59 protein-coding genes, 2 pseudogenes and 1 other annotated feature (2 of these 62 running past the window's edge) are annotated in these 57,671 nt (G+C 36.3%); of the genes and pseudogenes, 21 read left to right on the top strand and 40 right to left on the bottom strand.

Going from position 1 to position 57,671, the window contains the following annotated elements; genetic code table 11:
- A protein-coding gene (locus ACHZEU_RS01195) for a diaminopimelate dehydrogenase (RefSeq protein ID WP_009371727.1) crosses the window boundary here: on the bottom strand, positions 1-485 show its 5' end (the start). The gene continues 496 nt to the left of window position 1, outside the view; only the first 485 of its 981 coding nucleotides appear in the window; it begins with the start codon at positions 483-485; the stop codon falls past the left edge of the window.
- A gap of 284 nt (positions 486-769) precedes the next feature.
- Between ACHZEU_RS01195 and ACHZEU_RS01190 the strand changes: the two genes are divergently transcribed.
- Complete coding sequence (locus ACHZEU_RS01190) at positions 770-1,081, top strand: hypothetical protein (protein WP_048393103.1); 312 nt, start codon at positions 770-772, stop codon at positions 1,079-1,081.
- 95 nt (positions 1,082-1,176) lie between these two features.
- Here ACHZEU_RS01190 and yeiL read toward each other — a convergent pair whose 3' ends face one another.
- Complete coding sequence (gene yeiL / locus ACHZEU_RS01185; RefSeq protein ID WP_279495168.1) at positions 1,177-1,839, bottom strand: transcriptional regulator YeiL; 663 nt, start codon at positions 1,837-1,839, stop codon at positions 1,177-1,179.
- 97 nt (positions 1,840-1,936) lie between these two features.
- Here yeiL and ACHZEU_RS01180 point away from each other — a divergent pair, with 97 nt between their 5' ends.
- Positions 1,937-3,088: an MFS transporter gene (locus ACHZEU_RS01180; protein WP_279495169.1), complete on the top strand. Its 1,152-nt coding sequence runs from the start codon at positions 1,937-1,939 to the stop codon at positions 3,086-3,088.
- A 36-nt stretch (positions 3,089-3,124) separates the two neighbouring features.
- Here the strand turns inward: ACHZEU_RS01180 and ACHZEU_RS01175 are convergent, their stop codons facing one another.
- Both ACHZEU_RS01175 and ACHZEU_RS01170 read right to left on the bottom strand, forming a co-directional pair.
- Entirely contained in the window at positions 3,125-4,309 is a 1,185-nt protein-coding gene (locus tag ACHZEU_RS01175) for an oxalate decarboxylase family bicupin (protein WP_404803921.1), read from the bottom strand.
- A 338-nt stretch (positions 4,310-4,647) separates the two neighbouring features.
- Positions 4,648-6,090 (bottom strand): PLP-dependent aminotransferase family protein, encoded by a 1,443-nt coding sequence (locus ACHZEU_RS01170; RefSeq protein ID WP_404803920.1) that lies wholly within the window; start codon positions 6,088-6,090, stop codon positions 4,648-4,650.
- 110 nt (positions 6,091-6,200) lie between these two features.
- Here ACHZEU_RS01170 and ACHZEU_RS01165 point away from each other — a divergent pair, with 110 nt between their 5' ends.
- Entirely contained in the window at positions 6,201-6,803 is a 603-nt protein-coding gene (locus ACHZEU_RS01165; RefSeq protein WP_404803919.1) for a LysE/ArgO family amino acid transporter, read from the top strand.
- A 42-nt stretch (positions 6,804-6,845) separates the two neighbouring features.
- On the opposite strand, the gene ileS is transcribed toward ACHZEU_RS01165, so the two are convergent.
- The 4 genes from ileS to ACHZEU_RS01145 form a co-directional block, all read right to left on the bottom strand.
- Positions 6,846-9,938: an isoleucine--tRNA ligase gene (gene ileS, locus ACHZEU_RS01160; RefSeq protein ID WP_404803918.1), complete on the bottom strand. Its 3,093-nt coding sequence runs from the start codon at positions 9,936-9,938 to the stop codon at positions 6,846-6,848.
- 61 nt (positions 9,939-9,999) lie between these two features.
- Positions 10,000-10,238: a binding site (T-box leader), on the bottom strand.
- A gap of 192 nt (positions 10,239-10,430) precedes the next feature.
- Positions 10,431-11,399, bottom strand: a complete 969-nt coding sequence (locus tag ACHZEU_RS01155) for a DUF3221 domain-containing protein (RefSeq protein WP_404803917.1) — start codon at positions 11,397-11,399, stop codon at positions 10,431-10,433.
- Positions 11,392-11,910 (bottom strand): sigma-70 family RNA polymerase sigma factor, encoded by a 519-nt coding sequence (locus tag ACHZEU_RS01150; protein ID WP_404803916.1) that lies wholly within the window; start codon positions 11,908-11,910, stop codon positions 11,392-11,394. The genes ACHZEU_RS01155 and ACHZEU_RS01150 overlap by 8 nt, the downstream gene beginning before the upstream one ends.
- Before the next feature lie 61 nt (positions 11,911-11,971).
- Positions 11,972-12,415, bottom strand: a complete 444-nt coding sequence (locus ACHZEU_RS01145; RefSeq protein ID WP_404803915.1) for an Lrp/AsnC family transcriptional regulator — start codon at positions 12,413-12,415, stop codon at positions 11,972-11,974.
- A 141-nt stretch (positions 12,416-12,556) separates the two neighbouring features.
- Between ACHZEU_RS01145 and ACHZEU_RS01140 the strand changes: the two genes are divergently transcribed.
- Positions 12,557-13,141, top strand: a complete 585-nt coding sequence (locus ACHZEU_RS01140) for a DJ-1/PfpI family protein (protein WP_054550256.1) — start codon at positions 12,557-12,559, stop codon at positions 13,139-13,141.
- A gap of 55 nt (positions 13,142-13,196) precedes the next feature.
- Here ACHZEU_RS01140 and ACHZEU_RS01135 read toward each other — a convergent pair whose 3' ends face one another.
- The 4 genes and pseudogenes from ACHZEU_RS01135 to ACHZEU_RS01120 all read right to left on the bottom strand — a co-directional run bounded on the left by ACHZEU_RS01135 (position 13,197) and on the right by ACHZEU_RS01120 (position 20,593).
- A complete protein-coding gene (locus ACHZEU_RS01135) occupies positions 13,197-14,687 on the bottom strand; it encodes a DUF6612 family protein (RefSeq protein WP_404803914.1) in 1,491 nt (496 codons plus the stop codon).
- Positions 14,688-14,901: 214 nt separating this feature from the next.
- Positions 14,902-17,607 (bottom strand): annotated as a pseudogene (gene acnA / locus ACHZEU_RS01130) (aconitate hydratase AcnA).
- Between the two features lie 537 nt (positions 17,608-18,144).
- The gene (locus tag ACHZEU_RS01125) at positions 18,145-18,885 is read right to left on the bottom strand and encodes a DUF2785 domain-containing protein (protein WP_404804560.1); all 741 of its coding nucleotides are present in this window, start codon (positions 18,883-18,885) and stop codon (positions 18,145-18,147) included.
- Positions 18,886-19,993: 1,108 nt separating this feature from the next.
- Positions 19,994-20,593 (bottom strand): annotated as a pseudogene (locus ACHZEU_RS01120) (undecaprenyl-diphosphatase).
- A 283-nt stretch (positions 20,594-20,876) separates the two neighbouring features.
- Between ACHZEU_RS01120 and ACHZEU_RS01115 the strand changes: the two are divergent.
- Complete coding sequence (locus ACHZEU_RS01115) at positions 20,877-21,080, top strand: hypothetical protein (protein ID WP_231595622.1); 204 nt, start codon at positions 20,877-20,879, stop codon at positions 21,078-21,080.
- Between the two features lie 863 nt (positions 21,081-21,943).
- Here ACHZEU_RS01115 and ACHZEU_RS01110 read toward each other — a convergent pair.
- Positions 21,944-22,264: a DUF1827 family protein gene (locus ACHZEU_RS01110; RefSeq protein WP_279495184.1), complete on the bottom strand. Its 321-nt coding sequence runs from the start codon at positions 22,262-22,264 to the stop codon at positions 21,944-21,946.
- Between the two features lie 303 nt (positions 22,265-22,567).
- On the opposite strand from ACHZEU_RS01110, the gene ACHZEU_RS01105 reads away from it, so the two are divergent.
- The gene (locus ACHZEU_RS01105) at positions 22,568-22,903 is read left to right on the top strand and encodes a hypothetical protein (RefSeq protein WP_054550262.1); all 336 of its coding nucleotides are present in this window, start codon (positions 22,568-22,570) and stop codon (positions 22,901-22,903) included.
- Between the two features lie 281 nt (positions 22,904-23,184).
- On the opposite strand, the gene ACHZEU_RS01100 is transcribed toward ACHZEU_RS01105, so the two are convergent.
- From ACHZEU_RS01100 to ACHZEU_RS01090, 3 genes are all read right to left on the bottom strand, one after another.
- Entirely contained in the window at positions 23,185-23,574 is a 390-nt protein-coding gene (locus ACHZEU_RS01100; protein ID WP_066037316.1) for a VOC family protein, read from the bottom strand.
- 234 nt (positions 23,575-23,808) lie between these two features.
- A complete protein-coding gene (locus tag ACHZEU_RS01095) occupies positions 23,809-24,213 on the bottom strand; it encodes a MerR family transcriptional regulator (protein WP_053075698.1) in 405 nt (134 codons plus the stop codon).
- A gap of 12 nt (positions 24,214-24,225) precedes the next feature.
- Positions 24,226-24,573, bottom strand: coding sequence for a hypothetical protein (locus ACHZEU_RS01090; RefSeq protein WP_048392655.1), 348 nt, complete (start codon positions 24,571-24,573; stop codon positions 24,226-24,228).
- Between the two features lie 189 nt (positions 24,574-24,762).
- On the opposite strand from ACHZEU_RS01090, the gene ACHZEU_RS01085 reads away from it, so the two are divergent.
- Positions 24,763-25,392 (top strand): TetR/AcrR family transcriptional regulator, encoded by a 630-nt coding sequence (locus tag ACHZEU_RS01085; protein ID WP_279495186.1) that lies wholly within the window; start codon positions 24,763-24,765, stop codon positions 25,390-25,392.
- A 28-nt stretch (positions 25,393-25,420) separates the two neighbouring features.
- A complete protein-coding gene (locus tag ACHZEU_RS01080; RefSeq protein WP_066037314.1) occupies positions 25,421-25,585 on the top strand; it encodes a DUF2197 domain-containing protein in 165 nt (54 codons plus the stop codon).
- Between the two features lie 334 nt (positions 25,586-25,919).
- On the opposite strand, the gene ACHZEU_RS01075 is transcribed toward ACHZEU_RS01080, so the two are convergent.
- Positions 25,920-26,480, bottom strand: a complete 561-nt coding sequence (locus ACHZEU_RS01075; RefSeq protein WP_279495188.1) for a hypothetical protein — start codon at positions 26,478-26,480, stop codon at positions 25,920-25,922.
- Positions 26,481-26,782: 302 nt separating this feature from the next.
- On the opposite strand from ACHZEU_RS01075, the gene ACHZEU_RS01070 reads away from it, so the two are divergent.
- Positions 26,783-27,724, top strand: a complete 942-nt coding sequence (locus ACHZEU_RS01070) for a DMT family transporter (protein ID WP_048392645.1) — start codon at positions 26,783-26,785, stop codon at positions 27,722-27,724.
- A gap of 130 nt (positions 27,725-27,854) precedes the next feature.
- Here the strand turns inward: ACHZEU_RS01070 and ACHZEU_RS01065 are convergent, their stop codons facing one another.
- The 11 genes from ACHZEU_RS01065 to ACHZEU_RS01015 all read right to left on the bottom strand — a co-directional run bounded on the left by ACHZEU_RS01065 (position 27,855) and on the right by ACHZEU_RS01015 (position 35,282).
- On the bottom strand, positions 27,855-28,334 hold the full coding sequence (locus tag ACHZEU_RS01065; protein ID WP_048392643.1) for a GNAT family N-acetyltransferase: 480 nt from the start codon (positions 28,332-28,334) through the stop codon (positions 27,855-27,857).
- A gap of 252 nt (positions 28,335-28,586) precedes the next feature.
- On the bottom strand, positions 28,587-29,438 hold the full coding sequence (locus tag ACHZEU_RS01060) for a hypothetical protein (protein WP_048392641.1): 852 nt from the start codon (positions 29,436-29,438) through the stop codon (positions 28,587-28,589).
- A gap of 855 nt (positions 29,439-30,293) precedes the next feature.
- On the bottom strand, positions 30,294-30,464 hold the full coding sequence (locus ACHZEU_RS01055) for a hypothetical protein (protein ID WP_197078717.1): 171 nt from the start codon (positions 30,462-30,464) through the stop codon (positions 30,294-30,296).
- Between the two features lie 118 nt (positions 30,465-30,582).
- Positions 30,583-30,951, bottom strand: a complete 369-nt coding sequence (locus ACHZEU_RS01050) for a hypothetical protein (RefSeq protein WP_404803913.1) — start codon at positions 30,949-30,951, stop codon at positions 30,583-30,585.
- A 95-nt stretch (positions 30,952-31,046) separates the two neighbouring features.
- Positions 31,047-31,421 (bottom strand): DUF6713 family protein, encoded by a 375-nt coding sequence (locus tag ACHZEU_RS01045; protein ID WP_048392636.1) that lies wholly within the window; start codon positions 31,419-31,421, stop codon positions 31,047-31,049.
- A 277-nt stretch (positions 31,422-31,698) separates the two neighbouring features.
- A complete protein-coding gene (locus ACHZEU_RS01040; protein WP_048392634.1) occupies positions 31,699-32,304 on the bottom strand; it encodes an ABC-2 transporter permease in 606 nt (201 codons plus the stop codon).
- Complete coding sequence (locus ACHZEU_RS01035; protein ID WP_048392631.1) at positions 32,297-33,163, bottom strand: ABC transporter ATP-binding protein; 867 nt, start codon at positions 33,161-33,163, stop codon at positions 32,297-32,299. The genes ACHZEU_RS01040 and ACHZEU_RS01035 overlap by 8 nt, the downstream gene beginning before the upstream one ends.
- Before the next feature lie 5 nt (positions 33,164-33,168).
- Positions 33,169-33,540, bottom strand: a complete 372-nt coding sequence (locus ACHZEU_RS01030) for a GntR family transcriptional regulator (RefSeq protein ID WP_004225203.1) — start codon at positions 33,538-33,540, stop codon at positions 33,169-33,171.
- A gap of 15 nt (positions 33,541-33,555) precedes the next feature.
- A complete protein-coding gene (locus tag ACHZEU_RS01025; RefSeq protein WP_048392629.1) occupies positions 33,556-33,861 on the bottom strand; it encodes a YfzA family protein in 306 nt (101 codons plus the stop codon).
- A gap of 345 nt (positions 33,862-34,206) precedes the next feature.
- Positions 34,207-35,052 (bottom strand): MBL fold metallo-hydrolase, encoded by an 846-nt coding sequence (locus ACHZEU_RS01020; protein WP_279495193.1) that lies wholly within the window; start codon positions 35,050-35,052, stop codon positions 34,207-34,209.
- Positions 35,053-35,144: 92 nt separating this feature from the next.
- Entirely contained in the window at positions 35,145-35,282 is a 138-nt protein-coding gene (locus tag ACHZEU_RS01015; protein ID WP_155483390.1) for a hypothetical protein, read from the bottom strand.
- A 272-nt stretch (positions 35,283-35,554) separates the two neighbouring features.
- Here ACHZEU_RS01015 and ACHZEU_RS01010 point away from each other — a divergent pair, with 272 nt between their 5' ends.
- The 4 genes from ACHZEU_RS01010 to ACHZEU_RS00995 all read left to right on the top strand — a co-directional run bounded on the left by ACHZEU_RS01010 (position 35,555) and on the right by ACHZEU_RS00995 (position 38,026).
- A complete protein-coding gene (locus ACHZEU_RS01010) occupies positions 35,555-36,064 on the top strand; it encodes a DUF3231 family protein (RefSeq protein WP_048392625.1) in 510 nt (169 codons plus the stop codon).
- Between the two features lie 29 nt (positions 36,065-36,093).
- Positions 36,094-36,951: a manganese catalase family protein gene (locus tag ACHZEU_RS01005; RefSeq protein WP_048392622.1), complete on the top strand. Its 858-nt coding sequence runs from the start codon at positions 36,094-36,096 to the stop codon at positions 36,949-36,951.
- Positions 36,952-37,311: 360 nt separating this feature from the next.
- Positions 37,312-37,428, top strand: coding sequence for a YjcZ family sporulation protein (locus tag ACHZEU_RS01000; protein ID WP_004225198.1), 117 nt, complete (start codon positions 37,312-37,314; stop codon positions 37,426-37,428).
- 199 nt (positions 37,429-37,627) lie between these two features.
- Positions 37,628-38,026 carry a hypothetical protein gene (locus ACHZEU_RS00995; RefSeq protein ID WP_048392620.1) on the top strand — a complete coding sequence of 133 codons (399 nt, stop codon included), beginning with the start codon at positions 37,628-37,630 and terminating at the stop codon, positions 38,024-38,026.
- A gap of 198 nt (positions 38,027-38,224) precedes the next feature.
- Here the strand turns inward: ACHZEU_RS00995 and ACHZEU_RS00990 are convergent, their stop codons facing one another.
- The 6 genes from ACHZEU_RS00990 to ACHZEU_RS00965 form a co-directional block, all read right to left on the bottom strand.
- A complete protein-coding gene (locus ACHZEU_RS00990) occupies positions 38,225-38,425 on the bottom strand; it encodes a cold-shock protein (RefSeq protein ID WP_004225195.1) in 201 nt (66 codons plus the stop codon).
- Positions 38,426-38,795: 370 nt separating this feature from the next.
- A complete protein-coding gene (locus tag ACHZEU_RS00985) occupies positions 38,796-39,671 on the bottom strand; it encodes a cation diffusion facilitator family transporter (RefSeq protein ID WP_404803912.1) in 876 nt (291 codons plus the stop codon).
- 342 nt (positions 39,672-40,013) lie between these two features.
- A complete protein-coding gene (locus ACHZEU_RS00980) occupies positions 40,014-40,769 on the bottom strand; it encodes an SDR family oxidoreductase (protein WP_048392615.1) in 756 nt (251 codons plus the stop codon).
- Between the two features lie 208 nt (positions 40,770-40,977).
- Positions 40,978-41,634: a hypothetical protein gene (locus ACHZEU_RS00975; RefSeq protein WP_048392613.1), complete on the bottom strand. Its 657-nt coding sequence runs from the start codon at positions 41,632-41,634 to the stop codon at positions 40,978-40,980.
- A 46-nt stretch (positions 41,635-41,680) separates the two neighbouring features.
- Entirely contained in the window at positions 41,681-42,154 is a 474-nt protein-coding gene (locus tag ACHZEU_RS00970; RefSeq protein WP_048392611.1) for a GNAT family N-acetyltransferase, read from the bottom strand.
- 271 nt (positions 42,155-42,425) lie between these two features.
- Positions 42,426-43,901, bottom strand: a complete 1,476-nt coding sequence (locus ACHZEU_RS00965) for a methyl-accepting chemotaxis protein (RefSeq protein WP_404803911.1) — start codon at positions 43,899-43,901, stop codon at positions 42,426-42,428.
- Between the two features lie 137 nt (positions 43,902-44,038).
- Here ACHZEU_RS00965 and ACHZEU_RS00960 point away from each other — a divergent pair, with 137 nt between their 5' ends.
- Entirely contained in the window at positions 44,039-45,001 is a 963-nt protein-coding gene (locus tag ACHZEU_RS00960) for an MBL fold metallo-hydrolase (protein WP_048392607.1), read from the top strand.
- Positions 45,002-45,194: 193 nt separating this feature from the next.
- Here the strand turns inward: ACHZEU_RS00960 and ACHZEU_RS00955 are convergent, their stop codons facing one another.
- The gene (locus ACHZEU_RS00955; protein ID WP_404803910.1) at positions 45,195-47,012 is read right to left on the bottom strand and encodes a DNA ligase D; all 1,818 of its coding nucleotides are present in this window, start codon (positions 47,010-47,012) and stop codon (positions 45,195-45,197) included.
- 106 nt (positions 47,013-47,118) lie between these two features.
- On the opposite strand from ACHZEU_RS00955, the gene ACHZEU_RS00950 reads away from it, so the two are divergent.
- A complete protein-coding gene (locus tag ACHZEU_RS00950) occupies positions 47,119-47,940 on the top strand; it encodes a Ku protein (RefSeq protein ID WP_004225181.1) in 822 nt (273 codons plus the stop codon).
- 31 nt (positions 47,941-47,971) lie between these two features.
- On the opposite strand, the gene ACHZEU_RS00945 is transcribed toward ACHZEU_RS00950, so the two are convergent.
- Positions 47,972-48,493 (bottom strand): AAA family ATPase, encoded by a 522-nt coding sequence (locus ACHZEU_RS00945; RefSeq protein WP_279495196.1) that lies wholly within the window; start codon positions 48,491-48,493, stop codon positions 47,972-47,974.
- Between the two features lie 140 nt (positions 48,494-48,633).
- On the opposite strand from ACHZEU_RS00945, the gene ACHZEU_RS00940 reads away from it, so the two are divergent.
- Positions 48,634-49,641, top strand: a complete 1,008-nt coding sequence (locus tag ACHZEU_RS00940; protein WP_404803909.1) for a serine hydrolase domain-containing protein — start codon at positions 48,634-48,636, stop codon at positions 49,639-49,641.
- A gap of 14 nt (positions 49,642-49,655) precedes the next feature.
- Here ACHZEU_RS00940 and ACHZEU_RS00935 read toward each other — a convergent pair whose 3' ends face one another.
- Positions 49,656-50,186, bottom strand: a complete 531-nt coding sequence (locus ACHZEU_RS00935; protein WP_048392599.1) for a dihydrofolate reductase family protein — start codon at positions 50,184-50,186, stop codon at positions 49,656-49,658.
- Positions 50,187-50,286: 100 nt separating this feature from the next.
- Between ACHZEU_RS00935 and ACHZEU_RS00930 the strand changes: the two genes are divergently transcribed.
- Complete coding sequence (locus ACHZEU_RS00930) at positions 50,287-51,240, top strand: helix-turn-helix transcriptional regulator (RefSeq protein WP_404803908.1); 954 nt, start codon at positions 50,287-50,289, stop codon at positions 51,238-51,240.
- A gap of 90 nt (positions 51,241-51,330) precedes the next feature.
- Entirely contained in the window at positions 51,331-52,377 is a 1,047-nt protein-coding gene (locus ACHZEU_RS00925; protein ID WP_048392595.1) for a DUF418 domain-containing protein, read from the top strand.
- Between the two features lie 360 nt (positions 52,378-52,737).
- Here ACHZEU_RS00925 and ACHZEU_RS00920 read toward each other — a convergent pair whose 3' ends face one another.
- Complete coding sequence (locus ACHZEU_RS00920) at positions 52,738-53,592, bottom strand: malate synthase (protein WP_404803907.1); 855 nt, start codon at positions 53,590-53,592, stop codon at positions 52,738-52,740.
- A gap of 421 nt (positions 53,593-54,013) precedes the next feature.
- Here ACHZEU_RS00920 and ACHZEU_RS00915 point away from each other — a divergent pair, with 421 nt between their 5' ends.
- A complete protein-coding gene (locus ACHZEU_RS00915; protein WP_048392591.1) occupies positions 54,014-54,259 on the top strand; it encodes a hypothetical protein in 246 nt (81 codons plus the stop codon).
- A 53-nt stretch (positions 54,260-54,312) separates the two neighbouring features.
- Here the strand turns inward: ACHZEU_RS00915 and ACHZEU_RS00910 are convergent, their stop codons facing one another.
- Entirely contained in the window at positions 54,313-54,705 is a 393-nt protein-coding gene (locus ACHZEU_RS00910; protein WP_016992195.1) for a RidA family protein, read from the bottom strand.
- Between the two features lie 708 nt (positions 54,706-55,413).
- Positions 55,414-55,962, bottom strand: coding sequence for a hypothetical protein (locus ACHZEU_RS00905; protein WP_054550288.1), 549 nt, complete (start codon positions 55,960-55,962; stop codon positions 55,414-55,416).
- Between the two features lie 217 nt (positions 55,963-56,179).
- On the opposite strand from ACHZEU_RS00905, the gene ACHZEU_RS00900 reads away from it, so the two are divergent.
- Positions 56,180-56,845, top strand: a complete 666-nt coding sequence (locus tag ACHZEU_RS00900; protein ID WP_036076407.1) for a response regulator transcription factor — start codon at positions 56,180-56,182, stop codon at positions 56,843-56,845.
- Between the two features lies 1 nt (position 56,846).
- Positions 56,847-57,671: the 5' portion of a HAMP domain-containing sensor histidine kinase gene (locus ACHZEU_RS00895; RefSeq protein WP_279495202.1), read on the top strand. 435 nt of this gene lie beyond the right edge of the window; the window shows 825 of its 1,260 coding nt (coding positions 1-825); its start codon is at positions 56,847-56,849; the stop codon falls past the right edge of the window.

Genomic DNA, 57,671 nt, shown 5'->3' with positions numbered 1-57,671 from the left:
CGACGAACAGCATCTGAATGTCCTTGACTTAGGCCATCGCCCCAGAATGTATATGTTGTACCAACTGGTAATACTGATTCTCCAAGTAGACGATTTAAAGAGAATAGACCTGGATCCCAACCAACTGAGATAACAGATACTTTACCAGATTTTTGTGCCGCTGCATCTACAGCATCGAAAAATTCAGGAATTTTCGCATGTGTATCGAAGCTATCAATTGTATTAAACCATTGTGCAAAATGTGGACCTTGCTCTGGTAAATCTGTTGCAGAACCACCACATAAAATCATAACATCAATGTCGTTTTGGAATTTTTCAGCGTCATCTACTAAATATACGCTTGCATTGCTTGCTACGTTTACTGTTGAAGGATCACGTCGTGTGAACACTGCTACTAATTCCATATCTGGATTTTGTGAAATGGCATACTCCACACCACGTCCTAAATTTCCATATCCTACAATACCTACTCGAATTGCACTCATTAAAAATTCCTCCTAACGATTTCGCGACTTTGTGAAAACTTTCACGTTAAATCTAATTACAATAATACTTCGTGTTAGAAAAATTCACAATAGTTTGAGTATGAGTTTTTTAAAAAGAATTTATATCAGTTTTCTATGGTTTTTATCCCATAATGGTATGAATACGGTTACAAATCACTAAATTTTCCATGAACCTTAAAGTTATTGTAAAAGCCTTGTAAATAACGGCTATTTTCCCACTTAGTCTTGTACAATAACTGTAACGACAAAAGGGGGCATGTTGAATGAAAAGTACTGGTTACTCATCAAGCACAGCATTGGCACAAGGAGAACTACTTGCATTCCATATGACACAAAACTCAATGAACAAGCATAGTGAATCGATACAAAGTGGCAGTAAGCAACAAGGAGATTTTCCAACAAATAATCATTTATGTATCGGTGTTTTACCTTTTGACGTTTTAGAAAACATCCCTGACCTCTCCATCCAAAAAAACAAGGTAAATGAAGTGGACTTTTACCATAGTGGTAAGGATATCGCTCGCTGGTTAATTAAAAAAAGTGAATACAACAAAAATGGATTTGACTTCATTTAAAGAAGTCAAATCCTTTTTAATTTATAACTTATAAAATTGAATTAATTCCCTCAGCTGATCTGCACTAATAGACAACCTTTATGGAATGGTTGTTTTCATAGTACTTCCTGTGCCAGTTGTGCGAGACGATTTTTATCAATAATTTGGTAGCCTGTCTTACGCTTTTCCAATATCCTCTCTTCACAAAACTGTGCCAAGACATATAGTAAATGGCGATAAGAGACCCCTAAATATTCGCAGATTTCCGTATGTTTTTCCTTGTAGACACCTTGGTCGGCTGATAATTGGATAAAGGCTGCTAAGCGATTTTCCAGCGGATAGGCCTGATTTTGTGTATATTTAGATGTCATTTTTGTCGCTTTTTCCCCTAAAAATACACAAAGTCTACGTAAAAACAAAGCATCCGCAAGTAACTTCTCCTTACATGACTGTGTAATCGAATAGCAAATTGTTTTGGTGACGGTTTGTATCCCCTTTGTATACCTAGCCTCGTTTAACAATTCAATTTCCCCCATAAAAAGAGGAGCCTCTAGGTATTCAATAAGTGAAACCTTCCCATTTTTATGTGTCATATAGAGCTTCGCCTTTCCTTCTATCATGTAATACACGGTGTCTGGAAAGGAGCCTTCCTGGAAGATCCACTCCCCCTTGTCAAACTGGCGGACTTCTAAATAGGGATTGATATCAAATGAGAAAAAATCATCAATCGGATATTTTTCAAGATAATGGGTACGGGCTTCAGCTGTTAAAATATGCATTTTTTACTCTCTCCTATAAAAAATATGAGATATCTCACATTATTGTAGCGATGAACATGCTATTATTCAACATAGTTAATGGAGGTACGGAAATTATATGAACAATCAACGATGGCTTTCTCAGAATTTCTTTACATTTTTTATCACTTGGGGCATTTTCTTACCCTACTGGACAGGTTGGCTGGTGGATGCGAAACATCTAACCGTCTCGCATGCAAGTGTAGTGATGGGCTGTGGGCTCCTAGCTCGTGCCACATCCAATCTCTTCTTCTTCCCAACACTTGCAAAATACGTACACAATAAACGACTCATTACAATTTTAGCAATAGGCTCGTTGCTAACTGCCTTGCTCTATATTCCAAGCACAGGCTTTACAGCATTATTAATCGTGACCATTTTATTTAGTGTTTTTTACCCAGCACTATTACCTGCTGTGGAAAGCAGTGCCGCTACGCTTGTGCAGTATGGCAATATTCATTATGGTAAAAGCCGTTCCTATGGTTCATTTGGCTTTGTCATCGCTGTTTTAATTATTAGTATGCTGACAGGCGTTTTTGGAAAGAACATCATCTTCTGGAGCATGATTATAGGGTTGGTGGGCATGTTACTTATGCAACAATTAGCAACACCAAAGGAATTACTCGTAGTACCAACAAAAGAACAGCGTGCAAAATCATTGTCGATGAAAACACTATGGACTATCAAAGGCTTCCCGATTGTTTTATTCATCGTAATCTTGCTACAGGGTGCACATGCCTCCTATTATAGCTACGGTTATATTTATTTAGAAGATTTACAGGTTGATCCATTCTATATGGGTATGATTATTAATATCGCTGTTATTTGCGAAATTCTTTACTTTATGAAGGCTGATACGTTATTGACGAAATGGCGCTCATCATCCTTATTACTCTTAGCAGCGAGCGGCTCTTCCCTACGTTGGTTACTTATCTTTTTGTTCCCAAATGTCTGGGTATTTATCGCTTCTCAAACCTTGCACGCACTATCCTTTGCATTAGCCCATTTTGCCTTTATTCGCTACTTAACAAAAGCGCTACCAAAGGAACAAATCCCCAATGCACAAGGTTTATACTCTGCATTAGCTATGGGCTTAAGTACCGCCATCCTTACATTTTTAGGTGGCTATTTATACGAAATATCACCAGGTCTGTCCTTCGCAGCCATGCTCATTTGTACAATACCAGCCATCGCTATTTTGCTAATGACACGCAAAAAATATCAATATTAAACAAAAAGCAGGTGGAGAACTTCCCACCTGCTTTAATTATTTCGGATAATAGGAAAAACCAGGATATTTTACAACCGGCCATTTTTCTTTTCTGAGAGCCTCAAGCAGCTCAGGACCGACCTGTAAATTACTTTGCACCAATTCTGTCGGCGTTAACGCCATCCATTGATTTAAGGATACATCCTGGAATCGATCACTTTTAAACATTTCTAAAAACCATAATGGCTCTGTTCCAGTATTTTCAATATAATGCCCCGTCGCAAATGGGACATAGCCAACATCTCCCGCCCGATAATCAAATGTTCGAGCCGTTCCATTCCCTGTGAAAACTGTCATACGGCCTTTTCCTTGCAGATAATATTGCCATTCATCGTTGTTAGGATGCCAATGCAACTCCCGCATCGCCCCTGGCTCAATTTCCACCAGTGCAGCCGCGATATTTTTAGAAATTGGGAAATTAGTCGAATCGACAATGCGCACACTGCCTCCAGGTGTTTTTAATGGAGGCTGTGCCAACAGACGATGTTTAAAGGTTTGCGGAACCTCCCCATATGGAGATTGCACTTTCTGAGAATCAATTGGCCCCGGAACCCGATCCTGATAAATATATACCTGTTCACTCGGGATGTGATCGAAAGCATGAATAGGAACCCCAAAATTCGCTGATAACACTTCTTTTGGCGTATGAGCAAACCAATCTGAAATTGACAGTGTGTTCAGATCGGAGAAATGCCCATCATCAAATACTAATAAGAATTCACAGCCATCCTCAAGTCCTTGAATGGAATGAGGAATGCCAGGTGGAAAATACCATAAATCACCGGGTCCCACATCCGATATAAAGTTACAACCATTCTGATCGACAGCTGTAATGCGAGCATGGCCAAGCAGCATATAAGACCACTCTGCCTGTCGATGCCAGTGCAGCTCACGTACGCCCCCTGGTGTCAAACTCATATTCACACCCGCCAAAGTCGTAGCAATCGGTAATTCACGAACCGTAATTTCCCGTGACCACCCACCTTGATTTAAGGTCATATGCGTGTCTGAAAACGAGAATCGTAAATTTGGAATCAAACCCGCATCAGTCGTTGGTGGCACTAGCATATCAGGATTTTCTAAGTCCCTCATAATATCCCGTGGTCCCTTATCCACCCCTCCAGCCCCATCACCTCGAATAGGCTGAGGCACCTGAAAATAACCCGGTGGCAAATTTTCCAATCGTTCACCTCTTTATGTTTGTAATCAAAATAAAATACTTCTATTCTTCTAAAATGTATGGATACACAGCTTGGATTATTCACTTTCTTTTCTGGCAGTGGGTTGGCTGACTAAGCATAGATACTTTATTGAGAGAGGAGCTTGCTATATTGATCACTTTTCGCTAATTTTCGAGCGGGTTCTTCAGTTGTTTGATCACTTCTCATCTACTTTGGAGTGGATTCCTTACTTGTTTAATCGTTTCTCAACCACTTTAGAGCGGGTTTCTCACTTCTTTGATCACTTCTCAACCTATGTAGAGCAACCTTCTCTCGTTTCCCTAACTTCAGGACAAGCCCTTATTTACTCTTTCGTCCAATAGCCTCCWCCGCACATTCATGTAGGATTTGTAAGCCTTCCNTKAATTCTTCATAGGTTGCATAGGCGTAGGATAGACGAATATGATGATGATCTTGTGGATCATAGATATAGCCGGGATTGATTAATACTTGCCGCTGCAACAGCTTCATAAAGAAGTCTTTATCTACAAGCGGCTCATGAAACTTGAGCCAAATATAAAAGCCTCCCCTTGGTTTGCTCCAATTCGCCACATCTGTAAACTTCTCCTTTAAAAGCTGTTCCGTAAAATCGGCTCGCTCCTGTAATTGTTGACGTAATCCTGCGAGATGCTTTTCATATTTTCCTGATTGCAGCCAATGTAGGACAATTTCCTGAGAAATGGCACTTGAGCCATAGTCTGTTTGCATTTTTATATCGGCTAATCGCTCAATCACAGTGGTTGGACCGATGAGCCAGCCAATGCGTAGCCCTGGGCTTAAGGTTTTAGAGACGCTGCCAATATAAAGAACTTGCCCGCTATTATCCATGGCCTTAAGCGGCGGTGATGCCTCTTCAAAAAGCAATTCATGATAAACATCATCTTCTACAATCGGAATCCGTGATGCCTGACAAGCTTCATACAGCTGTTCTTTTTCTTGTGTTGTCCATACATAACCTGTTGGATTATGTAAAGTAGGAATGGCATAAAACACGGCTTGTTTCTTTCGTTTCCTTTGCGCTAATGTTTGAGCAAGCTGTACATCACGTTCAATGCTAATCATTTGCATGCCAACTGACTGAAAAGGGTGAACAGAATTTAAATAGGAGGTTGGCTCCTGAAACACAATAGACCCTTGCTCTAATAAGCCAACAGCAATCAATTGTAGTGCCTGAAGTGCACCTGAAACAATACAGACGTTTTGAGGCTCAGCGGGAATGCCTCTTTTTTGAACATATTTACAAATAGCTTTACGAAGCTGATCATTACCTTGTGGCGAAGAGTAGCCTAATGCTTTGGGTTGAAAGGATAGCTCTCGCAGTGAAGCTTCTATTTCCTCGGTAGGCAACAAACTGGGTGCTAGCTCTCCCGTTCCTAAACGAATTACATCCTCGCGCTGTTCGTATTCGTTAATTAATTGGATGGTGTGGTAGTTTGGCTTGTGGATGCTTGTTTCGATATAAGTTTGCCAATTCGGCTGTGTTTGTTGGATTAATGCATGCCAGGAATTGTGCGTAACATAAACACCAGAGCCTACCTTTGCTTCAAGAATGCCCATTGCTTTTAATTCCTCCAAAGCCTGCTGAACTGTGCTACGATTCACATCGAACTGCATGGCCAGCTGTCTTTGGGTAGGTAGTTTTGTCCCTGCTGCCCAGTCTCCTCGCTCCACATTGGCTGTTATCCACTGTACAATCTGCTGCTGTAATGTATTATCACTTCGTCTATTCGGCTGCCAGCTCATGTTCCTTCTCCTTCCATGCAATGAAATTGGGTGGATAAAAAACCATCCAATTGGTCGTTTTCTTTTAGTTATACCATATCTMAAATAAGTAAAGAAAGGAGGAATGGTCATTGGAAGCTTTTCTTCATGGGATCATTTTAGCATTTGGACTCATTTTGCCATTAGGTGTACAAAATGTTTTTGTTTTTTCACAAGGTGCTACACAACCAAGTTTATTACGCGCTTTGTCAGCAGGTGTGACTGCTGCGATCTGTGATACACTGCTTATTCTACTTGCGGTATTCGGTCTGTCATTAATTGTTCTACAGTTTGAATGGTTGCGTATCACTTTAATGACTATTGGTATCATCTTTTTACTTTACATGGGCTATAGCATTTGGCGTTCAAATCCAGCAAACACTGAAAATAGCGAAGCATTGCCTATAAAAAAACAAATTCTCTTCGCACTCTCTGTGTCACTTCTAAATCCACATGCTATTTTAGATACAATCGGTGTTATTGGTACAAGCGMATTAAAATATAGTGGAACCGAGCAAATAATGTTCACTGTTGCTTGTGTGTTCATTTCCTKGCTATGGTTTTTCGGTCTCACATTGACTGGCGCCTCGTTCAAAAAACTAGACGGCTCTGGAAAATTGATGCGACTATTTAATAAATGCTCCGCCGTCTTTATTTGGGCCACAGCATGTTATCTGGCAAGTGGCTTATTTTAACGTACATAGAAAAAGCTCAGGAGGTAACCCTGAGCTTTTCTTTTATAGAGAAACAAATAAAGTGAGMTTTTCATTAAACAATGCCGTCTCAATGGATTTTGCATGAGACCATTGCTCACCATAATGAATAGCTTTGACTAATACATTTTCTTGTAATAAAGCTTCGTGCTGCTGAATCATGAAAAGTACCCCTGCACTACCATTAAAGGCAATCGATACATATTGCGCCACTGGTAGCTGCCATTTTTTTCGTGCATCTTGTATTGTACGAATTAATTCTCGTATTTGCCCTTCTTGTAGTAAGCTCTCTGTAAGTTGAACATTCATCAAGACACGGCAAGTGCTATCCTCCGCTAAAATATAATGGTCCTTGACGATTGATTCAGCTATTACATGTTCTCTTAATAATGTTAGCTGTTGACCGTCCATCATGAGATCCACAGTTTCATAATGTTGTAGCCTTTGTTTCTCTTCCTCTGTTAATGCCAACACATACTCTTTTACTTGATGAACCTTTGGACCAAATGCCGCTCCCGCTGTTTTAAAATTCAATTTATAATGCACGCTTTCATAGGCTGAAAAATCATGTGTCCATCTACAAGCTTTGATGTTTAACTCATCTTGAATGAGTTCGCTATAGGCTTGGTAATCCGACAGTTCACCTTTTAGGGCAACAATGAGTTCACTTAAAGGCTGCTTGACCTTTATTCCCTGACTATTGCGAATGCTACGTCCAAGTTCCACAACTGTTAAGACCGTTGCCATTTCTTGTTCAAGCTTCACATCCACTAGTTGATCGTCGAATAGTGGATATTCCTCAAGATGAACACTTTTTCCAGATAGTTGACGGTAGATATCCTCTGCTATAAATGGTGTAAACGGTGCTATTAATTGACAAATGGATGTCAGTGCCTCGTAAAGTGTGCTAAATGCACCTCGTTTATCTGCTGTCATTCCATTTGCCCAAAATCTAGCACGTGAACGACGTATATACCAATTGCTTAACTCTTCCACCAATTGACCAATTTCCCTTGTAGCCTGTGTAAATTGATAATCATCCATAGAGGTTGTGACAAGCTGGATAGTGTGATGTAAGCGGGACAATATCCAATGATCTAGCTGTGAACCGGTACCTGTATTTGTAGCATCATACGTAAAGTTATCGATTTGGGCATACATGTCATAAAATTTAAACGTATTGTCGAGTGTATCCACTAGCTTAGATTTCGCATCTAAGACAATTTTCTTCGAAAAACGCTTTGGATTCCATGGTGAGCTATCAACTAAAAATGCCCAACGTAGAGCATCTGCTCCATACTCCTGGATTAACTCAACAGGCTCTAATGCATTGCCTTTACTTTTGGACATCTTCTGTCCATGCTCATCGAGTACATGCCCTAACGATAGCACATTTTTATAAGGTGGTTTTCCTGTAAACAAGGTCGATACTGCTAATAAGCTATAGAAAAATCCTCGCGTTTGGTCGATGCCCTCAATGACCACATCTGCTGGAAACAGATGATGAAAGTTCGTCACGTCTTCAAAAGGRTAATGCTGTTGGGCAAATGGCATCGAGCCACTGTCAAACCAAACATCGATAACTTCAGGCGTACGTTTCATGTTGCCCTGGCAGACAGGACAGGTAAAGACAATGGCATCTATAAATGGCTTATGCAGCTCTAATTGTTCATTGACAGCTCCTTTGGCTAATTGTTGTAGCGATGCAACACTGTTAGGTGCCTCCTCATGATTGCAATCCTGACAAATCCACACATTGAGTGGTGTTCCCCAATAACGATTACGACTAATATTCCAATCCACTAAGTTTTCTAGGAAGTTGCCAAATCGTCCATCCTTAATATGGCTAGGGTACCATGTCACCTGCTGATTATTTTGTAAAAGCTGCTCTTTTAATGCCGACATTTTGATAAACCAGCTATCTGTTGCATAGTACAATAATGGTGAATCACAGCGCCAGCAATGCGGATAGCTGTGCTCATATTTTTCTTTAGCAAATAAAAGCTCTTTTGCTGCAAGCATTTTAATGATATCGACATCACATTCTTTCACAAATCGTCCAACAAGCTCAGCTACCGCTTCTGTATAACAGCCTTTAAGATCAACTACATTGACAAAGGACAAGCCATGTTGCTGCACCGTTTTATAATCGTCCTCTCCATAAGCAGGTGCTATGTGTACAATTCCTGTTCCACTATGCTCTGTCACATAATCTGCCATGACAATGATATGCCCTTTATCGACGGTTACATAGGAAAATGGTGATAGATAGGAAACACCTGCAAACTCCTGTCCGTCATGCTCACTTAATATTTCTACAGGCTCTGAAAAAACCTTTGATACCAACGATTTGGCTAGTATATAGATGTTGTTTGCATGCCTTACACGGACATATCGAAGAGCAGGATTCATAGCCAAGGCTACATTGGCTGGTAATGTCCAAGGCGTCGTTGTCCAACCTAAGATATATTCGTCTCGATCCTCTAGCTTAAACATTGCAGTAACGGATAAATCCTTAACATCCTTATAGCCCTGTGCCACCTCATGAGAGCTTAAGGAAGTTTGACAGCTAGGGCAATAAGGTGAAACGCGATGTCCTTTGTATAACAGTTTTTCCTTGTGAACATGGCTTAAAATATGCCACACAGATTCAATATAGTCATTACTTAATGTTAGGTAAGGATCATCCATGTCAAGCCAGTAGCCAAGCTGCTCTGTAAAAGTACGCCATTTTTGCTCATAGGTAAAAACGCTCTTCTTACATGCTTGAATAAATTGCTCCACCCCATAGTTCTCAATCTCCTGCTTTCCTGAGATTCCTAATGCCTTTTCTACCCCTAATTCCACAGGCAACCCATGTGTATCCCAACCTGCTTTGCGTTCAACTAAATAGCCTTGCATTGTTTTATAACGTGCCACCACATCTTTTATGGTTCTACCAAATGCATGGCCAACATGTGGTAAACCATTCGCTGTTGGGGGTCCCTCATAAAATACAAAGGGCTGCTGTTCAGCACGATTACTTACGGATTTGGCGAAGGTCCCTTCTTGCGCCCATAATGTACGAATCCTTGTTTCTCGTTCAACCGTTGTTTCTTTCTTTTGTACTTTCTGCATATTAGTTCCTCCTATACAAGCAAATTTGTATAAAAGGCATACAAAAAACCCCGTCCCAAGGAAAAGGGACGGGGTTAACCGCGAATACCACCCTAATTCTATTGACACGATGGCCAATAGCACTCAGCAACGTACAATCATACGTGTTCTTTTTAACGGTAGACACCCGGATTAGCTTACTCCATTCAGCTAATCTTCTCAGAGAGGATTTTCATGTAACACCTGCACACCGACTTCCACCAAATGTCGGCTCTCTGTAGAACAAAATGAAACACTACTCTTTCTCATCAACGAATTTGTATGCTTTTATTGTCCTTCATCTTAGCAAATTACCAATTGTCTGTCAACGGTGGACAATCTTAAAAAATTTCGTTGAGACAAGTGGCAATACTTTAATGGAGATCAGCATATTGTGGCTGTTGAATGGTTTGAATCAAAAAGCTCTTCAGCAATGTTTTACTATTGAATAGCACGAGAATGTCTAGCTTCTTGTTAGTGAGATTCCTTTACTATTTTCATTTCTACGATATCCTTATAATCAATGAATGGCTGAGCGTCATCGTTCCCAATCGACTGTCTATATTGAACTTCTACTCGATCACCAACTGATAGTGTTTGCGGGACATCCACTAGAGGGAACCATGTACCATTACTATGTTTTTGCACTAATTCATCGACAGATTTTTGCCCAACCTCGCTAGCCAAGACGCCTGAGACAACTAAAAATTCATGTTCCTTGATCGCTAAGACCGTTCCACTTCTGATGAGCTTCATTTGGCTGTCCTTTTCAGGGATTTTATATTTTTCTCGTAAGGAAGCAATGTCTTTATGATAATGTTGTTCTAAATAATTCATGGCTTCTTGCTCGACAAGCCATGTACGAATGGGATTACTTACATCCTTATAATCGGCTTGGCTTGCCTCCCATAACAAGTCAAATGTAGCCATTTTATAGGCAATTGGCTTGCCATAGTTCTCTATAAACCCTTCGTTTGTGACTTGCAACATTTGCAGAAGCTTATCATAAGTTGGCCGAGTATCATCCTCATAGCTCCACTCTTCCATGAACTGTTCGAGTGTCTTATCTATTTGCTCTTGTGTAGGTACTAGTTTTTTCGATTGCGCATAAGCAAAGGTCGATTCAAAATATAAAAAATTATCAAAGCTTGCCTTATATAAACGATTCTTTCCGTTCATAAAAGAATCAAGTTGTAAATATAGCTCTAAAATCCGCTCATCTAATACGGGTGGAATAGTAGAAGCTTGCTGTTGTTGTTCATTATATTGCTGATATATAAACAGCCCTATGCAGACACTTAAAATCATAGCCAAAACACCATATGGCCAGCGTTTTGCAGATTTTTTTTCTTGGCGTTGCTGTAAATGCTGAACCACATTTGTCATCACACGCTTTTTACTTTCTGATAAATCCCTTACTACGCGTGCATCCATTTTACTCATGCAGGAGCACCTCCCATTCAACATGCTGTAATTGTAGCTTCAATAAMTCTCGMCCACGACGTAGCCTTGTTTTGACKGWGCTTTCAGGAATCGTTAACAGCTCTGCAATGTCTACCACAGACATTTCTTCAAAATAAAAATGTATAATGACCTCTCGCTGTTTGAAAGGGAGAGCTAGAATCGCATTTTCAATCAAAGTACGTTCATCTTGCTGTACAAGCATATCTCTTCTCATAACGGTTTGCTGCGGAAAAATCTTCTGTTGCACTTGAATTTTCCGATAGGTCCAGCTACGTAAATAATCTTTACTTCGATTACTAACTAATTTTGATAAATACGCCTTTAGCTCCCCACGTTCCTCATAGTTTTGCTGATTATCATAGAACTTAATAAAGACATCCTGTACGATATCTTCAGCACTTTGTAAATCTCTCACATAGTAAAAGGCAAGACGAATAAGCCTCTCTGTATGCTGTTCCATTATTCGTTCCAGTTCATGAATTAGCAACATTCTTCCTCCTCTCTACCCTATAAACGGTGCTCACGGCTTCGAGGTTTGCTTTTTTTGTCATTTACTCCAAATCATTGTCAGCAAATGGTGTAATCACTTGTTTTTCCGTTGAAGATAACACGATATTAGTAGAAGGTGTGCCATAGGGCATAGCCGCATCAATAAATTGTTCTAATGTTTCTACTGAATAGGTCGCTAATTTAACAATATAGCTAATTTCCCCAGCCACTCGATAACATGCCAAAACATCAGGATGAGCATTACAAAATGAAGAAAGACTTTTACAATCAATGGACTTAAATAAAATAATGGCTTCAATCGTACGCTCCATCTTTTTCAGATTTACCTTTGCATGATAGCCCTCAATCACACCCTGCTCCTCTAGCTTTCTGATTCTTTCAATAACGGCAGGAGAGGATAAATGAACGGTAGTGGCTMATTCCTTYATASARATTTTGSMRTTTTGCTGTAACTKCTGTAATATTTGTGTATCAATATGATCCATGGTCCTTCAACTTTCTAAATAAATTATTTATGACAGAATGCCTTTTCAAATAAAGTTTTTTACCTAAAATCCAKKATACAACGTATGTAATCTTTTCTCCCTTTTGTTTACAATAATATCAATAAAGGAGGCAAATCAAACATGAAAAAAATATTGTTACTATTAGCAAATGGCTTTGAAGCGGTAGAGGCAAGCGTCTTTACTGATGTGCTCGGCTGGAATAAGTGGGAAGGTGATGGTACAACAGATGTGGTTACGGTCGGCCTGCATGAACAGCTGCAATGCACCTGGAATTTTAAAGTCACTCCTGAAAAATTGCTTCATGAAATTGTATTAGAGGATTTTGATGCATTAGCGATTCCTGGAGGCTTTGAGGAAGCCGGTTTTTATGAGGATGCGTTTAGCGAGGAATTTCAGGCAGTCGTTCGTCACTTTGATGAACACAAAAAACCGATTGCAACAATCTGTGTAGCTTCTCTTATTTTAGGCCACAGTGGAATTCTTCAGCATCGTCAAGCAACAACCTATAATCATCCAACAAGTAAACGTTTAGCACAGCTAAAGGGCTATGGTGCAGCAATTGTCAACGAGCGCATTGTGCAAACTGATCATATCATCACCTCCTCCAATCCAGGAACAGCCTTTGATGTTGCCTTTCGCTTACTAGAAACTCTAACATCTGCTCCAAACACAGCGAAAGTAAAAGAATTAATGGGCTTCCACTAAAGCATAAAAAAAGTAGGCTTACACCAATATACTTGGCATAAACCTACTTTTTGTATTATTTACTTACTGGTGCTGTTTCTGATGCACTCAAATCCATTTCCTTTGCATTGTCTAGCACATCTTTTGGAATCGTAATTGTCGTTACCGCATTGAAATCATGATATTTGATCGTTGTTTGCTGTCTTGTTTTGATCGAATTGCCTTCTACTTGCATCTTTAATGTCATGTCCATAGCAATTTCTTCTACATCGAATGTTTCTTTATTAATCAATAATTTATATGTGAGACCATCAAAGGAAATATTGCCTAATTGTGCCTCTAGATCCGCTTCCATTCCTAAATCCATTGCGCCAAGCTGCTGCTTCACTAGCTCTGTGAATTTATCGCCAGAGCCTTTTAATGTTAATTCATAACGGTTTGCTGATTCTACTAATGTAAAATCTTCGGCAAATGCTTGTAGCATCTCCAATTGTTCAGTTGCATCTGGCTGCATCCCTGTTTGGCTCAGTACATCTTCAAATAATTGTTTCGGGAACTTTACCCAGGCCTTTTGTTCTGCCTCATACATATACATACCATCTTTAGCCGTCATATACATTTTAATTGGCAAATTAATCGCTTCACCACTTGTTGGATCTGTTAAAGCCATTGAACCATCAGCAAAGAATTGCATTGGCTCTGTAACAATTTCCATCTTCATGTTGCCTTTAGAATCCATTTTCATGGTTTCCTTACCATCGTTTGCCTCTACTGTCTGAGAGATCGTCATGGTAGCCTTCATGCTTTTTAGCTCTTTTTGCTTGGCTAATGTTTTCGTAAATACTTCCTCTAACAAAGCACTATCCTTTGTTGTAGTAGGTTGTTCTTCTGTTACTTGCTCCTCTTTAGGCTCTTCCTCTTTTACTTCTGTTGTAGGCTTTGTATCCTCAGCTAAGCCTAATGCGTTCACAATAAATGTTGCTAACTGACCACGAGTAACATTTTTATCTACACCAAATTCTTTGGCAGTAACACCCTTCGCAATGCCTGCCTCATACAGAGCTGTTACTGCATCTGCAAATGGACTATCTTGCTGTACATCTGTGAATGGACTTTTACCTTCTGCTGTTAAACCTGCAGCCTCTGCAACCATTACTGCCATTTGACCACGAGTAATTGTGTCATCTGGACGGAATGTATCATCCTCATAGCCTTGTACAACGCCAAGATTAACTAATGTAACAATCGCTTTATAGTATGGGCTAGATGAGTCGACATCCTTGAAATTCGGATTCTCGACAGCCGTATCCGTTGTAGTTAGATGAAAAGCACTTGCTATCATCTTTGCTGCCTGTCCACGTGTCACATCCTTTGAAGGCTTAAATGTACCATCTGGAAAACCATTAATGATGTCTGCTGCATGCAATGTAGAAATACTATTAAAATGCGCATAATCCTCACTCACATCTGAAAATGGACTAGCCGCCGATACAGGTACTACTGCAACAGCAGTAACCGCCATTGCAGCTGTTGCCGCTGTATAAAACTTATGTTTTTTCTTTGTCATAATCAATCGTCCCCCGTTTATGTAAATTTAATGCTTACCTATTAATTTTAGCGAAAGAATTGGAAAAATGCTAGGTTCATTGGAAATTAAATTATAATTATCCATTAAATCCGTCATTTGGTGCTATTTATACATATTTTGGTCACTTCTATCCAACATTCTCTTAATAAATAAAAAAACCGACCTCCTAAGAGATCGGTTTTTATGGTGATGATTACTCAGCAGCTTTTGCGCGTAGAACCATTTGTAGGATACCACCATGGCGGTAGTAGTCTACCTCTACTTCTKAGTCGAAMCGAGCTAAAGCTTGGAAAGTTTTAACTGTGCCGTCTTCAGATTTAGCAGTTACTGTTAAGATTTCACGTGGTTTTACBTTGTCAGTAATGTTAACAGAGATTTCTTCTTTACCAGTTAAGCCTAATGTATCAGCAGATTCACCTGGCATAAATTGAAGTGGAAGAACACCCATCATTACTAGGTTAGAACGGTGGATACRCTCGTAAGATTGTRCGATAACAGTTTTCACKCMWAGTAKRMATGTACCTTTCGCAGCCCAGTCACGASAAGAACCCATACCGTAGTCGTTACCAGCAAGTACGACTAAGCCAGTACCTTGCTCTTGGTATTTCATACATGCGTCATAGATGTACTCTACTTCGCCTGTTGGCCAGTAAGTAGTGAATCCACMCTCTGTACCAGGAGCAACTTGGTTACGGATACGGATGTTTGCAAATGTACCACGCATCATTACTTCGTGGTTACCACGACGAGAACCGTAAGAGTTGAAGTCACGGATTGCAACACCGTTTTCAATTAAATATTTACCTGCAGGTGTATCTTTACCGATTGCACCAGCTGGAGAAATATGGTCAGTTGTGATTGAGTCACCGAACTTCGCCATAATGCGTAAGCCGTCTAAGCCTTTAATAGCTTCTGGCTCTTTTGCAAGACCTTGGAAGAATGGTGGGTTTTGGATGTAAGTTGATTTGTCATCAAATGTGTATAGAGACTCAGTTGATGTTTCAATTGCATTCCATTTTTCGTTCGCTGTGAATACAGTTTCGTATTCTTTTTGGAATAACTCACGGTTAACAACAGTACCTAATACTGCATTAACTTCTTCAGTTGAAGGCCAGATATCAGCGAAGAATACTTCGTTACCATCTTTGTCTTTACCGAATGAATCTTTTTGTAGATCGATATCCACTGTACCAGCAAGTGCATAAGCAACAACAAGTGGTGGAGAAGCTAAGTAGTTAGCTTTTACAAGTGGGTGTACACGACCTTCAAAGTTACGGTTACCAGAAAGAACTGAAGTTACGAATAAGTCATTTGCTTTAATTGCTTCTTCGATTTCAGGTAATAATGGACCTGAGTTACCGATACATGTTGTACAACCGTAACCTACAGTGTTGAAACCGATTTGGTCAAGGTATGTTTGTAAACCTGAATCTTCAAGGTAACCAGTTACAACTTTAGAACCTGGTGCTAAAGAAGTTTTTACCCATTTCGGTACTGTTAGACCTTTTTCTACAGCTTTTTTCGCCACTAAGCCCGCAGCAATTAATACGTATGGGTTAGAAGTATTTGTACGTTGGGNGATCGCAGCAATCGCAAAAACACCTGTTGGAATTCCAAAATCTCTTTAAGCGGATATCGCTACAGAAGTTTTTTCGAATTCATCTTCTGTTAAAACGAAACAGTGTGTAGCTTGTGGTGCAACTACTGCTTCTTTACAACGAGAACGCAGTGGGGAGCGTGTAATTAATTGTTAAGGACGTTTAGGACCAGAAAGGTTTGGTTCGATTTCAGCTAAGTTTACTTCTAAAACGTCTGTGTAAACTGGCTCTAATGTTGGATCAAAGAACATGTGGTTCGCTTTTAGGTAAGCTTCTACAACCGCAATGTGCTCTTCGTCACGACCAGTTAAACGCATGTAGTTTAATGATTCTTCGTCGATTGCGAAGTAACCACATGTAGCACCATATTCAGGAGCCATGTTAGAGATTGTCGCACGGTCAGCTAGTGGTAATTTAGATACGCCAGGTCCGAAGAACTCAACGAATTTACCAACTACGCCACGTTGACGTAATACTTGTGTTACTTTTAATGCTAAGTCAGTAGCAGTTGTTCCGTTTGGAAGATCGCCAACTAATTTAACACCGATAACTTCTGGAATTGGGAAGTATGAAGGCTGACCAAGCATACCTGCTTCAGCTTCGATACCACCTACGCCCCATCCAAGAACGCCGATACCGTTGATCATTGTTGTATGGGAGTCAGTACCTACTACTGAATCTGGGAATGTTTCGAATGTGCCGTCAGCATTTTCGTTTACGTGTACAACTGGAGCTAAGTACTCTAAGTTTACTTGGTGAACGATACCTGTTGCTGGTGGTACAGCACGGAAGTTATTGTAAGCAGTTTGAGCCCATTTTAAGAAGTTATAACGCTCAGCGTTACGTTCAAATTCTAGGTCCATGTTTGCTTGTAATGCAGATGCATTACCATATTTGTCAACTTGTACTGAGTGGTCAATTACAAGGTCAACTGGAATAGCAGGGTTGATTTTGCTTGGGTCGCCGCCCATTTCTTTCATTGCAGAACGAAGAGATGCAAGGTCAACAACTACTGGTACACCAGTAAAGTCTTGTAATACAACACGAGAAGGTTTGAATGGTACTTCTGCCTCTGGGTCAGCACCGTTACCCCATTTTGCTAATTCGTTTACGTGTTCTTCTTTAATTACATACGCATCATATTGACGTAAAACAGATTCTAATAATACTTTAATTGAGTAAGGAAGGTTTGAAACTTTTGCAACGCCAGCTTTTTCAATCGCAGCTAAGTCATAGTAATTGTAAGTTTTACCATTCACTTCGAATGATGCACGGCTGTTGTGTAAATTACCTTGTGCCATTTGCGGATCCCCCTAATATATCTTTTTGAAAAGGCTTTAAAAATGTGTAGCATCTTTTCTCCAATACCCATGATAGCGCATTTATATTCATAAGTAAATTACATTAATATTATCTTTTTTGATAAGCATAACTTATGACCTTGGTTTCTATCCTGATGTTTTTAATTTTTTGATGTGCATAATATCAAGGTTTTGTATTAATGAGGGTTTCTATACCTGTCTAACGAAGTGTATCTAAATGTATTTAACTGGGGCACTTTTTGGGGCACTTGCTGGGGCACCTGAACTTTTTTTAAAATGTGTGCCCCAGTTCGTAAAATGTAATAAATGAAGGTTTGGACAGGTATTCTTATAAGGAAAGAACGATATAAATTCCTTTAAAGTTAATATTATTTCTTTGCCACAATCTGTGGCATTTTTATTTTTTAATATACAAACAACATTCTACTATATTAATACTTTTTTATGATTACAAATAACTACCAAGAGAGTAATTCATTATGAAGATATTCTTTTTTTTATTCGACACTTTTAAAATYAGGAATAGTATACTTTTTCTACTTTATATAATGTCMGSTCGATAGTGGAGCAGAGAACGGCATCCAMTTTGTRAAATTTAACTCGAAAGTATAAACTTTTCAAWAAGTTCTTTATATTATTTTTTTGCTTAAAGKCAGGAAGAAATTCTGAATTTTTCTCCACAWCACCAAAACTTTSAATYCWCWGCTCTACACWMKTCTGACTAAGTATTTTTCTATTTAAAACACTAATTATGGATTTGACCATTCTCTCATCTTCCCCATCGGAGTAAATTCGCTCTGTTATAGTCATCTTTTCGTAAACCAAATCGAGGATAGTTAAGAGGTCGCTTTTATCCAGTTCGGAACATTGAGCCAAATCATCTAAAGCATCTGCTGCATGGGCTATGGCATGAGCCCAGSCTTTTTSTKCRTMATAYCCACKGTAATCTMGCTCTTCTTKTACATTGTAAAATACTTTCTCTTTTATGTGATGAATTTGCTCTCTTGAGAGAAATGGTGATTCTCTATGCCTCGTTAAGAGGAGCGGTATGACTAGCATGGAGAAAGACCGAGTGAAGACAGAGTCTGTATTTGTTTCACCAAGCTTAAAAAGCAAATGGTTTTTATCCAAAACAACCGGTAAAAGTTGTTCTAGTTCGTTTGCGGTGAGAGATTTATCAGGAATCCAGTGTGATAAGGTTGTATAAATTAGCTCATCACGTAGTTGAAGATCGATAAAGCCAATGTTATTTATCATTTCTAGTATCAACTGAAATCTATCGGGAGGTGCTTGGTACCCATTTTCTTTTATTAATATCAACTTTTCTTTTAAATTCATTTTACACGCTCCTATTAGAAAAATTTGTTTGAAATCAACCCTTTATTGATTAGTAAAGTATTCAACTCACGCCTTTTCTTAATTCGCTCAGTTTTTCTACAATAAAATCATTCAAATCTTTTAGTAATTTATTTGAATCATTTATGTAATACTTATTATGCCATCGGAACGTTTCTTCTAGTTCATTTAAATTACCTATCGAATCTAAACTATTAATTATTATTTCGACATTCCGATTAACTGTATGTTCGTAACCATTAATTTGGTCTGATAAAATTCCGATGTAAATATTTTTTATAATTAAAGTATTTAAACAAATTGTTAATTCATTTCGCAGTTTTTCGAGTTTCAGATTGTTTTCGACCAAATCCCTTTTAGCCMTRTCATAAATWCMGTSAYCTWYACSWYWWAAARAAAAYMWATCCTMATATRTGTTCATTAAGWTTTGGTGTGTTTTAGTAATTCTGAAATTATCCATTATTTTTTTGTAGATTTGAGTAGATTTTATAATTTCATGGTTCAACTCCTCTGCTTTGGTAAGGATTAATGCAATGTAATCTCTATCCCTTGCCTGCTTATCTTGTTTTTTTAACGAATCCTCCACTGATTTTTTGTTTGCTTCGATAATGAAATAAGTAGTTACAATTACTCCTACCATTCCTATTATCCCACCCACTATACTACCTATAAGTCCATTATCAACATTTAATCCATCGATCATTATTGTATCAATTACGAATGATGTCCCTAAAATTAGGACAACAAAAAATATGATTCCAATAAAAATGTTTTAAATTTTATCTGACATTATTTAACCTCCCACTAAATCATAATCTGAGAGATAATAAATTGGAACAATTTTCTACAAATTCCACTTTCAAAACATCACCAAACCCTGCCATCTCAACTCATACCGTTTTGGCTGTTTGATGCTGTTTTCAAAGCAAAAGAAAAAGTCACACCTGTTTTAAAGTGTACCCTTTGTAAAGGGTACACTTTAATTTTAGACGTGACCTTTAATATTGTTTTACATTAGATTTGTTTTATGGAATTTTCTTCTAATTACTTTTTCAATGGATTCATATTTGGTAATTCCATTTTCTATTAGTGTTAATTTCGGAAGTGTAAAGTAAATTATTATTGCAGAAGTAATTCCAATAAGAGCACCTACCATTACATCTAATGGATAATGAACTCCTACCCAAATACGTGAAATTCCGACTAATATAGCAAGCAAAATCCATAGAATCCACTAGCCTCTCGTAAATTCCGTTTTCTGCTTTAAGAAAAAAACAAATAAAATGGTATGATCGCTTGGAAATGAATTATTTATTGCTTTTTCTATCAACTGATTTGTATTAGAAAGGACAGCAAATGGTTGGTGATTAAAATGTAATAACCCTGCAAATTTCCCTATAATTTCAGCCAAAACGAAAGCAATACTTGCGCACATAAGCATTATTTTATTTTCTCTATCTTTGGTAAACCAGAACAGAATAACAAAAATAGCTAAGAAAATAACTGTGTATTCAGCAATAATAATCATTGGTAAATTGAAGAATTGAAATTCTTTTCCTAAACTATTAAGCATTCTAAATAAATCATTATTTATTKCTAATATATTCAAGACAATCTCTCCTTTATAGCTTAATAAAGCTATGTTAAGAAAAAATGTATCTTTAAACCATCGTAAAAGGTGACAATTAATTGCTTAAGCTAACATTATTGTCACTTTGATTTGAAAGCCTTTATGATTAGTTGTATCAATTGCTCGTTTCTGACATACACGTACAAGTGAACGTGTTTATTTTACATATTCATAATGTATATTGACTCAATCTGAATAGTGAAATATTTACCAGTTTATGTTATCCTTATATAAATTATTAGGAAGCCTCGGGGGTTGTTTTGTGTTGAAAATACATTCTACAAATAGATATATCATATTTATTTTTGGCATTACTTTGATGATAACTGGATTAGGAAGATTATCTGGTTTCTTTGAATATGATTCAGTTATTCCAAATCAATCTGTTGCACTACTATACATATCTATGGGCGTTTCTGTAATGTTCATTTCTTACTTTGTTAAACCCAAAAAAGAAAAAAGTTAAAAGTTTACCATTCCAGATCTTTCAAGCATGTTCCTCATATTGTGTAGTTAGAAACTGTAAACAACCATCCTTGAAATATCTCTTTAATTCTCTTTTCCTAACAACCATTTCTTTATTGTTATTTACTAATCTTACATACTATTCTTTGTTAGCATGAAAGTTTAACTTTCGTCTGTTTCTCCTTTAAAACCTATGATATAGGTTCTGCGATACTCTAATTTGTTAGGTAGCCAACCCAGTTTATGACGTAACATAAATGGTTTCATAAAACATACCCCTTTATTATAAATTCATATAATTTACTGACAGCCCATATTGACTTTTGTACTTCCTCCATCAACCTCAAATACTCCTATTGTGCAATAATCAAACCGAACCATATTTTCAAATATTACCCAATCATGTTATCCTTTTGTAAGTTATTACCTAAATATCAGGAGTTGTTATAAAATGAAAACACCTTCTAAAATTGGACATATCATATTTGTTTTAGGCATCTTATCGCTTTCAATCGGATCAGCGAGATTAACAGDTGCCCTAGAATACAATTCATTTATTTCAAATAAATCTGTTACAATACTATTCATTGCTATAGGGGTTTCTGTTATGTTCATTTCATTCTTTGTAAAACCTCTAAAAGTTAAATAACTTTACAGAACAATATCTTTTAAATATCTAACTCCAATTGACCTGTTATTTCTTGTACATGATCATTCCAAGCAATTTGATAATTACTTGCTATCAGAGTTAGCTGGAACAAATTTAAAAGCCTCTAACAGTCGAAGGGATAGTTGCAAACTACGTTTTAAAAAGACCATTAACGATATAACCAGTACTCATATTATTTTATAAGTGACCTGACTTTACTGAGAAAGTGAATTAATATCTTTATTACGAATATGAACAACTCCTGTATTACTAACTTTTATATTCACTTCTGTAATGCCTCTTTTTAAAATATGTTCTATTGCATATCTAATCTCCCATTCTTTAACTTGACCAAGATCATTTGAAATACTAGCATGGCTGGATTTCTTATTTTCACTATGAATAATGACTGTCCCTTCACATTCATATACCTTTACAACACCACCCATAAAACCAGAAGCAAAAGTTACAACATCGACTCTTTCTTTTGTTATATCTCGAAATGCTTTAGTTGGAAAATTATATATTTTCGCCATTTTGACCTCTCCTTCCACAGAACGTTTGTTTGTATTTATATTAGAACAAACATTCGCTCTTTAGCAAGGAGAAATTTATGAAAATATAAAAAGTATGTTATGTAGATTTTTTTGAGATTAACGCTTATTCTATGTACAAATTAATCTGCTAATTATTGATAGTTCTTTAACCACTCATAATGCATGTGTAACACCTACTTTTTAATCAATTTCATAACCAATAGCCACCATCCGTTGCTATAAATACCAATATATGTTTAAATGTAAATTACTAGGGGATTATACTAGAATGGAGGAATAATAATGGTAAAAACAATTAAAGGTCGCATTTTTGGTTTTGCTCTACTCTCAGCTTTACTTGTTTCATTTTTCATCTATCCATCAGGTAATGTTTCAGCAGCCGAAATCAACGTTGTTCAAAACTCTACTAGTATAGACAATGTTAGTCCAGCTGCTGTGTATACTAAATATGTCACAGTTAATACAAGAACTTCAACGTTTCCACCTGGACAAATTTATCATGTTGAATGGGATGGAGATTTTAAATACGCAGGATACCTAACAAGATTTGATTATGCATACGATCCTGATGCAGGTATTTACTTTGCAACATATAAAGGAAATATTACAATTCAATAAAATTGAATAAACACCTAATCCCCTAGAGTTTTAATAAAGCATAACTAAGCATCCTGGTCACTTTTAATAGAAGTGACCTTTTTCTTTCGATTAATCCTCGATAAACTTAATTAATTGTCTACCTTCTCCTCGCTAGTACGCTTTTGATGTCAAGTAAAACTTGATAAATTTATCATCAATCTTGAATTGTTTATCGTTTATCACTTTGTACAATGCACATTCAGCTGCTATTGACTCCCCACTTTCTTTCCAGTAGTCCAAAGAGCAATTTTCGCATTTTTTTAAGTAGTTTCTTTACAAATCATTAGTAAATTGCCATCTAAATCTTTGAACACAAAATAAAAATTATCCTGAATCTCTGTAACCAGTTCAACATTATTCTCTTTCATAAATTGATAAGAAGCTTCAATATCATCGGTCAAAAGCTGAATTGATGGAACTTGATAAGTGGTAATATCACCATCTTCTTTTCTCCACTTTGGCATGGAATCTAAAATTAATCCAGCTGTACCTTTCATGGGTACCACGAATAAATGTCCAAAATATTCTTCTCCCCCTTCCAAACCAAGTATTTTTCTGTACCATTCTTTTGCTTTCTCTAGGTTACGAACTGGAACAAATACACCGCCGATTCTGTTTTTTATTGGTGATTTATAGTCATGGCTAGTCACAAATACATCCTCCTTACTAATTTATTTCTACTTCTATTTCAACGTGATATTCTACTATTCCTTCTTGCACACCTTCTCGATAAGTTGAAGAAACAACACTTTTAGAAATAACTAAATAGAAGCAGCTTAAAATATTGTTTCTCACCTTCAGACGTTCGTTTCAAACGTTCAATTAGAACGTCAAACAGCTTTAATTATTGGTACATTCTTTTTCTTTATTTTCTAAACACATCGTTAAAACCAGCAATTTTCTTCTTTATTTTTCTCTAAAAGGTGCTTTATTTTATTATCTATATTTAATAAAACCTGTTTAATTTGTTTAAGCTGATGTTCTCTTTGTAACATCTGCTCATACTTTTCTTGGAATATAACTTTTATTTCAAGTAGATTTTGTATTTCTTCTTTTGTCAGTTTTTTATTTTGATCAATATTTCCCGACCAATCAAAAAGCATTTTGATTTCTTGGAGAGAAAATCCCGTTTGTTTAAGTTTAAGAATTGCTTCTACTGTATCAATGTCTTTCTTGTTATAATAGCGGTGCTTATTTTTAATTTCCGGTTGCAATAAATTCATTTTTTCATAATAACGAATAGTATCTTTACTAAGACCAGTACATATTGCAAATTCACCAATTTTCATTAAAATCTCCTTCTATAATATAAATTTATAAACCATTAGGGCAATTATACAATGGAAAATGAAGCGAATGATATGATGGCTGAAAGTAATTCGTCCATTTGTTAACTTCCCTTCTATAACTGCTAGTATATGTAACAAGATAAACGCAATTATCAGTAATATAAATAACCAACCTTTGCTTGGTATACATAATATTAAGAGAATACTAATTGATATGATAACAAATATGAATGTTCGTACTTCAAATCCAACTTCTTTCCATTTTTTTATCCCTGCCACTCCTATTAAAACCGCATATAACACAATTAGTATAGTTGTCAAAATTACCATCCCATCACTCCATTCTTTGATTTCATTCATCTTAAAAGATGGAGCCGACTCCATGTCAACAGATAAGAAATAGTTCCAAGCTCAAGTATCTTAATCTTCCTCACGAAACGCCCTAGTCTAGCCCTTGACATTTCAAAGTAAAAGAAAAGCCTCCATTTAGGAACCTCCCTAAATGTTTTTTTATTCGCTTAATTAGTACAACCGTGCTAAAATAAATACATGAGTAAAAAAAATAAAACAACTAATCAAAAAGAAATGTCATTTATTGAAAAAGCTCGTAGAACTCAAATTGTGGAATGTGCTATTGAAACCATTGCAGAGGTGGGTTACGCTCAAGCTTCTTTAGGTCAAATTGCAAAACGGGCACAAATCAGCAAGGGGGTTATCTCCTATCACTTTGCAAGTAAGGGGGAATTGTTAGAGCAAGTAATTTATGATTACTATATGGCATGTCAAGCTTATACTGCTCCTCTAATCGAAAATCAAAAATCTCCTATAGATATGCTTAGCATTTATATTGAATCAAACCTTAGATTCATAGATGAAAATCGGCAACATGTATTTGCTGTCATTGAAATTGTTTCTAATGAAAGAACTGCTGATGGCAAACTTCGATTTGCGGCGGATCATGATGATACTATTTTTCTACCCATTGAAAACATACTTACACTAGGAATGCACGCGGGTGTCTTCGGAGAATTCACCAAATTGGCTTCAAGAGTAATGGCGTTAACGATACGAAATTCTATTGACGGATTCACTATTGAATTAATGAGAAATCCCCAGTTAAATGTTGAGGAATATACGAGAGAACTGATTACAATATTCGATAAATCAACTAAAAAGTAATATGTCAGAAAACTTGAGGAGGATAGCTATGCATTACTATGAGGTAATTTGTTCTAGTTGTAGAAATAAATTCAGAGTATACGAGGGGTCACTGAGATTTAGACAGTTAAAGGAAAGAACCGATAAGATTTTTCGTTGCGAAGAATGTTACAGCAAAATTCGTATGGATGCTATTAAAAATTTCTTTAGATAGCTCCTTCAGCCGATTTAGAGAATAATAAAAGGGATTACAAGTTAAATAAGTATAAAGCCCAGGCTCAAAATTAATGAGTATCTGGGCTTTGTGGAATCATTTAGTTCTATCTCTACTTACAACTATGCTATCGTCAGTCGTTTCTCAAAACAAATTCTATCATTTTATTATGCCTATCCATGTTTGCATTAAGAATTTGCTGCTGACATTCTACTTTGAACACAAAACCTTTGCAAAAATAAAAAGCCATCAAGAATCAGGAACAACTACTACTGCCCAACTCGATTGCACTCAAAGCATTTAAAAAGAACACCTATGTTAGGTGCTCTTCCGATCATTTTTTCTTGTTTAAATCATCTGGATAAACTATCGTGTTAATTACATCTCCATTTGATTCATCTTTAAAAATTACTTTGACTTTATAATCCTTTTCATCCACACCATTAAATAATTGATAGTACATACCTGTTAAAGCTAGCCCGAATGAGGCCATTGTGTCAAGACTATTATCAAATTCTTCTTTGTTTACAGATAAAGTGAATTCTGAAAAAGACTTGTCATAGGTTACATCTTTAATAGATTTGAACTCTTCACTTGCTTTAAGCTCATCTACACTTGCTAGAATGCCTTCTTTTAAACCTTTCATCATTTCTTTATGTTCTGTTTCAGACATTTTATAAGTTAAAGAACCATCCTCATTCTTACTGACTTCCTTCATCCCACTGCTTTTTGCCTTTGAAATAACAGAATCAATGTCCTGACCCTCAAAAAATAGAGCTGGAATAGTTACTTCTACATCACCACCATCTTTGCTACCTTTTTCCTGACCCTCACTACAACCAGAACTCAAAACACCTAGTAATATAAATAATGGTAGCATCCATTTTCTTGCCATTAAATCTCCTCCTCATACACCAATATACAGAATATAAAGATATTACACTATACTTTATTAACATAAAGCTCTATTTCTTAACCGCTTCTATACATGAAAAATCATTTCTTTTTTGAGAAACTGATTATCGTTATCTTAATGTGTTTGGTGACGTTCCACATCATAAATAAAATCTATTTCTTACTTAGTGTTCAGTGCTTAATTTTATAAAATTCAACACGTACTCTGATATAATCAATCATGCGTTGTTTTACATTTCTTTTTCTTTACATTTTCTTCAACAAAGGTTGTGATGAATTTTTATGTTTGCAGTACTTTTGGCTATAAGTATTGGAGCTATTCTTGCTGTGCAAACAGCCATTAATGCTCAATTAAGAAAGTTTGTGATTTCTCCTTTTTTAGCTTCAATGATTTCCTTCGCTGTTGGTGTCATCTTCTTAACTATTACATTAGTAAGTAGTGGTTCATCACTGGGGATTCCATTAGATTTATTGTTGAACCAACCTATCTATATATGGTTGGGGGGAATTGGTGGCGCTATTGCGATAACTACTAACATTCTCTTGTTTCCTAAATTGGGAAGTGTGCAAACAACTATCCTACCGATCTTTGGAATGACTCTCATGAGTATGTTAATCGATCATAATGGCTGGTTTAATGCAACACAATATTCCTTTGGATGGAATCGAATCTTTGGCATATTACTAGTCTTACTAGGCGTCCTTTTAGCTACAGCTATACGAAGCAAGAAAAATGAACAGTATTCTCCCCAAACAAATAAGGAGAGTGTGCGGAATCTATGGATTTGGCGCATAGTAGGGATTCTAGCAGGAATGTTACTAGCTATCCAAATCGCTGTTAATGGACAATTAGGAAAAGTTCTTCACTCTTCTTCTCATGCTGCCCTTGTTTCATTCTTTGTTGGTACTATTACCTTGATTATAATTGTTGGGTTAAAAGATCGATCTTACACAAGTATTAAAGAGCCTTTTAAACAAGCTGCTCCTTGGTGGATATGGATTGGCGGGATCTTAGGAGGATCTTATGTTCTCATCAATGTATTTCTTGTCAATCAAATTGGAAATGGCCAAACTGTAGTTCTTGCTTTATTCGGTCAAATCACTGGTAGCTTGCTGGTACAGCAATTCGGATTGTTTAACTCGCTAAAGAATCGAATTCAACCATTACAAATAATTGGTTTAATGGTGATGATAGCCGGTGTATTTTTAATCAGGATATTTTAAATAATTTTCTTTGCTAATTTTGATCGATGAAACTCTTTTTCAAGAATGGATGCGACATTTCCCCAAAACATAAAACCAGAGTTCATCTACAAAATGTAGCATAAACTCTGGTGACAATGGTGGTCTAACTTTATTTTATGAATTGCCTCATGATTATTTCTTCGCCGATGCGTCCTATTAGCCTTTCATTCGTATCTTCAAAACCTACTTTTACATATAGTTTCTGTGCTGGAATATTAGCTTTGTCTACAACTAAAACAATTTCATCGCAATTTGGAAATTCTGCTTTAACAAACTCAACTAGTAATGTCATTCCTTGTTTTGCATAGCCCTTCCCTTGTTCTGTATGATTAATTGATAATGCAGATAATAGCATCGCATTTCTATTCGTAGAATATTTCTTAACTCGTTCATTTGCATTTAGGAGAAAGAAACCAACAGGTGTATTTTCACTTAGAATTACAATGCGATGCTGTCCTTCATTAATTTCCTCAAAATTGCTCGGCAGTGCAGAAAATTGTTTTTGCTCTTCAGTAAGTACAAAAGCGTTCAGTCCTTGCATATATTCACTTGAAAAATGTTTTAATTCAACCTTCTTCAGTTTTTCCATTACATAATTCTCCATTCACTTTTTCTATACTTTACCACTTTATTAGGTTGTGGTCATTCATTTATTTGAAATTTCGAAAAACAACACGTTCGTTAGATAAATAAATCACGTAAAAAATGCCCAGGCTCAACATTAATTTGAGTACCTAGGCTTTGTTGTTACTTAGTATATTCATTCTAGTTACGTTTGTGGATTTGCCGCTAACACTCTACTGGCTTCATGTTGTACTTTTGTTAGCAATGTATGTAATCTTTACTTGATTTCGTTCACTAACACTGCCGTATTTGGAGCAACAATCGCTTCAATGCCCGAAGCTTTGTAGCTAACTCGAATTGAGTCGTTGCTTTTATATAAATGGAAAGTATCCGAACTAAAAACAAATTCCCCGTTCTCATCTAAAACCGGTGAATAGGTGATATCATAATGGAACTTTATGTCCTTTGCATCGGCTGGCATATCTGGTTCAGGTTGATAATCCTCAGGAACTTCCGTTGTAACGTATCTAAAAAATAGTTGTATGTCGTTATCATCTATTTTTTTCCAAAGGTCATATGTATTTCCTTGCGTCTTCATACCATCAAAATAAGTTGTTTCCTTTTCTTTATCAGTAAGGGGCAGATAGGGAACGGCCGCTTTTGCTAATTCCGTTATTTTTATTCTTTTCGTTTCTTTCCCTACGGCATTATAAACCAATAGTGTTTTGTCTATACTTCCAAGCAAATCATCTCTTTTTCCAACGAGAAGATGATTTTGAAAGGTTAAAAACACCTCATCAGTTTGCAAATTTACATTATATTGATTTACAACTTTATTCATCTCTTTATTCATTAAATGTTCTTCAAGGATATATTTTAAATTTCCAAATCCCAATAAAGGAATTATTGCTGCGATGATCATGCTTAAAAACAACAAACCAAATTTTTTGGATAAACTAATCTTATTTTTAATAAAGATGATTGGAATACCCACCGCAAAAGTAAAACCTAATAAGCCAATATATGCAAAAAATTGCATCAACCCTAATTCATCTATTTCGTACATATTAATATATACACACACACCAAGTAGAGCGATAGCGATTATTCGTATCAATTGATTTTTCATAAAATACTTCCCTTCCTTTTACAAACCCTCTAAAAGCTATGGTCGCACTAAGAAAAGTTCGGATAATTTCTCTACAATAGTTTCTCTATTCTCAATTATCAGCTCTGTTTTTCCTTTCTTTATTACGTAAGGACTGCCATTTCTGCTCCTATATTTTATTTTGACTACTTTTTTAATTGTCCCTAAGTTTAGACCTATGTACCATTTTTTAAAGTTTGTAATGACTAATTAGCGTTCCATTCCAATTCCATCGAATACTTTACCTATCAAATCTTAACAATGTCTCACCTAATTTTATATATGTAATATTTTCCTTTTTCTACTTCCCTTCTTCATAAATGGAAGGAGCATTACTTTTAGAAATGTGCAACTAACTAAGAAACGTTAATGTAAATATTGGAGAAGACTGAAATGGTGCATAAGACATTTTTCTTACTTTATCGTATATTGTTTATTTTGTAATCGTACTTTTCTTAACTTATTGTATCCAATGGGTGACTGTGCTTTTTATGGGAGGTATTTGATTTACAGCTGCAGAAAGTTATCCAGGGGATTTGAGTAGTATTTCTTTAGTTATATGGAGCTTCTTATTTTCTTGCATTCATTTTGTTATTTTAACAATGTATTTATTTCTTCATCATTTAGTGTTGTCTCTCTTTAAAATTAGGTTTCAAAGCAAGATAGCATTTTTGTTTAATACTTTTGTGACTGTTTAATTTTCTATTACTTAAAATCATTTTTATAGAACGTATCAGCAAGATAACTCGTTACTTATGAATAATACTACTCTTTAGGATCAATATCACAAGTGTGTCTCTACAATCTCTAGACACCAAGTATTTAAATCTCAATGGATTACTTTCTCTTGGATATTGTTACAGGGAGAGTGGCAACCATTAATATTAACCCTAGATAGAGAGGATATTTTAAACATTCATTCGTTGAATACCCCAATAAATAAGGCATACCTATTAAGGCCATTACTACTCCAATTACAAACAAACCCATTTCAATTTTTCTAATCATATTTTTCTCCTATCCCTTAACATTTCTTATTCATTTCTCCCTACAACCAGAGAAGCTTAATCTAAGAAGCTTCTTTAAAATAAAAGACACCCCTCAGAAATAAGGAATGTCTAACTTTTTATCTATACACATCTAACAGATTTAACAAATATCTTTCTAATTCATTAATCGCAAACAAAACTTCCTTATGAAGTCTATCCTCGACGACGCTATCATCATTAAAGACCTCTAAGTATTTATTCACTTCTACAAAGAATTTTTCATACTCCTGTAAAAACTTATCAATCGTTTGATCACAAGGTGTTACAGATAAATAAATTGTTTTAAATAAATTAAAATCACTATACGCATTACTTAAAAAATAGATAGCCAGTATTCTATCGCTATTAATATACAATTTCACAAAAGATAGATTTTGTTTCAATTTTTTCAATGCATTGATAAGATTGTTCGTTTGCTTCAACATATTTGCCGTATTACTATACATCTGATAATCACCTCCATCTTTATAATAAGCAGAAAACCAACAAATTGGAATAATTTTCTGCAAATTACTAGCTGAAAACTTCCTTTATAATACAATTAAGTCGAAATATTAATTAATAATACTAAATGTATGACAGAAAGGACCCCCATTGGATAAATAATGGATCTTGAAAAGCTATTTTTAAATTCATTTCGAGGATGCCTTTCAAAAAATAAATGCAGGATTGCATGAATGATAAAGAATAGATCAAGGACCCAAAAAATGATGGTTTGATACTGACTGAAAAGTAAGGAAAGGATTAATACGTATAGAAACAGGTGAATAAAAGTGAATACTTTATAAGCCTTTGAATCTTCCATATCTTTAAGTATTATAAACAATCGCCACTCAGAGCATCTTATTGCATCCATTTCGTGCAAAAGAAATAAAGAAAAGTTAAATAAAAAAAGAACGAGTAATAAATCAGGCATATAAAACCTCCTACAGACTATATACCAAATATTACTATAAAACCACTTTCGAAATACTAAGTAAACATGCCTCAATATGTCGATTTGTAGGCATATGGAGGCTTTCATTCTTTCCCTTATATTAAGCAACATAACCTTTTTACTTCATTCATTTTTGCATAAAGACATTTAAATTCATCTTACATTCAGCTCCCAATGAAATTTTATCAAGTGGGCACCATTCTAAAATTGTCCACTTTCCTTGAGTAATCTTCTAGAAGTCAACAAAAGCACACAATCAGAAGGCTTTTCGTTGGTAAATAATATGTGTAATCCCCCAAGAAATAATATAGATTAGCATAATAAAAAGTGTCGCCCCTGTATATAAAACCGTAACGGATGTATTATCTACAAAATCAATAATTGTTGTTAAGTGTTCATTCATATACAATGCAATTGGTCGTGAAATCCAAGTTAAGAGGATAAAGCTAATAAGTATAACCGTTGTAATATAACCCTGTTTAAATATCTGAAATAATGGGAAGGTAAGCGCAGCAAATAGTAAGAATAAGCCACTACCAATGGCAATGTCAGATACCGTAAAATGTTTATTGAAAGCTAGCAGCGCTAGACTTGTAACACCTATGGATAAAATCATATAGACAATCGCTCCAAGATAGCGGGATGCGATAATTTCTGTACGTGTGTATGGCAAGGAGTTTAATAATATATTCGTCTCAACTTTTTCATCGTATGCATATGTGTTAAAGGGAATAAAAATACTGGCGACCAGAAAAATTAAAACGGGTGGTGCCCCCAACAAAATAAAAACTAAGATAAAAGGAATAAAAAGCAATAGCTGCCTTTTCTGTAGTATGACATCGCGTTTAATTAAGTTAAGCATGATGGATGCCTCCTTTAAAGTAATACATGATATCTTCCAGAGAGGCACGTTCAATAATAACTGTGTCTCCAAAAATATTTTTCGCTGCTTTAATATTATCCGTTAATGCTTCAAATCCTGTGGATGCACGATGAACATGAACAAATGCTTTTTCAGTGTCTCTATCAAGTAGATTCAACTCACCTTTAACGAGCGCATAGTTTTCAGCTACATCGTGTATAGATTGATTAAATACTAATTCCCCTTTCTGTATAAAAGCTATGTAATCTGCGATACGATCTAAATCAGTTGTAATGTGCGTAGAAAAGAAAATAGTGCGATTGCCATCAACCATTAATTCCTGTAATAGATCTAACAGCTCCCGTCTAAAAATGGGATCTAATCCTGCTGTCGGCTCATCCATAATGATTAGCTCTGCATGATGTGAGAGGGCTATTGCTAATGAAGCCTTCATTTGCATCCCTTTAGAAAATGTTTTTATTGCTTTGTTAAGCGGTAATTCGAATTGTTCTACATATTGATAAAATATTGTATCGTCCCAGCGCTTGTAGGCAGGTGCAACTATACGTTTTATATCTTTTAAGTTCAACCCTTCAAAAAATATATTGCCATCGTATACAAACCCAATGCGCTGCTTAATCTCCTTCTCATGCGTCTTGTAGTCTAATCCGAAAAGCTTTACTTCTCCAGCATCTGGCCTTAATAGATTCATCATCGTTTTTATCGTTGTAGACTTACCAGCTCCATTTGCCCCAATGAAACCCGTTACAAAGCCTCTCTTTACCTGTAAATTTATATGATTTACGGAAAAGCCTTTGAACCTCTTTGTGACATTCTTTAATTCGACTACATTTTCCATACCTTTCACTCCTCGTATAAAATCTTCAATAATTCCTTTAGTTCATCAAGAGACAGGCCTATTTCTCTGCTATTCGCAATGACCGCACTTAGCTGTTCCTCAATAACCTTCAGCTTCTTTTCCCGTATAACCTCCAAATTTTGCTCCGCTACAAAAGATCCTTTGCCAACAATGGAATAGATAAAGCCCGCCTTCTCCAATTCTTCATAAGCCCGTTTTGTCGTTATTACACTAATTTGTAAATCCTTTGCGAGGTTACGCATGGAGGGTATTGCTGTGCCCTCCTGTAGTTCACCTGCTAAAATAAGTGATTTAATTTGATTCGTAATTTGTTCATAAATTGGCTCCTTTGAACTGTTCGAAATAATTATTTGCATGCCAATCCCTCTTCTTTATTTTTTTGAGAATATCGTTGAAATAATATTCCCTAGTGCTGCAATCAGTATAGCAATAACATGGATTGTGATGAACATATTAAAAAAAGGAAAGGAATAAGGCGTTATCCATTCGGTGAAAAGCCTCGAATCCAAAATCCATCTTCCCATTCTGGCAACTAAATTATTACTATCGTTCATGTTCGGCTCAAGAGCAGTGCCATCGACCGCGATAAAGATCAATTGAACAATTAAAAATATACCAATAGTGATGATCCATCGTTTTAACAGATTACTTTCATCCGCTTTTTCAGTGCCTATCACTTAAACAATTCCCCCCACAAATTAATTATATTGTATATATACTATATAAACATTATATACACAAATAAAAAATTTGTTCAACCACTTTTTTTAAAAAGGAAATTTTATACCATGAAAAGATCTATGACATTCAAATACAAAGAAGGAGCCTGTTTTGATAGCTATTATCAAAACAGGCCCCTATTAACAACTTGCCATTCATTGTGTCTTGTCATTCAAATATGTTCATTCTACAGTTGCAATCTGATAATTTATGATATAATGAATCATCTGACTAAATTGGCAAGACAATGGCTGTAGCGTGTGACGACGCTGCGGCTTTTTCTTTGTTTTTTCCTTACATGATTAATTTAAATATTTCCCCTGCTTGGGTAGTGCGATTTGTTCAAAATCATCGACAAGTTTTTTTAGGTTGCTTGTCAGCTCTTCGCCCTTCATTGGTAATCCATGCCCTGTGATGGCAACTGAAGGTTTTAGTATTGCTAATTTTTCGATAGATGCTCGAGCAGCCAGCCAATCTGTTGTAAAATATTGAGGGGGACCACTGATTTCTTTTGTCTGCGTAATCACCTTATAAAGAGATTCTTGTTTGACCGTAACAAATGCATCTCCAGCAATAAGCACCTTATCCTTCTCACGGAATAAAGATATATGCCCTGGTGAATGGCCTGGCGTATGAATCCATCGGAAACCTGCCATAAATGGAACACTACCATCAGAAGGTAAAACTTTGAGGTTACCACCTAAATTTATAGCTTCATTTGGAAAAATAGGTGACATTTTAGCAACCAAGCCGTTATTTACCGTTGGATCAGGCTCGGGATAATTTTGTTTTCCAGATAAAAAGGGTATTTCCAATGTATGCGCATAGACAGGAACACCCCACCGCTCTATTAATTCTATGATTCCTCCGACATGATCAAAATGACCGTGAGTCAGTATGATTGCCTTCGGTCGAGACTTAGAACCATAACGTTCTTCAACAACTGAAATGATCTCATCCGCACTTTTGGGCATCCCCGCATCTATTAGCACAAAATCTTTCATCTGCGGTTCACCATAAAGTACAATATTTACAATTTGAATCGTGTATTGATATAAATCAGGTAATATGTCTATACCTACACCGCTTCCAACAGAAGTTGCTGGGATAAATTTATAATCTTCCCCGTAATTCAAATTCTTGTCCATTTTAAATCATCTTCTTTCAATTAAGTCATTGGAGGTTCAAGCATTAACTATATGAAAATGCCACAACCATTGATGATGGCATACTTACCTTCTTACTTCTTTTCTTTTTTATTGAAGGGCTGTTCTTTCTGTTGCTCTTGTTCCTCTTTTACTGCTTCTAATTCTTCAGGATTAAATTCCATTGCTATTTCTTCTTGCTCTACTTCATTCTTTTGCTTTTCTTTTGTCAAAACACTCACCTCCAATATGCTTTAAAGTGGCCTTTCTTAAGAAAATCTATACTTTTCACTTTTTCAAAGCTACATTAAACGTATAACTAAACAAAAAACATCCATTCTATAAGTGCGTAGTGTCTCACTACTTAAAGAGCTGCAGAGATTTCTTTCTCTGTGGCTTCTTTTAATTTTTACATTAAAAATTTTATTAAAAGTGAATTTTACTTATTTTTTCAGCCATACTAACATGGCTTTAATGGCGAAAAATAAGAAAAGGATGTGTACAGATGGGTATTCTTGGTGGAAATCCAAAAGATGAACCGTTGCATTATGGTGAGGTATTTAGTGTTTGGTCGGGTTTAATTGCAGACTATGGCATGATTTCTGGCTATCAAACGTTTTATAATCATGCTGGTGATGAAGATCTTAAAAAAATTATTGAAGATATCATCGAAACATGCAGGGAAGAAGTAAAGCAATTAGAAAAAATTCTAAAAACAAACGGGATCGCACTACCTCCTGCATCACCTGAAAGACCTGTAGCAAGACTGGAAGATATTCCTCCAGGTGCAAAGTTTAATGATCCAGAAATAAGCGCTGCTCTAAGTGCTGACCTAGCAGCTGGATTAGTTGCATGTAGTCAGGCAATGGGTACTTCTACTCGTGAAGATATCGCATTAATGTTTGGGCAATTCCATATGGCTAAAGCTCAACTTGGTGCAAAGCTTTTACGTTTAAACAAAAATAAAGGCTGGCTTGTACCACCACCATTACATGTTAATTATCCTGAAAAATAAAGACTATTCCCCTGAATTGAGGAAAGTAAATGTATTATTATAAAGAAGAATTGATAAACATTATTAAACCTGACAAACCAGATCCTCAAGCAGCACGAGTAATGCAAGAAATACTTGGTGGTCATTATGGTGAAATGAGAACCATGATGCAGTACTTTTTTCAAAGCTCTAATTTTAGAGGCAAAGAAACCCAATATCGTGATTTATTACGGGGTGTTTTCTTAGAAGAAATTGCACACGTTGAACTTGTACAAAATACAATCAACCAATTACTAAATGATTCTGGGGAATCCTCTGCTCCTGGAAATAACGGCATGGACCAAGCACCTTTAGATGAGGCAGTTAAACATGCCAATCCACACCATTATATTGTGGGTGCACAATCATCTTTGCCTGTAGATGCAGCAGGTAATCCCTGGAATGGTTCGTGGGTTTATGCACATGGAAACCTTATTGCAGATTTATTGGATAATTTAGTATTGGAGTCAACGGGTGTACTTCAAAAGACACGTATATATGAGATGAGCTCTAATCAGACATTTAGAGAAACACTTGCTTTTCTAATTGTTCGTGACAATGCTCATCAAAATGCATTTGCCAAAGCATTAGAAACTTTAGGGGTAGATTGGGGAAAATTATTCCCTGTACCGAACTACGATATCAACAAATACCCAGAGTGTAGAAAGTTTGTTGAAATGGGTTATCACAATGCTCAATTTAACTTTAGATTAGATCCAACTCGTATCGGGGAAATCTTTCAAGGACAAACTCCAAGTAGAAATGGTGGAGAATTAAATGTGACCCCTCCACCAGAAGGATTCCCCGTACCTGTTATGCCAGAGATGCCAAATGAACACAGTCCTGGCCTGAAGGATATGAATAACTAAAATACTTTTAGCTGTAGCGTTTGTCGACGCTGCGGCTTTTTGAATGTATAAATCCCTATATTTACACAAACTATTAATAAGTGTATCGCACAAACTTTCATAGGCTGTGGCGTTGTCATAGTCTTATTTTTATTTTAAAGGCAATAAACTATGCACAATGAGTTAACTTTTCATATAAATAGTAGTGTTAAGCTAATCTAGTTTAACATGTACCTCCCGAATTGTTACTTAGGGTCACTTTCAGCCGAGTGACCCTTAAATATTTATTCATTTATATAAACCTCGTTTTAAAGGAGATTATTTGGCCTGAAGCTTTCTATACTTTACATATTCTAGATTTTCGAAAGGAGGGACTTTCATATGGGATATGAAGTATACGGTTCAAACTATGGCAAGCATGATAATTTATCATTCGCTCTAATTGTTGTCCTCTTTATTCTTTTAATTATTGCTGGTGCTACTTTCTTATATCATTAATAATTACCTTCTATTATCCTCAAATATTCATGCTATGATCAAAGGGTCGTCTTACACCCTGGTGACCCTTTTTTACTACTTACTTTGTTGCATAGAAGAATGTATGTAGGAAGTTTGTTGCTTAGTGTACTAATCTAACAAACAGTTCATAAAATATATCAAGCATAATTTGGGCTAAAAATAACAAAGGAGAATGCCTATGAGCATTGATTTTATTACACTTGCCCCAACAGTCATGCAGGTGTTTAAAGCAGGAGATGCAAATCCCAAAAAAGTAAAGCGCATTGTTTATGGACAAGCTACCTCTGATGCAAATGGAATAGCCACATTATATTTTACAGACAATGCATTAGCGAATGGCAATCCTCTCTTATCTACTATTGACTATGCAGTGGCAAGTGTATACTCGACAAATCCAACGATAAACTTAAGACCGAGGGTTCAAATGAGAGAGAAGAATATTAGTGGGAAATATGTCTCTGCTAATATTACAAATATTAGTGGTGTGACAGTATTGGGAATTAATGTATTAGGATCGGAAAATCCAGTAAGTGGCGTGATTGTAGATTTTATGATTTTAGGTAGTTTTGATTTGTAAACAGATCATACTGAACAAACTCCCTCGTACATTCTTCTTGGTAAAACCTCATATCCTCACTTCTTTCATCGAGAATAGGCAAGGAACAAATGTATTTTGATTTGAAATGTAATGAGAAAAAAATAAAGACAAAGTCGAAAAAATCGACTTTGTCTACTGAAACCACTCTATTTAAGAATGTTTTTCTTCATTTAAAAATTAAAGTTTAACGATGTTAGCAGCTTGTGGTCCACGTTGACCTTCTTCAACTGTGAATTCAACTTTTTGACCTTCTTCAAGTGATTTGAAACCTTCACCTTGGATAGCTGAGAAGTGAGCGAATACGTCTTGTCCGCCTTCTACTTCGATGAAACCAAAACCTTTTTCTGCGTTAAACCATTTTACTGTACCTTGTGTCATTTAAATGACCTCCAATAATGTTATTAAATAAAATCATACTACTTCCAAAGAAAAAAATTCACATATTACAAAAAGTAACTAACAAAACACGATTACTCTTTGTAATATGTGAATTTATTATTTCTTTAAGAAAGATTCTATTACATACAGTATATGATAAAAAATCGTATTAGTCCAGTGAAAAGTGAATTTTTTTATCAATGAAGGCTAAAACCTGCACGTACCACCAATTTTAAAGGTTAAAATTAGTCATTTCAACGCATTAAGTAGCTAGAGGCAATTGTTTTTGTATTTCAATAGCGACATTCCTTCCTCCCATTACCTCGTATATTTTTTGAAGCTGAATATTACATTTTAGGACTTAATTGCCCTATGCATCCTTAGGCTCTACATGGACATGCACTTCATAAACCCCTTGCTCTTCCACCATATTTTTTTCAACAACCGAAGCAACATCATGCGCTTTCGTGATATCTAACTTTGCATCTACAAGTATAACGACATYAATTACCTCATTATTYCCATAATTTCTTCCTCTGATTTCTTTCAATCCTTTAACGCCATCTATTTTTAAAATAATCTCTTTGTATGTTTGAAGAATTTTCTCATCAAATCCATCCGATAGTTCATGAGAGGCTTCCTTGAAAATCTCCCAAGCTGTTTTACAAATGATGAAACCTACGACAATCGCAGTACCCGTATCTAACCAAGGCATATGTAGTTGTGACCCTAAAATTCCTACAGCGGTTCCAATACTTACCCAAGCGTCTGACAAATTATCTTTAGCTGCAGCCATAACGGCTTTACTATTGATTTTTTTAGCCAATTGTTTGTTGTAACGATAGACTAAATACATCACCAATGCTGATCCTATCCCTACATAGGCTGCGACCATATCCGGCGATTCTTTTCCACCTTGAAAAATGGAAGAAAACCCACCGACCAATACTTGAATACCAACGGCCATCATAATAAATGAAGCGACCATTGATGCAATGGTTTCACTTTTCCAATGACCATAGCGATGATCATGATCTGCTGGTTTTTGTGAAAGCTTTAGTCCAATAAGTACTGCAATAGAGGCAATAATATCTGTCGTATTATTCAAACCATCCGCTTTTAAAGCTTCTGAACCACTCAAGTAACCAATGCCAACTTTTATGATGGATAAAATTATATAAGCAATAATACTGATAATGGCACCACGTTCACCTAATTTAAGATTATTATATCTTTCTGCTTCCAATTCACTTACCTCCCACTTACGTACATCATCATCATAACAACCCAACATCGAGTGGGTCTACAGCAACCTTTTTGCCTTGCTATACATAAGTAGGAGGACTATAAAAGTGTTGATGTGGGGAAAAAATAAAGCCCTTAGGAAGATACGCAGTCACTGGTTTAAAGACTATAAATTATTATACTAACCGAATAAAATAGTAGTGTATCTGTTCTTTAAGATTTTTTCCTCCAACGAACACACCTAACAAACCTTGGTCATTTCCAATTTCGGGAGTGACCCTTTTTACGTACATATAAGCACGTAGAAAAGCCTCGCCACAACTGTAGCAAGGCTTTTAATCAATTATCCTCGTAAAAATCCGCCCTCTGAGTGGATTATTTGACCAGTTATCCATGTAGCCTCCTCGCTAGCAAGAAAGCTAATCACCTTGGCCACATCCACTGGTGTCCCAATCCGCCCCATTGGAAATTTGGGTAACAGATAACTTCTAATCTCATCATTCATCCATGTAGAATCTGTTGGCCCTGGATTGACAGCATTGACGGTAATGCCCAGCGGTGCTAGCTCCTGTGCTAATGATCTAGTAAAGGCTGAAATTGCCCCTTTCGTTGCCACATAGGCTAGCTCTCCCATCATAGGACCTAAATCTTGACCAGAAGTCATATTAATAATTCTCCCTGAGTTTAAATTAGCTTTTTCAAAAAGACGTGCAAATTCCACACAAAGTAGTAGGGTTGACCTTATATTCACCGCGTAATGCTCGTCTAATGTTTGAGCATCTAATGCTAGATAACCATCTTGTGCTGAATGGGCAGCATTATTCACTAAAATGGAAGGTACACCTAGTTTTTCGAAAACCGTTTGGAGTATCGTTTTAGGAGCTTTGGAATCTGATAAATCAATCGACAATTCTTCACATGAAACACCCTTACTCAAAATTTCCTGTTTGAATTCTCCTATCCACTTACGATCAGCATGCCAGTGTGTGAAAAAAACATTGACACCATCCGTAGCCAATCTTCTACAAATAGCTGTTCCAATATCTTGAGGGTGGCTTGCACCCGTAATGATTGCTATTTTATGTTGTGTTTTATTCATTTCTTTTTACCCCCATGGTTATTGAGATTATTAATAAAAAAAGAGCATCACCATAATGGTCCGCTCCGTTTTTAGAAATCAAAACCCTTACACTGCACTTCTTTGAAAATGACCATCATACCTTGACACACACCTATAAAGGAAAAAGATACAGAGTTTGTCACATGTAGAGTATGTATTCCCCTCTTCATCTAATCTGAATTATTTTTTAATCTAAAGTTTTCATCGTATTTTGAACATCAATAGAAAAGGCTTCTACATCAAATTGATGCTGCTTTATCGTATCTTCCGCTAACTGTTGAGCCTTCTTTTTAGCCTTGTGATTTTTCTCTTGAGTTAAATTAATTCTTACTTGAATTTCCTCAGACGTCATACTATGGTCAATGCTGAAAGTGCCAAAATTTTCTGCAAACATCACCTCAAATAGATTGGCCATGACATCATTATAACTTAGCCGAGTTGAGATCGCTTCTACTGGCTCATAGAGTTGCTTTAACGTTATTTGAAAAGAGATGGGGTTTAATTCATTAGCTTTGATAACGTCCAGCATTGTTTCTTCTATATGTTGCTTTGTCTTGTGATCGACCTTGTCGGGTAATGACACAAGGAGCTCTATTTTTCCATTAGGTAAAATTCCATAATCTAATAGAAAGCTATAGGATTCTTTGCGCAATGTATAGGAAATCTCACTAATTAAAAATTGATATTGCTGAATATAACGCAATAATTCATCATTACTAGGCTGTGGCATAGAAACATTGGTTTTTTCAGCATATTGACTAGGTGCATTTGCCAAAAAGAAAAATGCACCACAAACAATGCTTAAAAGTAGAAACCATAACGTAAATAACCTTTTAATAAACATGTATAGCCCCCTTATTCGGGACTATATGCCAACTATCGAAAGTAAATTACGGTAGAATTTTATAAAACAACACACGATCTTGATTTTCACCACCATAATTACTATGAATGGACATATTATCTATCACTTTGTCACCTTTTTCCATTCTAAAACCCAGATTCGTATGGAAGGCGATGGATACTTCATTAATAGGCGACATGACACATTTCACAATATTTCGATGGTATTGCTTCACCACATGAAAGAATACATCATATAATCTTTTTGCAATATTCTGTTTTCTGTAATCAGGATGGACCCCAACAAAATGGATGAACGCTTCATTTGTTTTGGACTGCGATAAAAAGCCAATGAGGAAGCCAATAATTTCGCCATCCTTCTCCATAATAAGGCTTGTATTTGTAAAGTGATCAAAAAATAATTTAGGCAGCTTGTCTGACATATTCCTACCACCCCACCACTCATTAATCAATGGAGATAAAGTATAGTAATCTGAACTCTGTACACTACGAATGTTCATGGAATCCCTCCTCCTTTTCAAGTCATACAACAGATTTATGGTCTGAATGTATCTACAGCTAATATATAAATGGTGACAATCACCATAACATAACACACTACAAATGCATATTTAAGTTATTGTGCTGAGGCTCATACAAACTCAAAAACAATCACCACAACCAGATATGGATAAAACAATGTCGATGAATACTATCTCTATACCCTCCATCTAGGAAGGTTAATCCTACTCTTATTTTACCCTACCATTTATTTCAATATCAATGGTTCTATTATACCTTTGCCATCACTAATGCCTTTAACGTGTTACTTAAAGCCTGAATATGATTTGTCGTATCCGTCATGCTTACTAGAAGCTGATTTTCGTCCTCCACTGAATGTAGAATAGCACCAGTAGAAGCCGCATTTTGCTCAGTCATGTGATTCAGTTTTTCAATTTGCTTTTGAATTACCTCGAATTGGGAGATGGCACTGCTTAATTCATGCATCCCTCTTGTTAAATCTGTATTCGTTTCCGTAAAAGAATCCTTTAAACTATTAAAGAAATGACTGACATCCTGTAAAATCTGTTCCCCATGCAGGAGTGCCTTTTCACCGTCATCAGAGCGTTGATGAGCCTCTGTCGATTTTTCAAACAAGGTTTTTGTGACATTGGTAATACTGACAGTAATTGCAGCGCTTTCCTCTGCTAGCTTACGCACTTCATCTGCTACAATGGCAAATCCTTTTCCATGTTCTCCCGCTCTAGCTGCTTCTATCGCCGCATTTAAGGCCAATAAATTAGTCTGTTCTGCAATATGGGTAATCCCCTTTAATAGACTATCCACCGTTTGCAGGCTGTGTTGCAGCTCATTGACAGTTTCCGCAGTTGAGCCCATCGCATGACTCATGACGCTCATTTGAGTCATTGCATCCTGCATTTTATCCCACCCTGCTAATACTTCTTGTTGTAGATCAGTAGATTTAGCGACCGTATCCTTCGAAATCGTCAATGTTTTATTGACAAAATGAACCGAGTCACCCATTGTGCCATGAATCATTTGTAAACTAGATGCCTCCTGCTGAATACTTGCAGAAATATCCTCTGTCGCTACTAAAATTTGCTTACTAGAGCCAGAAATCCTTTGCATTGTTTGTTGGAATTGCGTGACATGTTTGTCCAATGCCTGACTACTCTTTTCGATTTCCTGAAATGTATTTTGTAGTTGATTGAAGGATGCTTGCACTTCATTTTGCTGGATTTCTGCATGTTGAATCAATTCATTTCCCCATTTTGCCAGCAAATAAAAAGCAATAATGACCCCATTCATCATTGCCAGAAGTGTCACAAAGACAATGGTGTCATCAAATGGTCCTAACAATGATGATGAGTTGACCATATATAAAATGAAAAAACTAAGATTGGTTAGAATTCCAAAGAAAACAATCAATTCTTTTTTAAAATACAAGGCAATAATGGCCACTGTGCACAGTAAAATATAATGTTTATTTAATGAGAAGCTATCAAGCAAAAATAAGGTAAACACAACACTTGATGGAATGAGACCAAAAATAAAGCCTTTGACATACGTCTTTATAGGTAAAAAATAATTGCATACCGCCAAAGCAATGACAGCTAACCCAATAAATAAAAAATGGATGCCCTTTGATAGAATCATAGGTCCACATATTAGAATGGCCAAAATTGAGCTAATAGCCAAATTTACACGATGAACCTTTCGTGTATCATAACGAATTTTATKCTCCATTACTATCCCCCTAAAAAAATGAATAGACATTCAGTTTAATTTTCTATKATTATATAGTATAACAACTACTTTTTGTAGCTAAATATTACATTTGTAAGCATAATTAGCTTATTTTTGAAAAAAAGGGGGAAATTGAATTGACTAGCGTCCAACAAATCGCACCAAATTTCTACTGTATCGATACACATGATTTAGGTCGAGAGCAGCGAACAAGCTCCTATCTATTAATCGATGAAAAGATTGCTCTTATCGAAACTTCGGCCAGTCCATCCGTACCTTATATTATGGAAGGGTTACAGAAATTAAATATTGCAGTAGAGGATATAGACTATGTCATCGTGACACATATTCATTTAGACCATGCAGGCGGAGCAGGGTTATTTTTGCAAAGCTGTCCCAATGCTAAATTAGTGGTTCATCCACGAGGCGCAGCCCACATGATTGATCCAAGTCGTCTTATCCGCAGTGCTAAAGGGGTTTATGGCGCTGAATTTGACCGCCTTTTTGATCCAATTGTGCCCATTGACGCTACAAGAATTATTGAAGTCCAACACGAACAGCTATTACAATTAGGTCAGCATCATTTAACGTTTTATCATACTGAGGGACATGCCAAGCATCATGTTTCAATGCTTTATTCCGCAACAAATGGCTTGTTTGTAGGAGATACAACAGGTGTTCGCTATCCCGAAATGGATGAGGAAGCAATTGATTTAATCATTCCGTCCACCTCTCCAAATCAATACAACCCTGAAACAATGGAACAATCCTTAAAATTGTACGAAAAGCTACAAGCAAGTGAATTATACTTCGGTCACTATGGGGCTTATAAAAATCCAGCTGAAGCCTATCGTCAGGTGCGCTATTGGACACCACTCTTTTTAGAAGAAGGTAGAAAAGCGCAAGCAGCATCCAGCCAGTTCCAAGAACAAGTTCACTACTTAGATGCTCGCTTAAAGGAACTTTTATTTAACTATCTACAGGAAAACGGCATTCCGTCCGATCATCCTGTTTATCAAACCATCCCATTCGATACCATTGTGTCCGCAATGGGCATACTGGATTATCTCGAAAAAGCAAATGCGCAGATTCCACTTTAACGGCAATAAGAGGTGTTCCCAATGACATTGGGGACACCTCTTTTTTAGAAGCGCTTATAGTACTGGTCAATGCAAGCTTTTTGTAAAACCTGCCCTTTTACATCGGAAGGCGCTCTTTTTTCAGGTGAACCGCTCGCTTTACATCGCACTGCGCTTATGCCTGTCCAAGCTTTCCCTATCTCCATAAGTGTCCTCATGCCTTTAATTGATCTAGAACTGCTTGAAAATTTTGTTCCTCCCCTATTTCACGAAATAATTGAAAGGGATTACTCATTTTTTTCATGCGCTCCATGACAAAGGGAATCGTAAAAAGTGTTGGCGCTAGGTTTTCATTGACCTCCTCCCATAGAAGCGGTGTTGCTACTAAACCCATTTCATTGCCACGAGTGGAATACGGGGCAATGATAGTCTTGCCCTCTGCATGTTGTACATAATCTAAATATAATTTTTCATGACGATTCTTTTTTAAACGCTCAATTGTATATAAATTTGGCTTTTGCTCACATAAAAAGCGACAAACAAACTCTGTAAATATACGTACCTCTTCATAAGTAAATGTATTTGCGGGTAAAGGAATATACAGCTGTAAACCTTTTCCACCTGATGTTTTGACAAAGGATTGGAGCTGAAAATAATCAATAATGTTCTTTAAATCAAGTGCTCCTGAAACGGCTAATGAAAAATCTTGTACTGAGGGAGGATCTAAGTCGAAAACGATTTCTGTCGGGTACGAAGAATGATGTGTTTGAAATGGAATGTGGAACTCTAATGCAAGCTGATTTCCAAGCCACAATAACGTTTCCAAGTTATTACACACGATATAATCAATATCATCCATCACAGCTGTTGCCACAAAATTAGGCATTTTTTCTGGTTTACTTTTTTGATAAAAACTTTCGCCTGGAACACCATGTGGATAGCGTATTAGCGTTAGAGGACGATCCTTTAGAAAAGGCATTACATAGGGCGAAATATTTTGCAAATAGAACAAGTATTGATCCTTTGTAATACCCATATTCGACCATACAGGCTTGTCTGGATGTGTGATAGCAACTGAATCAGGGATAGGATACAGTTGACGTTGCATGTGCAGCCAATGACATTCCTCAGGTGATATCTCTAATCGAAAGGCATGAAATCTAGGTTCCCTAAGCTTACTACCATCAAAATCAATACAGGCAATATCAACACAAATCGAAGGCTCAAGTTCCCATAGCTCCTTTTTACGCAGTCCATTAGTCTGAAAGAATTTGACAAGTGTTTGATGCTCTTCCTCTGTCATCCCATGCTTAAACGTAACAACTTCTCGTAATTGATTGTCCTCAAAAACTGCACCATGAAAATAACTATTGCTATGGTCATATTGTGTGACAATGACTGTGACATAACGCCAATTTTTTATCTTTAACCAGTGATTTGATCGTATGTTTTCAAGCCATTTACTTGTTTTCTTCTTAGCAACAATGCCTTCCCCATTGTAAAGTTTGATGGACTGCCATAAGCTCTCATGCTCCTCACTACCATGTATGACTTGGATAGGCGTTGGATTCTCATAGTTTACGCTTGGCCATTTGAACTTCGTCGCAAGCTTGCCCAATTGCTCCTTACGCGTTTTTAAATAGTGGTTTTGGAGAGATTCTCCTTTAAGGGTTAAAACATCAAATGCTAGATAGTGAAAAGGACATGAATGAGCATGTTCCTGAATCACGTCTTGATTTTGCATTCTCCCCCTCTTCTGAACAACGGCAAAATCACTTTTATAATGATTGCGTAAATAAACTAACTCCCCATCCAAGGTTAGGGGTAAAAAGGTTTGGATGGATGTATATATTTGCTGACAAAAAGCTAAAATTTCGGGAAACAAGTGATTTAAATGTCGTCCATTTCTGCTAATGAGCTTCGGCTCCTCATCCCAAACTAATAAGCAGCGAAAACCATCATATTTCGTTTCAAATAGCCATTCATCTCCACTAGGAATATCGTTTGTTTCGGATAAAAGCATTGGTTTCATTCCGCTATACCTACTTTGCTTTTTATATTCAGTGTTTGAAGATTTCATTTTAAGATACATAAAAAACCTCAAAATACATCATAGTAAGAAAAACGAGGTGACAACAATGCATACAGTGTGGAAAGGCAGTATTTCCTTTGGACTTGTTAATATTCCTGTGAAACTACATGCTGCAACTGAAAATAAAGATGTCAAATTGCGTCAGCTTCACAAAGACTGCCATACGCCGATTAGCTATAAAAAGGTTTGTGAGGGCTGTAACCAAGAGGTAACAGATGAGGATATCGTGAAGGCTTATGAATATGCCAAAAATAAATTTGTTGTGTTGGATCAAGAGGATTTAGAAAACTTGCGTAAGGAAAATGAAGATAAGGCTGTGGAAATTATTGATTTTGTGCAATTAACTGAAATCGATCCAATCTATTTTGAACGCACCTATTTTTTATCACCCGATTCGACGGGAGCCAAAGCCTATTCATTGTTACGAAAAACATTAGAACAATCAGGGAAAATTGGCATTGCCAAAATCGTTATCCGCTCTAAAGAGCAGCTTGCCATTGTGCGTGTTTATCAAAATGCCCTTGTGATGGAAACAATTCACTATCCAGATGAGGTAAGAAGCATTGGCGATGTCCCTAATATTCCAAGTGAACAGGATGTAGTACAAAAGGAGCTCGATACAGCCCTCATGTTAGTGGAACAGCTAACAACTACATTCAACCCTGAAAAATATACAGATGATTACCGCAATGCTTTATTAGAACTAATTGAAGAAAAGAAAGCTACAAATACGATATCTACAAGCGATAAACAACGTCCAATTCCTGAAAATGTCACGGATTTAATGACAGCTCTACAGGCCTCTTTAGAAAAAACAAAAAAGCCCGCTACAAGAAAACGGACTACACGGACAAAGAAAAATGCCTAAGAACAAGCGTATCCTGACATCGGGATACGCTTTAGAATTGTCGAAAATAGGAATCTAAATCCTTTTTGCGCTGAATCATTAAAAGTTTAGCCAATACAGCATGTTGCTGTATAAAGAATTTAGGCTTTCCTACCCTTTCAAAGCGTTTATTCCAACGAAACATTTTAAAAAAGATCGAAAAAGTAGGTTGATAGTGAGCTTTTTCGAAGCCCATTTTTTGTTTTATAAATCTTTTTATTATACGAAAGACTCGAATTTTATAAGGCGTATCGAGAAAGATAATGCAATCAGCTTGCTGGAAGCTATCAACAACCCACTCCTCCTGATGGATCTCCTCTATAATCCAACTGTTCGTTTGGAGAATGGTTTGTAAGTGCTCCTTTTTTTCTTCATCTGTTCTTAGAATATCCCCTGATTCCTTTCGCATCCATGCCACATTATCAAGCTCATAATAAGGAATCTGCAAGGTTTTAGATAACTTCCTCGCCAATGTCGTTTTCCCACTGCCAACGGACCCAATGATATGTATTTTTTGTGGAAACGCTTTTGTCACAGAACCCCTCCATTATATGTACCTTTGTAGAAATAATTCCTTTATTATACAATAGATTTCAGMTGACATAACGATAKWTTTCCAAGAACATTCGTTCCTAATTATGGTATAATAAAGGAAAAACTAGGAGATCTTTATTCATGACAATACATGAGCAAATGTCGCAACAACAAATAGCTGGCCTCAGCATTGCCTATATAAAGGATGGTGAGCTTCAGAAGGCAGAGTGCTTTGGTCTATTAGAGGTCGGGAAAACTAACAGAATCAATACCGAAACCATCTTCAATGCCTGTTCAATTAGTAAACTAGTTACAAGCATTTTAGTGATGAAGCTGGTCGAGCAAGGTATAGTAGATTTAGATGAGGATATTAATCAAAAGCTCACATCTTGGAAGATGCCAGAGCATAGCTACACTCAGGGAAAAAAAGTAACATTACGACATTTGTTAAGTCATCAGGCCGGAATTATTGACCCTAAAGGCAGCTTCTCTCCCTTACATTCACTATGGCAGAGGCCTTCGATGGTCGACTTATTAAAAGGTACAACTCCTTATTGTTCCATACCAATCGATAGTACTTTTKAGGCCGAGCAAGAATTTCACTATTCAGATGCTGGCTTTTGCATTGTTCAATTGCTGATTGAGAATACAACAGGCTCAAGTTTTTCAACACTTATGACAGACGTGATTTTCCGACCACTAGCCATGGCAAATAGCTTTTTTTCTTCCGCAGTCCCAACTGCCAATACAGCAAGTGGTCATCAGAAAGATGGCACCCTAACAGCACAAAGATACCCTATTTACCCGTATGATGCAGCTTGTGGATTATGGACAACACCGTCAGATCTAGCAAAATTATTACAAGAGGTAATGCAGGCCTTAAAGGGAAAGGGTACACTTGGTTTAGCTTCAATCCATGAGCTAATTCGTCCTCAGGGCTGTAAAGAATGGATGGGCCTTGGTGTATTTCTTGATGGTGCTGGTGAGCAGCTTGAAATATCCTCGCTTGGCTGGGGCGTTGGCTATCAATGTATGCTAGTGGCCTACCCCCACCTAGACAAAGGCTTTGTTGCCATGACTAACACCGATACAGGCGTCCATCAAATGCAAGGTCTCTTAGGAGAAGTCTATCGTTCCTTTATCAAATAAAGAAGAGGCTTGATTCAAGCCTCTTTCCTTACCTCATAATGTAGTTGTACCATTTGACCATATCGTTTTGTTTCCAATAGCCTTAAGTTTTCGAATGGACGGGGAGATTTAAACAAGGGTATCCCTGAGCCTAGTAAATGGGGTGTAATCGTAATAATCCATTCGTCAATTAGCCGCTCCTGTAAAAAAGCATCTAGAAGGTCCCCTCCCCCTACCATCCAAATCTTTGTGCCTTCTTGCTCTTTTAAACGTTGAGTAAATGTGATGACATCCTCTTGGATAAACGTCACATGCTCATTTTCCCCAGTTTGAGTTGTTGAAAACACATAGCATTTTTTATCAGGATAAGGGAACGGTTTAAGATGTTCTAGGATATAATCATATGTGCGTTTGCCCATAATGACGGTATCAATGGTTTGATACATATCAGCGTAGCCATTATCACCCTCTCCCTCTGTTTCCTCTAGCCACTGTAGATCATCATTTTCCTTGGCAATAAATCCATCTAAACTCCCTGCAATAAATACCAGTATTTCTCGTGACATTACGTCAGCTCCTCTTCTTTTGAAAATCTCTTGTACAATCTCTATACTAAATATAAAACATGACAACTATTGGCATGATTAAATAAAAAGGTGAAAAAATATGAMCAAAGCTAAACGATTAATTGATATTTTGCTATTCGTCAGTGTGAAAAAGAAATTTACAGCGCAGGAAATTGCCGACACCTTCCATATTTCCGTGCGAACGGTGCATCGTTACCTTTTGGATTTAAGTGATATGGGGCTACCCATTTACGCGGAACAGGGAAGACATGGGGGCTATACGGTGCTATCCAATGCCATTCTCCCCCCGATATTATTTACTGAGGAAGAGGCGGTCGCCATTTTCTTTGCATTCCAGTCTTTGCACTATTATCGTGATTTACCCTTTAATACTGAAATGAAGTCTGTCTCTCAAAAGCTGTATGAATCCTTACAGAAGGAAGCCAAGAAAAAGGTGGATACGCTGCAATCCTATATTGCCTTTTGGAACCCTAAAAGAGCCATTACAACACCACTCTTAACGGACGTTTTAGAGGCTATCATTAACCAATCACAATTGCATATCCAGTATGAATCGAAGTCTGGTATCACCTCTAAGCATATCCAGCCTATTGGCGTGTACGCTCATGATGGCTTATGGTATATGCCTGCGCTACTGCTATCAAATGAAAGAATATTACTCTTCCGTGTAGATCGAATTAAAGGGATAAAAATTAGTGAAGCAAACCATAAAACGACGATGAATTTGCAGCAATGGCTTGAAACTGACTATGAGCCTCAGCAGCCTATTCCGTTATATGTAGAATTATCAAGCGAGGGCGTTCGTCAATGTTTAAGTGAGCCCCATCTTGAAAAAGCGGTTGTTCGACATAGTGATGGAACAGGCTATATCGATACGATTATCGATCAACATGAGCTCCACTTTAATAGCTCCCTATTCTTTCGCCTTGGTCAACATGCGATTGTCAAAGAACCGTACGCACTAATTCAGCTTATACGTCAGCATGCATATGAGCTATTAGCGATTTACCCTGAGCCAATAGAGCCTCTATAAGATGACAATTTTGTTAGATTCACGTAACATTCATCGTTACTACTTTTAAAAGATCTTCCTTATAATTGGTCTTGAAGGAGGAGATATACGTTGCAACCGACCAACAGTAATAAACGAATTGATACATTAGATTATTTAAGAGGGTTCGCCTTACTGGGCATTATTTTAGTCAATATCCCCTCATTAATGTGGATTGAACCACCTGAATTGGCAAACGATATTGCCTATAGCCGCTTTCTAACACTTTTTGTAGAGGGTAAATTTTTTATCATTTTTTCATTTTTATTTGGAATAGGATTCTATCTCTTTATTTCACGCGCACAGGCAAGTGGCGAAAAAGCCTATGCCTTATTTAGTCGTAGGCTTTTGATTTTACTGTTTATGGGGCTAGTGCATTTTTATTTCCAACCAGGTGAAGCCTTAACTGTCTATGCTATCTTTGGCTTTGTAGCCTTACCTTTTTATAAAATGCGCAAAGACATCAATCTCATCCTTGGATTCATCCTATTAGCCATCACTGCCTATTTTGGTCTAAAAATTTTAATGCCATTTCCACTGATTTTGCTTGGTCTAGCTGCTGGTCAATATCATTTATTTGAAAATATCTCGTTACATCGAAATAAAATCATGTTCGTGACGATTGTAATGGGCTTTATAAGCATGGCTAGCTGGTTTTATCAATGGCAGTATGTCCCTGAGCCTCTTGTTAATATCCAGCATTTGCCCAAGGATCAGCTAGCGGCTCATATTACAAATATTGAGCAATTTTCATTAATCGGACTACAGTTTAGCCCATTCGCTTCTGCCTTTTACATGGGAACAATCATCCTATTATTACAAAGCACTTTGTTCCAGCGACTATTGGCACCGTTAAAAGCATATGGGCGCATGGCCTTGACTAATTACCTGGGGCAAACAGCGCTCATTCTCTTAATTGGCCATACTTTCGGTTTAATTGGACAACTTCGCTATCTTGAATCTTTGTGGATTTGTCTAGGCATTTATGGTTGCCAATTGCTCTTTAGTAAGCTATGGCTATACTTTTTCCGCTTTGGCCCTATGGAATGGCTATGGCGAATCGGGACATATTGGACAATTCCTCCCCTACGACAAAGTACGAAAGATTATTTATCGTAAAGGATAAACACCTATCAGCTTGGTGGTAAACATCATATATTGGTAATGTACCCTACTCGCTTTCCATCTTTGCTCATATCTTCAGCAAGAAACACATCCCCATTTTATTTAGTCACCAAAGTGACTAATTTAAAAACAGCGTTAAGCCATTATTAACGCTGTTTTTTTACTTTTATTACATCTAACCTAAGTGAATCATTGGGGTTACTTTGTGGGGAATAGGTATTAAAAGCTAATAAAGTTACTGGGACATAAACATACAAGTCACTGGATTTTAAAATCCAGTGACTTGTATTCATTACCATTATTTTTCTCTTGCAAGCAAGTATAGCTCTTCATCTTGATAATTGGTTCACTGTACTAAATACGGGTTAATGCGCCATCAGGTTTGGGAATTTCTTGAACTGTTAGCTGATTCATTTTACAAAAATGTTTAAAGAATTGTTGTGCCAACTCCAGTTCTTTTGGGTCACTTTTCAACGAAATGATATCAAGTAAAATTTGAGCCATCCATAAATTTTCGAAATAACGATATTTCCCTGTTTTCCATGTCATTTTTTCGGGGAATTTTTCATTGATATAATATTGCCAGAAAAGTAACTGATCCGATTCCTGTTCTGTCAGTTGAATTCTGTATTTTGAATGAGCAGGAATATGTCCATCTTCACACAGCTTGCCGACGAATTTTTCATTCACCATATAGACACCTAAGATGCGTCTATCACTTTCAGGCTGGCTGGAATCCCTTGCTGTTAAAAGGACAGCGCTATTTTGGTGCAAGCGGCTCGGCTTGTTTGGCTTCCCTTTATTATTACCACTCTTTAATATACCTGAAAAAACATTCCACTCTGAAACAGAACTATTCTGTTCCTCTGAATCACACCAAAAAACCATCTGTGATGCGGGATGAAGTTTATGATTACTCATAAGTTTTTCGTGTTCCAAGCGAAGCAAGAGTTCTTTCCGTTGAAGTTCTTTGGCCTCTTCCATCCGCGATTCTTCTTCTTTTCGTTCAATTTCTTTTTTTTGTATAATTTCCTCAAGTAACTTAGCATCACTTTTATCATGTATTGTTAGGTGCTTTCCAAATACATCTGGAAAAACAAACCTTTTATTTTCTGATGCAAAATGTATTTCAAYACTTGAATCATTTTGATTAACTATACTACCTATGCCAAAACGCTTGTGTGTAACTTTCTTATTAAGTAGATTCATTCATCTAGTCCTCCTTATGGAATAAAAATTAAGTTACTATTAGATAGTAAAATTTCAAATAACTTCTTTAAAACAATTTCGAATTTTTCTTCTGTTTAAAAATAAAAAAACGTATCCAAATTCTTTCTGCAAAATAGGACATCGGAATTCGAAATACGTTTATAAAAAAATGATCGTAAGACTATTATAACATTTTTTAATAAAATTACAAATTTATTATTGACAACACATTTTTACATGAGTTAAAATATTTATTTATTCTCTGAATGTCATTAGAATCCTGTTAGACCATAAACTTCTAAAAAACGCCTTATAAAATCCAACTTTTCCTTGTTACCTATTTGATGCCCATAAATTCTTCACCTGTTTCTTATTCTTAGCATACAATGCAAATAATACCCTTTTTTGTAGGGAGGATTATATGAAGCAAAATAAAGGTAATCGGAATAATGAGGGATTGGAATCCGTGAGTCAAGCAGCTAAGTTGGCTGTCATTGCGGGGGCGATTACAACACTTGGAGACGCTCTAGCGACCATTGCGGCTGGTCTTGCTCTAGAGGATGAGTTGAAGGAAATTGAAAGTAATAGCAATGATATTGACAAACTACAAAAGCAAATTGACGAATTAAATTATGAAATGAAACAATTAAAAAGGATGTTACGTTAATACCGTCTGTACACAAAAACGACAATACCACATGGATATTGTCGTTTTTTAGGCTATTTAGCAGCCCAAAGTTCAATCTCTATTTTTATATCTGGTAGCCCCAATGCAGATACATAAGCAATAGTCATAGAGGGATAGGAATGACCAAACATTACTTCCCATTGCTGATAGAAATGATGCCAATCAATCTCCTCTGTCGCCCATATATTCACCTTTACCACATGAGATGCATCCAATCCCTCAGTTGCTAAAAGCGCTTCAATATTTCTAAATGTATTGGTGGTTTGTTCAATTAAATCTACTGGCAGTTGATCATCTTGATCAACCCCAATTTGTCCAGAGAATGCATACATTGTTGCATCTTTCGGGATGATTGTGATGTGGCTATATTTCCCAACAGGGCTAGGTACCTGCATTGGATTTTTACGTACTATGTTAGTTTTCATATTCTTTTCTCCTTTAGGATTGTATTTTTTTCTAAAAAAGGGCAGACTTATCCCTTGTTTGTTGATTTTAGAAAAAAACAGCTGTGGAGAACCCTATACCCATGCTTAAAAAACGAATAGCTCTTTTTTTCATATGAATTCTCCTCCTTGTCCCTAAAGTTATGTTCACTTTACCATTTCTATCCTAGACAATCAATGAAATACCCAAACTCTTTTGCATTTCATCGATTATTTCTCAGGCAATTAACTATTCAACCATAGCAATCACAACATATATATAGTAGTGTAAAGCTAAATTAGCCTTACACCTCCGAAATTGTTACTAGGGTCACTCCATCCCAAGTGTCCCTTTGCATAAAAGAACTAGGTACCCCTCTTTGGCGGTACCTGTTTTTTTTGTTATTTGGGGTCGAGTCGCACTTATGTTGGCTAAGTTTTGTCCACCTGCATTACAGCTAGTTTTAATTCATCTGCAAGTAATGCTGAGGTGTAGAATTCTTATACGGAAATTTACCATTGCCAATACAAGAACTATAAACTTAAATATAATTACACCGCACACTTCCTTAATGCGATCCTTTTGCTTTAAGCTCAAATACTAGAGATTCTTTGTCTAAGCATTGTTTATACAACAAATATAGAAAATGAATGCAGTATGCAACAAAAATGTTAAGCTTAGTAATTATGAGCCGAGTCATGTTTACATAATTAAGAGATAAAAATATGAATCCCTCCTGTAATAACACTTAATGCCGCTATTGAGATATGGATTGTTCGCAAGCTTCGATTTTTTCTATAGTTGAATAAATTCATTCCTATAATAGCAGTAATTGATAAAAGAATAATTGCAATTAAGCCAATAATTCCTTCATTCTCCAATTCACCCTCATTAAAGTACATGATTATCCCATGACCAATACCTAACAACAATGCCATTGTGCCAAAAAGAATATGATATCTACCTATTAACTTTGCTACGTATAAATATAGCCCTTTAGATTGTGGGAAAGTACGAGTTACAGACTTCAAGAAAGTTCTAATAGGAAAAATCATACCCGCTGCACCAATTCCTATGAATGTACACCAACCAATTAATTCACCAAGGTCCTCATAACGCCCTTCTTCGTGTTGTTGTCTACCGTTACCCTCATCATACTCATCTTTTCCTTCAAAAATATCATCTGCATAAATGGGATTTACATCATACAAAAAAAACATAACTACCAATACTATCCCAAACATTTTTAAATATCGCATAGGAGATCTCCTTCCATATTGAGGTTCAACATTAGTCTAAGCAACCAATATGAAAAAAATCTGAAAAACGGTACTAGAAAAAATTACGATATTTAATTTAAATTTCTTTTTTGGCTTAGAATAAGTAGAAGATTGGTCGCACAAAAAATTCAGGTGGATTTCATAATGTTGTTATAAATTAGTTATATTGAATATAAAAAAGGTAGGAGGAGCTTCGTTGAAAATACTGATAGCAGAAGATGATAATCGATTAAGAAAAAACATTGTTCACATCATTCAAAAAGAATTTCATCAGGTGGATGCTGTAGATAATGGTCAGCATGCATTAGAATACATACTGTTTCATACATACGATCTAGTCATTTTAGATTGGATGATGCCAGAAATAAGCGGTATTGATGTGTGCAAAGAAGCTAGAAGAAATGGTTATGAAGGTGGCATTTTAATACTAACAGCAAAGGATGATTGCAATGACATCATCTGCGGATTAGATGCAGGTGCTGACGATTATGTTGTTAAACCATTTAAAATGGAAGAACTCTTAGCTAGAATACGTGCCATTTTAAGAAGAAAAAATAAATCCATTCATCAAATCATTCAAATTGATGATTTAAAGTTATATTTGGATTCCAGAACACTTTTTAAAGATAATCAAGAAATACTATTAACTAAAAACGAATTTTTATTGTTAGAGTACCTTTTTATCAACAAAGGCATCATTCTTACTAGAGAACAAATTTACACACAAGTATGGGGCTTTGATCATGAAATGACAAACAACAACCTTGATGCGTTAGTAAAATTAGTTCGTAAAAAAATCGATCATAATCGTCCAAAATCCATTATTGAAAACATTAGAGGAATAGGATACAGAGTGAGGTAGCATGTTTAAGAAAACTCGTAAAAAACTAACTTTATTTAACTCCATTTATTTTATAGGCTTTTTCTTTGCTTTTCTTATTATTCTATATTTTTCATTAGTTCAACTAATGGATTATCAACAAATAGAAGAACTAGAAACTTATTATAAAGAACAATATCATGACTTTTTTGAGCACAAAAATGATAATGAAGGGAAATTAGAATTTAACCCAAATGGTATGTATTTTTACTATATTTATACAAAAGACCAGATACTAGTCCACGGTGACGAAAACTATCAAGGTTTATTTAAAGACCTAGAAAAAATCATTCGAACGGAAGATCCTTCTAAACGTTTTGTAAAAAATATTAAGTGGCGCGATAAACATCTTTTAATTTTATCGAAACCCATTCAGCCGAACGATGAATTTCTTGGATATATTGTTATAGGCAAATCGACCACATCACAATATCATTTTTTTCAAAAAATGATCTTACTGTTTATTGTTTTAATTATAATTTTTACAATAATAATTGGATTCTTAAGTTACTACATGGCAGGAAAAGCCATGATTCCCATTCAACATGCACTTGAAAAACAGAAAAGCTTTGTTTCAGATGCTTCTCATGAGTTAAGAACACCGCTAAGTGTATTTTATAGTTCACTCGATATTTTAGAAACTGATGAAGCTAATAATATGAGTGATTTCTGTAAAGAATTGATTGAAGATTTAAAGCATGAAGCAGAGTTAATGAAAGAGCTATTAGATAAACTATTATTTTTAGCCCGACATGACAAAAATCGTATTCATTCAACTAAAGAAAAAATCTCCTTAACAGAGTTGCTA

This window comes from Lysinibacillus sp. S1, from assembly GCF_044986265.1.
In the GTDB taxonomy this organism is placed as follows: domain Bacteria; phylum Bacillota; class Bacilli; order Bacillales_A; family Planococcaceae; genus Lysinibacillus; species Lysinibacillus capsici.
The sequence above is the reverse complement of the archived record's forward strand: the minus strand, read 5'-3'. Positions and strand labels throughout refer to the sequence as shown.

Coding starts and splice junctions, on each gene's coding strand:
- ACHZEU_RS01190 (WP_048393103.1), top strand. CDS start 770: ATGAAAAGTACTGGTTACTCATCAAGCACAGCATTGGCACAAGGAGAA.
- yeiL (WP_279495168.1), bottom strand. CDS start 1,839: ATGCATATTTTAACAGCTGAAGCCCGTACCCATTATCTTGAAAAATAT.
- ACHZEU_RS01180 (WP_279495169.1), top strand. CDS start 1,937: ATGAACAATCAACGATGGCTTTCTCAGAATTTCTTTACATTTTTTATC.
- ACHZEU_RS01155 (WP_404803917.1), bottom strand. CDS start 11,399: ATGAGTAAAATGGATGCACGCGTAGTAAGGGATTTATCAGAAAGTAAA.
- ACHZEU_RS01140 (WP_054550256.1), top strand. CDS start 12,557: ATGAAAAAAATATTGTTACTATTAGCAAATGGCTTTGAAGCGGTAGAG.
- ACHZEU_RS01135 (WP_404803914.1), bottom strand. CDS start 14,687: ATGACAAAGAAAAAACATAAGTTTTATACAGCGGCAACAGCTGCAATG.
- ACHZEU_RS01110 (WP_279495184.1), bottom strand. CDS start 22,264: ATGGCGAAAATATATAATTTTCCAACTAAAGCATTTCGAGATATAACA.
- ACHZEU_RS01105 (WP_054550262.1), top strand. CDS start 22,568: ATGGTAAAAACAATTAAAGGTCGCATTTTTGGTTTTGCTCTACTCTCA.
- ACHZEU_RS01095 (WP_053075698.1), bottom strand. CDS start 24,213: ATGAAAATTGGTGAATTTGCAATATGTACTGGTCTTAGTAAAGATACT.
- ACHZEU_RS01090 (WP_048392655.1), bottom strand. CDS start 24,573: ATGAATGAAATCAAAGAATGGAGTGATGGGATGGTAATTTTGACAACT.
- ACHZEU_RS01085 (WP_279495186.1), top strand. CDS start 24,763: ATGAGTAAAAAAAATAAAACAACTAATCAAAAAGAAATGTCATTTATT.
- ACHZEU_RS01080 (WP_066037314.1), top strand. CDS start 25,421: ATGCATTACTATGAGGTAATTTGTTCTAGTTGTAGAAATAAATTCAGA.
- ACHZEU_RS01075 (WP_279495188.1), bottom strand. CDS start 26,480: ATGGCAAGAAAATGGATGCTACCATTATTTATATTACTAGGTGTTTTG.
- ACHZEU_RS01070 (WP_048392645.1), top strand. CDS start 26,783: ATGTTTGCAGTACTTTTGGCTATAAGTATTGGAGCTATTCTTGCTGTG.
- ACHZEU_RS01065 (WP_048392643.1), bottom strand. CDS start 28,334: ATGGAAAAACTGAAGAAGGTTGAATTAAAACATTTTTCAAGTGAATAT.
- ACHZEU_RS01060 (WP_048392641.1), bottom strand. CDS start 29,438: ATGAAAAATCAATTGATACGAATAATCGCTATCGCTCTACTTGGTGTG.
- ACHZEU_RS01055 (WP_197078717.1), bottom strand. CDS start 30,464: ATGATTAGAAAAATTGAAATGGGTTTGTTTGTAATTGGAGTAGTAATG.
- ACHZEU_RS01050 (WP_404803913.1), bottom strand. CDS start 30,951: ATGTATAGTAATACGGCAAATATGTTGAAGCAAACGAACAATCTTATC.
- ACHZEU_RS01045 (WP_048392636.1), bottom strand. CDS start 31,421: ATGCCTGATTTATTACTCGTTCTTTTTTTATTTAACTTTTCTTTATTT.
- ACHZEU_RS01040 (WP_048392634.1), bottom strand. CDS start 32,304: ATGCTTAACTTAATTAAACGCGATGTCATACTACAGAAAAGGCAGCTA.
- ACHZEU_RS01035 (WP_048392631.1), bottom strand. CDS start 33,163: ATGGAAAATGTAGTCGAATTAAAGAATGTCACAAAGAGGTTCAAAGGC.
- ACHZEU_RS01030 (WP_004225203.1), bottom strand. CDS start 33,540: ATGCAAATAATTATTTCGAACAGTTCAAAGGAGCCAATTTATGAACAA.
- ACHZEU_RS01020 (WP_279495193.1), bottom strand. CDS start 35,052: ATGGACAAGAATTTGAATTACGGGGAAGATTATAAATTTATCCCAGCA.
- ACHZEU_RS01010 (WP_048392625.1), top strand. CDS start 35,555: ATGGGTATTCTTGGTGGAAATCCAAAAGATGAACCGTTGCATTATGGT.
- ACHZEU_RS01005 (WP_048392622.1), top strand. CDS start 36,094: ATGTATTATTATAAAGAAGAATTGATAAACATTATTAAACCTGACAAA.
- ACHZEU_RS01000 (WP_004225198.1), top strand. CDS start 37,312: ATGGGATATGAAGTATACGGTTCAAACTATGGCAAGCATGATAATTTA.
- ACHZEU_RS00995 (WP_048392620.1), top strand. CDS start 37,628: ATGAGCATTGATTTTATTACACTTGCCCCAACAGTCATGCAGGTGTTT.
- ACHZEU_RS00990 (WP_004225195.1), bottom strand. CDS start 38,425: ATGACACAAGGTACAGTAAAATGGTTTAACGCAGAAAAAGGTTTTGGT.
- ACHZEU_RS00980 (WP_048392615.1), bottom strand. CDS start 40,769: ATGAATAAAACACAACATAAAATAGCAATCATTACGGGTGCAAGCCAC.
- ACHZEU_RS00975 (WP_048392613.1), bottom strand. CDS start 41,634: ATGTTTATTAAAAGGTTATTTACGTTATGGTTTCTACTTTTAAGCATT.
- ACHZEU_RS00970 (WP_048392611.1), bottom strand. CDS start 42,154: ATGAACATTCGTAGTGTACAGAGTTCAGATTACTATACTTTATCTCCA.
- ACHZEU_RS00955 (WP_404803910.1), bottom strand. CDS start 47,012: ATGAAACCAATGCTTTTATCCGAAACAAACGATATTCCTAGTGGAGAT.
- ACHZEU_RS00950 (WP_004225181.1), top strand. CDS start 47,119: ATGCATACAGTGTGGAAAGGCAGTATTTCCTTTGGACTTGTTAATATT.
- ACHZEU_RS00935 (WP_048392599.1), bottom strand. CDS start 50,186: ATGTCACGAGAAATACTGGTATTTATTGCAGGGAGTTTAGATGGATTT.
- ACHZEU_RS00915 (WP_048392591.1), top strand. CDS start 54,014: ATGAAGCAAAATAAAGGTAATCGGAATAATGAGGGATTGGAATCCGTG.
- ACHZEU_RS00910 (WP_016992195.1), bottom strand. CDS start 54,705: ATGAAAACTAACATAGTACGTAAAAATCCAATGCAGGTACCTAGCCCT.
- ACHZEU_RS00905 (WP_054550288.1), bottom strand. CDS start 55,962: ATGCGATATTTAAAAATGTTTGGGATAGTATTGGTAGTTATGTTTTTT.